We start from the raw sequence: 42,914 nt of genomic DNA on the forward strand, positions 1-42,914 counted from the left end.
GACCAGCTCCGACGACCCGAGCGCTCCCAGCAGAGCACGCCGATCAAAGGGGTCCCTTTTGGATGCCGATAGGGGGTCCCAGTCGAACGCCGATTGACACGCATCCGGGCGGGTAGGGCGCGCGGCCGGCTCGGGCCTGGCGACGTTCCGGCGATTTGGTCGGGTCGGGGCGGGCACTCCGGGCAAGTGTCGCCGGGCGGGTGTCGCCGATCGCATCCAGCACCTCCGCGATCGCGACCGCGGCGGCTTGCGGGGAGCAACCAGGCCGCGTGCCTTCGCAGGCGCTCTGAAGAGCGCGATCGCGGACGTGCGGGTCGATGTCCTGCATCCAGCCGTGCTCCTCGCACTCGCGGGTGGCGCCCGCTTCTTGCAGCACGGAGATCGCCCAGCCGCCCCCGTGTTCGGATAGTTGGTCGCCCTTCCTTCGTCATTAGCATCGAGATCGCTCCTGTCGGGACAATCCTGTTCCGACGGACTGTGGAAGCAGCTACGCAGGCAGCGCTGGGTCTTCCTTCTCGCCGGTGACGACCTTCAGAGTGCCGTCCGGCAAGGGCCGCTGCAGCGCCTTCCTCATCCCAAGGACCGCGCATCCAGACGCTACTCTCTTCCGTCGTCAGGATCTCCTCGCCACCTCCGCCGGTGGACTCGCCCACCCAGGTCGTGCGCTCCGCCGACGGGCCGGCCAGAAGGATGACGACACGATCCTCGATGATGGCGCGCGTCGGCAAGCCGTCCCTTCGATGTTGATCAAGCCGCGGTTGGGCGGCCCGCTCCGGGCGCCGATCATGTCATGGACGACGGTCCCGCGTGGAATCGTACGCCGAAGGCCGCGACGGCGTCGTCGCCTTCGTGAACGCAGGCCCCATTTGAGGCGGCGGGCAATGCACTCCGCTGTGTTCGCGTCTTGCTATTGGTCAATACCGACTTTGCTTTCTTGGGACGTCGACCGAGTTTCTTGATGATCTCGCGGAGGTCGTTCGCGTACTCTTCTATGACCTTTAGGGCCGCATCGATGGGCTCGCGGACCTCGACCCCCAACGCAGGAACGGTCAAGTTTGCCGAAACCCGACGCGGAAGGTCAACCAAGTCACCGAATCCCGCCTTGGCAAGGCTCTAGGCAGGATGTGCGTCGCGAGCTCAGCCCGGTTTTCCGATGCGCGATGACGTTTGTGACAGGCTCAGAAGTCCACTGACCGTACTGGCAAGGTGGAGCTCATCGGCAAGCCAGAGGATGCGCAGCTCAAGGCCGCGCTCGCCTACCTGGATCGGAAGCCCGGGACGGAAGCTAGATCGCTTTGATCTGCCGCGGGTGGGAAGCGGCACAGGACGGGCTACTGAGCCGAACGGTGGGGGGTAAGATGAGCATCCGAACCACCAAATGTCCGCGATGGCAGATTTGCCGAAGATCGGCATCACGTCCGGTTTAGCGAACCGATTCCGTCGCGCCGTTCGGACCTATCGAGGCTCCATTGGGACACCAGATAGCTGTGCCACAGCAGGACGCGGTTCAGAGCCAGTCGCCTTCAGCGGGTTCCTTCCTGTCGAGTATGTCTTCTGGATTTCCTGGCCTGCCTCCTCGATTGAGCGGGGCGAAATACGGCCAGGACTTGATTTAACCTGAGCCGGCGAGGCGTGCCAATCCGAATAGGCTCGATCCACTCTAATGTAGCCCCATGTATCCCTAGCGCCTATCTGCTCCGGGTATGAGATAAAAGTCGGGCTACATTTCGTTGCTAAACGATTGTAAACGCTGGTGCCGGCTGAGGGGATTGAACCCCCGACCTTCGGTTTACAAAACCGCTGCTCTACCGCTGAGCTAAGCCGGCATTTGGCTTTATTTTCAGGACGTTGCCGTCGATGCCTTGCGAACATCCAGCGAACGTTGGCCCTATTTTGGCCCTTTCGAAGATAGCGCCCGAGTGAGCTGACCGATTGTGTCGGCCGCCGCTTCATCGCCCTTCTGAGTCCTTTTAGCGTAGACCTTCAGCAAAACGCTAGGGTCATGGCCCAGTCTTTTCGCGACGACGTGCACCGGTGTTCCCTGGTCGAGCAACCACGTTCCATGCGAGACGCGTAGATCGTGCAGGCGGATTGAGAAGCCAAGGATTTTCTCTGCGCGGTTCACAAACTGCTTCGTGACGCTGTCAGGATGCCGCGGCGCGTGCATATCGCCGTCGGGAGCAGGGTAGATCAGCCAGTCGGTGGGAATACGGATCAGGCTGAGGTCGACATTTTCCCCGTCGGGCACGCCGGCGGCGACCTGAAGAGCAACCTTGCGCATCTCGAGCAGGTGCTCGACGAGCCCATCGTCGAGCTTGATCGTTCGTTTGCCACGCTCGCTCTTCGGCGGCTTGAACTGCAGCCCATGCGCCTTGGTGTATTCTAGGGCGCGCTCGATGCGGAGTGTCTTTGCGTCAGGATCAAAGTCGGACCAACGAAGCGCCAGTGCTTCGCCACGTCGCACACCCGTGAAGGACATGACGAAGACGAGATCGAACAGCGTCGAACCTCGAAAGCCCTCGACTAAGGTAACGATCTTGTCCTGCTCGAGCGCCTGTCCGATATCAGAATCGGCCGCTACCGGCTTCTTGATTGCCGCTGCCGGATTGATCTGGACAAGCTTAAGGTCCACCGCCGCCTGAAGACAGGCCTTCAAAACGGTTGCAACGTGATGCCGAGTGCGCGGTGCGAGATCCGGCATCCCGGTAGCGTAGAATTTCTTGATTTCGATCGCCTCGATCTGCTGGATAGGGCGATCACCCAAAATCGGGAAGACATGCTTTTTCAGGAGATCTTCGTAACGAGCAACCGTCTTATGCTGGCGCTCGGCGGCCTTCAGCGCGATCCAATCGGCCACCCATTCCCGCAGCGTGGTTTTGGCAGGCGCCACATGTGTGCGCTTCTTGACTGTTTCGAGAATGCTGCGAAGGCGGTCAACAGCCTGCGTTTTCGTACCCCTGAACGTGACCGCCTGGCGCTTGCGCTCCGCGTCATAGTAGCGAAGGCGCCACGAGTTTTCGCCGCGCTTCTGTATGCTGCCGTTGCCGTACGATCGCTTGCTCATTTTTTGCCACCCTCTTTGTCGATGTCCTTCCGGGCCTTGTTCATCATTCGCGTGAGTTTGCGCTGGGACGTTTCAACATCTTTGAGGGCAGCGGCGTGAGCCTCTTGCATTGCGGCGTGCTGGTCCGCCCTTTGTTTCTTTTTCTGCTTGAATGCTGTAACAGCCGCCATCCCCAACGTGCGGGGGTCGAATAGATCGTCAGCCGCGGCTGAGGGATGGTGATCGGCCGGACGCGTCGCCTCGAGCCACTCGTTAATCGCGACCCTCAAGGCATCGTGGACGTGGCGATCATCTTTCCATGCGCCACGTTCTTTGGGTTTCCACCAACAGAGGTCGAGCAACTGCTCGACGATCTCGGAAATATCCCTTGCGAGCGCAGTGATGCCGGGATCGCGATTGCTGCCGTCCTCGCGAAACGAACGATCGAGGCGAACACGGATTTCTTCCGCCGCTGAACGACCTGACTCGTGGGCCGCAGCGTCGATCGTGCCTCGCAAGGCATCATCGAGCGAAATCTTGAATTGCTTTTGCTTCATGTTAGGCCCTGTTGCGTAGTCCCTTAAAATCAGTAATACTGCCTTCTAAGGGCTACAAGCGTAACCCTACGACTTGGGTGCCTTTATGTCAACAGGGCGATACAGGACATGATCAAACAGAATGAAACGACGCTATTGACCTCCGCTTCCAGGCAACCCCGGCCACCGGGACGCGCGGCTCGGAAGATCCGGAGCCCCATCTTTGACCCCAAGTGGGACGGCCGATCGACATTTTCTGTGGAAGAAGCGGGGTGCGAGATCCTTGGTCTCTCCAAGGTCAGCGCCTACGCCGCAGCCAACCGCGGCGACATCCCGACAGTTCGTATTGGCCGGCGTTTGCTTGTTCCGCGTCTTGCGCTGGAGAAACTGCTCGGCGAGTAGCCCTCGTGCAGCCGGCGCTGTCTCTTTCGGAACTAACCAATTTGGTTGACGGCAGGATTGGCCGTCACGACGTCGCATGTCCGTTGTGTAGTCCTCTCTGTCGCGCTCCCGTCAACCGACGGCGCCGCGTTCTGCGCGTCTGGTTTTTGGAGCCTGAGTTCGCGACATTCAGATGCGCGCGTTGCGAGGCGGGCGGATATTCCGTCGGTCGAAACAGCGAGCGCGCCGATCCGGAAATCCTGGAGAAGGCTAGGGCTAAGTCGCGCGAGCTCCAACTTGAAGAGGCGATCAAGAGCCGGCGCAAGGCGCAATGGCTGTGGTCCCAGCGCGAACCAATCATAGGATCAATTGCAGAGACCTACCTACGACGGTGCCGCGGCTACCAGGGCGATCTTCACGCCACCCTCGGCTTCCTGCCGTCTCGGGGAGATCACCCACCGGCAATGATTGCTGCATTTGGGGCGGCCGTCGAAACGTTGCCCGGTGAACTTGCGATCTACGATCTCGCAATCCGCGGCGTCCACGTGACCAAGCTAAAAGCTGACGGAACGGGCAAGGCCGGCACTGAGGCTGACAAGCTCACGATCGGGGTCGGCAACACGCTGCCGATATGGCTTGCGCCCGTGAACGACGGCGGCGGCCTTGCGATCTGCGAGGGCATCGAGGACGCGCTCAGCGTGCATGCAGCAACAGGCTTGGGTGCGTGGGCTGCTGGCACCGCAGGACGACTGCCAGCGATGGCCGAACATGTCCCCGCCTATGTCGAGGCGGTGACCATCTTTGTAGATGCCGATCCCGTCGGGGAGAAAAACAGTATCGAGCTGGCCGCCCGGCTCGAGGCGAAGGGCTTTGAAGCAAGGCTCGTCCGACCGGGAGCACACGGATGAAGTCGGACGCCAATTCCATCCATCTAAACGGCGGCGCAGCTGCCCTACGTGCCGTGGCCGACGGGGGCGTGCGGCCAAAACGTCAGCAATCCGCAGCCAAACCGGGGATCACATTCACCAGATTCCGCGAGATCATTCTCTCGACAGCTCAACGCTACCTGGTGAAAGGCCTCATTCCAAACATGGGGCTTGTAGTAGTTTGGGGTCCGCCGAAATGCGGCAAAAGCTTCTGGGTGTTCGATCTCGTCTGCCACATCGCCGCCGACTGGGAATACCGCGGCAGGCGAGTGAAGCAGCGCGACGTTGTCTACTTCGCCTTTGAAGGGCAGGAGGGTTTTGGCGCCCGTGTGGAGGCCTTCCGGAAACAGCATGATGTGGATGACATCCCGTTCTATTTGTCCGGCAATCGCGTGGTGCTACCCCAGGACGGAGCAGCCGTGCTCAAGGCGATCGAGGATGAATTTCCCGAGGTGCACCCAGGCGTGGTGGTGCTCGACACGCTGAACCGGTCCATCGCCGGCAGCGAGAATACTCCGGAGGATATGACGGCCTACATCCGGACCGCCGACATGATCCGCGATCGCTTCCAGTGCGTCGTGATCGTGATCCATCACTGCGGGGTCGACGGTGACCGCCCTCGCGGCCACACCTCCCTTACCGGTGCAGCAGACGCCCAGATCTCGGTCAAACGGGACGCCGCAAAAAACATAGTTGCCAAGGTCGAGTTCATGAAGGACGGACCGGAAGGTGACGAGATCATCAGCTCACTGGAAGCGGTGACCGTGGGCCGGGACGATACCGGCGACGACATCACGTCGTGTGTCGTGGTCACAGCCGACAGCACCGCGCCGGCGAGCAAGGGCGCCGTCTATGGCCAGGCAGGCATCGCTTTGCGTCTCCTGCAAGACGCTCTCGCGAGCGGCGGCGAGATCTCCAGCCATCCCGCCATTCCCACGGGAGTCCGGACAATTCGGGAAGAAGCGTGGCGTGCCGACTGCTACGCCAGAATGTTCTCTCAGGACGCTAGCCAGACATCCAAACAGAAGGCCTTTGTCCGGGCTGCCAAGACGCTCCACGAAAGACAACTCATTGGAAAACATGGGGATCACGTGTGGTTGGTCTAAGCCCGGACAAGCCCGGACATTGCCCGGACATGATGACATTGTCCGGCGACATCCAACCCGGACAGACACGGACATATCCCTATAGGGATGTCCGTTTGTCCGGTGTCCGGTCCGGATGTGTACGGAGAGGGGGGATTGAGCTCGTTCATCCCTCTGCAAACTTCAGTTCTCAAAATCGCGATAATTCACCATTGCCTATCGCGCCCGACCTCGACGCCTTGAGCAGCGTCATTCGGACTGAAGCCAGCCAGGTGATTGGGCCAAGGTCTGGGCCAGCGCCTGGTCGACGTGCCAGCCATGCGAGTCTTATCAATGGCTTGCCGAGCATTGCGAGGAGCAGGTCAACGGATAGCCTAACCGCTGCCATGCCTCGACAGGTCAAATACCCATGGTTTCCCTCGATGAAATCTAGGATCGAGGGGGGTGGGGCAGGGAAAGTCCCCGCGTGCAATAATTTACGTGCTGGTTCTTTTTCGCGGCCTTGGGCCACCACACTCCGTGTCACATCGTGTCATCGCGAGTGATGTATGGCTGAGCCGATCCACACCGTGGCCGGCCTCGTTCATCTGTTCGTCGAGCGCGCTCGATCTCTAGGTCTGAGCCATCGAGAGGTCGATGAGCGCGCACATCTGGGGGAGGGCTACTTTTCCAAATTGGCTTGCGGAGATCGCCGACCGACGGCGGTGACGATCGAGAAACTTTGCGGAGCGCTTCAACTCGCTTTCCTGCCGTGTGAGGCCGTTGCCGCCCAAATGGGCGTTTGTGAAAACGACAAACACGACGATCATCCGTCAAACGAAAGGATGACGCGATGAGCGACGTGCACTCAATTCCGGTCCGTGTGCCTGAGGATCTTCGCCGCAAGCTGGAAGCAGAAGCGAAGGCGACCGACCGTTCGTTGTCGAGCCTGGTGCGAGTGATGTTGCAGGAAAGCTTCGCCAAGCGCGCCGGTGAACAGCGGAGCGCTGCGTGAGCATTCCCCCGAAAATTCCACCCCGTGCGCCGGCCATTCTCGCGCAAATCAAGCAAATCGAGGCGACGCTCTCAGGGCTTGAGGCGAAAACGCCAGGATTGGCGCTCGCGCTCGCCGAAAGGCAGCCAGGCGCCGCGAAGGTGTATGCCGAGCATGAAGCGGCTCTTGCGGCCGCGAAATCTGACCTCGTGGTGAAGTCGGCCGCGGCCAAGCAGGCGAGCGAGCTCGACCAAAAGGTGGCGAGGGAGCGGGTCGAGATGCTGCGAAACGCGGATCCTGATGACCTGATGATAGGGCTCAGTGCCCTCGACTGCTGCGATGGATGCAGCGAGACCGAATGCATGATCGCGCCCGGCGTTGGCCGCTGTGCGCACCCGCGCAAAGGGGGGCTGCCGCTCGCCTACCATAACGATCGGGTGCTCCACCAGCTTCAAGGCATCGCGCGAGAAGAAATCGCAGCGCTCGAGCGTGGCGACTACGATGATGACGACGCCGACGAGCAAGGAGAAGCGGCATGAGCCAATGGGGCGAAGGTTCACTTACTTTGGGTGACATGATCGTCGCCAACGCGACGCCGGCACCTCCAGCTGCTCCTGCGCCGCCGCCGGCTCCGGTCATCCCGGAAACTGAGGCAGCCGCTCTGGCGCGGAAAGCCCAACTGACGGCTGATCCCAAGTGGCGCGATGAATACCTCTCTGGCAGCCCGCGGCACGCGAAGGAGCTGAGCGATCTAGAGGCGGTCATCCAGAAGGGCAATGCAGACCCGCAGACGGAAATGGCCATTGCCGGCGAGCTCTTCGACGGCATTCAGCCCAGCGGCCATCTCGCTGCAGTTGGTGCCGCCGAGATGCTTCGGGAGGCCGGTGTCCGGGACACCGCGGTGATCCGACAGGTTCTCACTGGCGAAGCTGTCAGTGCTGAGGAACATGCTGCCGCGACTGAAACGAAGGCCAGACTTATGGCAAATCACGATTTCGCAAAACGCTATGTTAGCGGAGATGGTGAGGCTCGGCGTGAGATGACGTTATTGAACGTCATACTTTCGAGCCCGATCAAAGGTGCCGCGGCATGAACGGAGTATTTGCTAGCTTGTCTTCGGCTGGACGATCACTGGGTGGTCTCACCGGGGATTTTGGCGGCGGCGTGCTTCAACAGCAGGCTTCTGAGCAGACAGAAGAAACTCGCCGCAAGCGACAACGGGAGGCCCAGGCGGCAAACTATTCGCCGGCTGGTGTCGCGCTGAGTGGAATGGGAATTCTCGGGTGACACAGTCGACCAGCGACATTCAGATCGGCCCAGCGTTCTCCGCACTTACGGAGAAGCAGCGTCGGTTTGTGCTTGCGCTGTTCGATGCGCCGAGGTCGCACGGAAGCCTGACATTCGCGGCGAAGGCTGCCGGTTATCAGGCGAGCTCTCAAGCCAGCCTACACTCGATTGCCCATCAGCTTGGATCCGATCCGAAGGTCGAAGCCGCGGTCGCCGAGATCTCCCGTCAATACCTGGTTACGCTGGGGCCCCGCGCCGTCCGCGCTATGCGCAAGGTACTCGATAACGACAAGCACAAGGACTTTGGCCGCGTCCTTGGCCTCATCATGGACCGCGTTTCACCAGTTCAATCGACTGCGCTTGTGAAAGTGGAAGGCGAGGTGACGGTCTCGTCAGCCGATACCGCCCGCGTCATGGAGCGGATCGAGGAACTGTCGACAAGGTTTATGGTCGCGCTGCCGTCGCCGAAGGTCATCGAGCATGAGGCGGCTGAGTGATGTCGTACGGTCATCGCTACACGCTGGTTATGGCGAGCCTCACGAAGCGCTGCTTACAGGGGAAGTTGCCGGCTGAGATGCGGCTCGAATTCCTGCAGCATCTGGAGAAGATGACCGACACATGGCTGACCCCTGAGGTAATCGCCATCGTGGAGCCAATGGAGGCCAAGGGGATCGAACTGTCCGAAGAGGCGCGGAAGCTTGGTTGGAAGGGCGACCGAACGCACTCGACGTCTTTGCACAGAAATTCGATGTGTTCGCTGCGCTCAATCCCAGTTTGCAGCGGGCGTATGACGCTGCGTTCGCAAAGTATGAGAGACCGTTCTAACGGATAGGAGAGGCAATTGGCCGACCATTTCATCGCTTTGAACCGCGGCGTGACGGGCTTCAAGCAGAACGACTTCATCACCGGCACGGCATCGAGCGCGGGCGCCGGCATCGAGCTTCGCATCCTCGACGGCGCGGGCTGGACGAAAAAGGACGCGCTGAACGCGCTCAATGCCTTTCGTCTCTTCATCGAGACCGCACCGTGGGTCGCGACCGCCGGGGTCGACGTGAAGCTTTAGAGCTCCAAGGGGTCCGGATGCCCTTTCATCCGCGGCGGCCGGGACGCGGGGAGATCCCCGGCCAACAATTCGCAAGGCGTCAATGAGCGAGCAAGAAAGCGCAATTATCGGACTGAAGCGCGAGATCAAGACGGTGCGCGCAACGGCCCGGCGTCTGAGAGATCAGAACGAGCGCTGGCGCAAGGTGTGCGCCACGCTCCGCAGCCTTGCTGGTCTTGATGACGGGCAGTTTCAAAATCTGCTCAAGGCCGAGTCACTTCCCGTCGAGTAGGTAGCGCGCACCGGAAGCCGCGTTTCGGATTGAGCTGTCTCCGTAAACAGCTCCGACTTGGACAGGTCGCTAACGACCTTCGGCGCTCGAACGGATCGAGCCACGCCTCAAGGTTGGTCCGATGTTCTCTCGCCAGGTCCGCAGTCTCGCGCTCGCCGTTGCTTTCATCGCAAGTCTTTCCTCCGCCTCTGCCCAGACCTATCCGACTGTGCCAAACAACAGCGTGATCGGCCGCATCGGGGTCGGCACCGGCACCGGACCGGCGCAAGCCATCCCGTTCACCTCGCTGCCGTGGACGATCAACTCGACGCCTATCAACGGCGGCGCGAACGGGCAGATCCTCTACGACAACAACGGAAAGGTGGGTGAATATTCGGCATCAGCCGCGCGGACCTATCTCGGTCTGGCTGGCGTCTATTCCGTCGCATGCTCTTCAAACCAATGGATCTCGGCGATCGTAGCCGGGGTGCCTGGCTGCACGCAGCCGTCGTTCTCGAGCCTCACCGGCAACATCTCTGTCTCGCAGATGGGCAGCGGCACAGGCGCAACCGCGAATACAGTTTTCAGCGGTGGCGCAGTATGGGCAGAGCCGCAAGAATTTCGCTTCACGCCAATCAACGCTTCGCCGTCTGTACAATCTATTAAAACGCAGCTCCGAAAAATCCCGGTCTCTTGCGAGGATTACTCGGGCGGGTGCACCACCACCAACATCACCCAAGCAATCAATGATGCGATTTTCAGCGGGAGATGCTTTCAATTCAACGGCACATACACGACCACTAGCACGATCACCATCGACGGCACTGGTCTCGGTGGGGCTAGCAACCTCTGCATCGTCGGACGTGGTGGTTTGGTAGGGCCGTCTTCTGGAACGTTTAACGCGGTCCTGGAACTCAAAAATTTGACGGGCACTACAGTAGACGGCAACGTCACCATTAGCTGTAACAGCAATGCATACATTGGTGCCGGTCTTAAGATATGGTCTTCTGGTGTAGGATTGTCTGCACAATTTCAGAACATCGGGTTTTCACAATTTGCTAACTGTCGTAGGGCAATCCAGATCGGCGACCCAACGCAGTCGACGTTACCCATTTCCGAGATCAATATCTCGAAAGGGTTCTTCTACAATGTCGCTCAAGGCATCAGGGTATATTCCTCCAACGCGGTGGTGAACGCTTCGAATTTCACCAACATCGTTGATCCTCATTCGTCAGGCAACTGGGCGCTTACGGGCACCGGCACCTGCACGACCAACACCATCACGATCTCCAGCCCCGGCGCAAACAGCTACTTTGATCAGTACGACGCTATCTCGGGCACCGGTATCGTCGCCGGTACTTATATCACCGGCCAAACTTCAGGCGCGCTTGGTGGTGCGGGGGTTTATAGCCTATCGACTTCGGGCAACACTTGCTCTGCGGCGGCCATTACAGGTGAGAAGCGTGGGATCAACATCTGGACCTCGGGCGGCACGGTCTCGGTTAGCGGCGGCGAGGTACTCAACACTGTTGTCAATAACGGCTACCTTTGCCTTATCGATATCATGGCTTCACCGAACACCTACGGCAATTGTGGGTTCACCGGAAGTGTTCTTGAGGCTGGCGGCTCATACGCTGCATCCTTCAATCCGACAGCTATTGGCTCTCCAAACGGCGGTGGCCTGTCCTTCACCGGCAACCGCGGTTTCGTCGGCGGCCTGACCACTACCGATCTTATCACCACCGACGCCACCTTCGCCGGTAATATCACCATCTCGGCCAATCGCTTCTTCGGTACCTCATCCCGGACCGGCCGCAACATTGTGGCCAATAACTCGAGCACTAAAGTTTATTTTGATCTTGGCTCGTTCGGCGACAATATGTTGCAAGGCTACGCTGGCGTGTCAGGCGGGACACAGATTTTTGCCACCCCGACGAATTCGACCCTAATGAACTCGCTTGGGACCGACGTCGCTCTGAACAATACGGGGTCATACTTTGTCGGTCCTTCCGTAGCGCAGGGGACCGCAGGAACTTGGTTCGCGAGCGGCACCGTCACGCTTGTGGCTGGATCGGCAGATCAGTTCAATTGCCGTCTGACAGATGGGATCACTGTACTGGCGAGTGCAAATGCAGCGACGGCGGCGGCATCCCCGGCAAGAACGACCATCTCCCTGTCTGCCGTGGCAGTCTCTCCGGCCGGCAATTTGAGAATCGACTGCCAGGATCTGAGCACCACGACGGGAGCCATAAAGTTCAACGCATCAGGTCAGTCCAAAGACAGCACGATAACGGCTGTTAGGCTTCAATAGGGCGGGCAACTTCTGGCGCATCGTGGCGAACAACTGAGGGGGCTGCAGCACCTGCAGTTCCGTGGGTAATCGACTCGGTCCGCCGAGTCGGATAGGAGGGCTGCCTTATCGCAAAAACATCGGTTAGGAATCGATGGCACCCCAGCTATTTAAGTTTCTCAAGTCCGCGCATCTGGACAATATACTTATCCACGGCACGATCAGAATTTCGACTCTATCCTATTTCCGCGCTTGGGAGGGCGGACGCTGGATAGGAGATCCCAACGAGGCAACCACTACTGTAGCGGCCAGCGGCGCGGTGGTTGCGAGCAAACCGGGTGAGACGGTGTCAGACCCTTGGACACCCCCGGGTTTTGGACAGATAGTCAAGGCAAGCGATGGCGGAAAAGTCATTTTTAGTGGAGGAGCGCGAATCAAATTTCGGGGCGCCGACCGCTTCATCTTTTGTGTGTCTCAAGGCGAACGCGATCAGCTGGTTCAAGCTATGTGCAGAGATGCCGAAGAACCATACGATGCGGCTGTCCGCATTCTCCTCCCGCTAGAACTGCTAGCGCATCGGATTTTTTACCGAAGCACCATTGTCGAGTTTGGCGGCGAACCTACGAGATGGTTTTTTGCGTCGGTCAGTTCAGGGTCTGTCGCCTACGATGCCGATGAGCATCATCACTCCGCGGGTTTAGCACCTGCTCCGTCGGCCTTCCGGAAGGATCGGCATTTTGCTGCTCAATCGGAAGCAAGGATCGTTCTGACACCGCACAGGGACCTTGGGCGAGAATGGCTCACCGTGAAGCTGCCTCACCCGGAAAAGCTCTTCGTGGAAGAGTTTAGGATAATACCGTAGGTCCGATCGCCGCGCCGCACCGACGAAATGATTATCCTAGGAGGCCAAGCGTTCCGAAGGTGACTCTGCTTGCTCGAACAGTGACGTGGAGGATCGCGAGAAGATCGTACCTATCGACAGCTGGACGCAGCAGTCTGTCGGTCTCGACGCTTAACTTGATCACAAGCCCGTCATCCTGGAGAAGACAGTATACGGGGCGGCATGGTCCGGGTGTAGTGGAAAAGAAGTCCGCTTGCGCGGGAGGCGGAACGGACAGTGCGTCGAGAAACGTCTTCACGCGATTGTCTATGTCTCCTCCATCACCGATGAGCTGTCCAGGCGCTTGTTGCCGCAAGAATGTGACGTCCAATTCGCATTGCAAGTCGTTGCGCTTTGATATGAGGGGAGCAAATATTGAGGTGCCACGCTGTTCCAAGATCGCGTAGTCACCGGGCTGCGAGCCGGGGTGCCGAAGCCAGTCCTTCTTTTCACGAGCAAGAGGCTCGAAAGTCCAGAGCGCTTCCAGTTGTGGCGCGAGCTTCAGCCGGATGTCATGTATCTCCCGAAGAGTTGCGCGTGGGCGCGGCGGAATTGCGCCTTCGAAAATGAGCCGGAATTTCATAGGTGGCCTTGATGGCGTTGTAGAGCTCTACTGACTTCTTGGCTGAGGGAGAATCGAAGAACTGGCCATCTCGCAATAAGGTCATCCGCGGACCACGAGCGCGATGGACCTTGCCTAGTACGCCGACCAATTGTTGCCGTCCCAAACGAAACTCACCGAGGCGAAAGAACTTTCGATGCGCCAATCTGGAGATCCATCGATCGAACCGCCTTCGGCTTTGATTATGACCGCCCGCTTGTCGGAGTCCCCCTTCTTGTCCTTGATGGAAACAGTTTTTCCCTTGAGAAAACCGGACGGGAGCAAAATGACCGGCGAGACCTCCTCGCTGAGGTTGACTTGGACGAGATCATCCGTCGGCCCAATTCGGTAGGGATTGTCTCTGGTGACCTCCGCAATTCTGACCTGATACGTGCCCTTGCTTTCCTGCGCCAGCTTAAGGCGTTCTTCGAGAGTAGAGATTCGTCCGGTGAAATAGAAATACGCAGCGCCGTATCCGAAAGCCGTTGCGACTGCGGCGACCAAGATCGTCCACTTAACGTGAGCCCGCGAAGTGGGAAATCCATCAATGATGCGGTCTAGCTGATCAGTTGTACCCATAGAATCAAATTCAACCGGAGCGCGCGAGCAAACGCAATGCCCTCGCACACAGATTTTTGGTCTCACGGCCATTGCGCCGCCCCGACTCAGGCGCGCCCTTCCACAGCGCAATAGTGCGTTTTGTGGAGGCGATCATGGCAGGCGTCCAGTTATCTCGCTCCGATCTTCACCGCGCCGCTGAATTGAAGTGGCGCAATATGCCGCCGGGGATGCCCGCCGACTTGGCCGCTGAAATCATGACGAGGCTGAAGGCTGGTAGCACCGTCCGAAAGCTCACGTCGGGAATGAAGGACTTTGGCCCGGCGATCGTGAGCTACGCGCGGTTCAAAAAACATTGCGAGCTTCACCCTGAATGGGGTGCAGAGGCGTGGCGCATTTCGAAGACGAACGCGAGCCTCGGCAAGGGAGCACACAACAGGATCAAGACGCATTGCAAATTCGGTCACCCCTTTGCCCTCTATCAGCGCCTGAACTTCGACAAGGGTAGCGTTATTCGGAAGTGCAACAAGTGTCATTCCCTCCGGTACAAGGAAGGTGGTTTGGTTAAGCCAGAGGTGCTTGTGAAGGTGAAGGCTGAAATCGAGCGAGGAGCGACGATCAGTTCTTTGACAGCAGCCGGCCGGCCAACACGGCTGCTTGCGCACCACGCTCTTAAACGCGCCCGACGCGAAGATCCTGCGTTCGATCGCTTTGTTTACGAAAGGACAAAGGACAATGCCAAACGCGGGCAATTGCTGCGGTGGCAGCGCGTCAGAAACTCGGTCGTGCGCGAGGAGCAGAACGACTACTACAAAATCCGCGCGATGCTGCCGGCGAGTCTCTCGGAAAGAGACGACATTGTGAGCATGATTTTCGAGGATCTGCTGGCCGGTGCCCTAAAGCGCGAGGACGTTAAGAACCGCATTCGCGTTTACATTTCTGCCCACAACCAGGCCTTCGCGACCAAGTACCGCAAGTTCGGTGATAGTCCGCTGCTCTCCCTTGACGAGGCATTGTTCGACGACGGCTCGGGGACGAGAGGCGACACTGTCAGCCGTGGGCTCTGGGACTGAGAGTTGCGCCAGCCCTGGGAAAATTCCCAGGGTACCGGCGCGCCGAAGCGCCCCGAAAGGGGATAGACAAAATTCACCAAATCATGGTGGACTGTCCGATGGGTGTCGAAACCCGGACCGAAGATATCGCCGTCGAAATTCCCTGGCAGGAATTGCCCTGACGCCTGGCAGCGTTGGGCGGCGGCTGAATGAGCCTTGCGGCTCAACGGACGCGCTTGGCGGCGCGGCTCCGAACCCGATCTCTTTGCCTCAGAGCGGCGCTCTTGGCAAGGGCCGGGGGCGGACTGCTCTGTCCAAGGCGCAAGCCTAAAAGCGTCCGACCAGTCTCTTCGGCTGGTTTCGACCCCCCGGCTGCCATGGCTGTCCCATGGCGTAGGCTGTCGAAAGCCTTCTCCGAAGAGCACCATCATGTCCAACGTCATCGACCTGTCCACGCTGCGAGCAGCACGCGCTCTGCCGCTCGAAAACGTTCGCCCTGTCGAGTTCACCGTCACGAAGCGCCAGCGCGGCTGGCGGGGGCGCAATCCGCTCAGGCGCCCCTGCAACAGGATTTCAAACGCCGTCACCGTGGCGGGCAAAATTCGGCGAGGCGAGGCGCTCCGGGTCGATCGCTACCTCGACGAGCGCGCCATCCTTTGGGAAGGCGTGGAGGCCGCTCGGCTCCTCCTGGCGGAGTTGTTCGAGCTCGCCGTGAAGCATGGTGCGGGGGCGGACCAATGAGCAACCTCAGCCAATTCCCGCAAGCTGGCCAACGCGCTCTTTGGGACAAGCACCAAGCAGAGTCATTCCGCGCGATGGAGGGACCTCTGCTCGATTGTGTCCGAATGGCGGGCATTTCCGCGCGGCTCATGTCGGATGTTGCTGACGACACCTTCGACGAGCAATTGGCTTTCGCCGTCTATCACACAAGAGAGATGCTCGAGGCGCTGCTCTCCACCTACCTTGCCGGCTACAAGGAGGGGCGCATCACATGAAACGCCGGCGCCGAACCGAAGCGTGACCGGCAGCGGCTTAGGATGCATCGCCGACGGTGAGGCGGTAGTGACGAGGCCCGCCGGTTCACGCTGGCGGGCCTGTTCTTTGTTGCCAGAACGTTCCGACAGAGGCCGAGGCGCCGGCCTGTTTCCGGCCTCAGCGGCCTAATTTGATTTTGGGGGTGGCCCAATTTGGCGCTTTCCTATAGCCAGGACCGGATTGTAGGCGTACAGGTATTGCATCACCGCGCGATCCCTTAATGGCAGCTATCGGTGGCCGAGAGACATCACAGCGCTCCCGCCTTGGTTCGGAGCGAGAGCTATGTCCCTCCAGTCGGCGCGAAACCTGCCTTCTCCCACAGACAGTCAGATCAAGTGTGACCGCTGTGCAGTCAACCCCCCACTGCTGCAAAAACTCCTGAATCCCCGAACTGGCGGCACCGTGCGCATCTATAGATGCCAGTGTGGCCAGCAGATGTGGCGCGAGACCCATGAGTAAGGCTTCCTCAGTTGGCGGCTCCTAGGCACGCCGGAGAGAATCTGCAAGGGAACGACTCTCCAGCTGAGAGAATTGAATTTTCGGTCTGTGGCGCGATCCTCCAAGTGTCGCGACATCCACCCGGGACGGCCCATCGTCTGACGCGCGTTTGGCGGTGGGTCGGTTCTCGCGGCTCGTTGGCGCTCTCCTCCAGCACGGGAACTCGCGGCAATCGGTCGGATTGGTGCTGTGCTCCGGTTCAAAGCCCCTTGGTGCCGGAGCGTCCAACGGCCCCAGCCGCCGCCTTTAGCTGGAGCCGTTTTTTTGGCCGGCTATCGCGCGTTTCGATAGCCCATGATTGCAAGCCCATGATTGCAAGCTGCGGGTTGCCGCGATCGAAGTCAGGCCGGACGTCGGCGCCGCGGCTGGCGCAACCTGCGCAGACGAAGCGCGGCTCGAGATCAGATAGCCGCACCTCATCGGCCCAGCGATCGGCATCCAGGGCAACGTGACGGCCGCAATGGCAGTAGACCAGGACGCCGCGCACGCCCATGCCACGCATCTGGCCGAAGGTGATCTTGAGCGGTCGACCGTCGGCGTGAGTAGGCGTGTGGCGGCGGGCATGGCGGGGCATCCCACCATCCAAGCGCGGCGCCGGCGAGAGTCAAATGATCAATCCCTTGGGCCTCGGTGCGCGCGCGAGCTACTGCGCGTCGTGGGTGTGTAAAGCAGGCCAACGGCGCCCGGTCATTCGTCCGCTTGCGGCGGGAGCGGATACTTTCTGGCCAGATGGCCAAGCGGCTCACCCGCCTCGACGTCGGTGAGCTCGCGCAAGCCGAGGATCTGTGCTCCAGATCGGCTGCGGTAAACGTCAACTTGATCTCGCCAAATCTGAGGCGTCGGACCGCGGGGGCCGCGAAGCCATACAAACCAGGCCCTACTCAACCTTTCACTCCTGCCAGCGGATCCTAGTGGGGCGCCACGAGCGCAGCCACGCTGAATGCGACCACGCAGGCGGCCGCTAATGACCAGAGTGCTATTGCAATCTCTTTTGGCATGGAGACTAAAACAGGAAGGCCGGGTTCCGGGTTCCTCCGGCTTGATCTCCACGGGTCCGACGTCAATGGTCCTTCTTGGTGAAAACCACGACGTCCCCATCGCGCCGCGGTGCGCAACCGTAGTCTGCGGCGAAGCGTCCAAGCTCCTCAAGGCCCGCCGTATCGAATTCGCTTAGCGCAGTCTCATCTCCCTCGTCGAGGCCGGAGAACAGCCATTGGGCTTCCTTGAACGTGATAGAGCCCGCTTGCCCAGGGGACAGCCCTTCAAGCGCCTCTGCGAGCTCGTCCTCTGTCCCGGCCTTCAATTCAGCCACGTCCGTCATCGATCGTCCTTTCGATTTATTGCCCGCCTCATTTAGTCTCCGGCTCCGTCTCCGCCAACATAAGTTCCTAGAAATTTCGGCGGCGACTTTGGAGGGCCGTCTGGCTGCCGGAGCCTGATCCGGCATGGGGCCGGATCAGCACGACATCGACAGCGCGCGCGCATGGAGCGCATCAGCCGGGATTTGGCGGCGGAGAGTCCGCTGCTGCTCGCGCGCGCGGGTCTGCTCGAGATGGCAGCGAACTATCGCGCTGAGGCGGAGAGTCTTGGCCCCAATGTTGGCCACAAACTTCCCGATACGCGATGTTATGAGACGTACAGCGATCGCGCTCGCAGGCTGAAATTTCCAACGAAAACAGAGAGAGCAGTACGGCCCGTCACGCGCCTCTGCGCATTACAAAACCGCTGCTCTACCGCTGAGCTAAGCCGGCGACACTTGGGGAAGGGGCCGGCAGATGCCGGGAGCCGTCCACCCGTGCGCGCCGCAATATCAGACTTGGCCGGAAAGAGCCAGAACCGCGATCGTCGTCGCGACACATGAATCAGGCGGCCCAGCGGGCCGCCTGTTGTGCCGTTCGATATGAGTCCCGTTTATTGGCACATGTGCCGGCGGCCATCTTCGCCCTTGAACAAGGTGCCGGGCGTGCAGACGAAGCCGTTACGCTGGGCATAGGTGCGGGTGTCCCAGCGGCGATTGTCCCACGAATTGTCGTAGGCGTAGGAATTGTCCCAGGCGCGGAACGGAGCGGTTGCGATCGCCCCCGCGGTACCGATCGCGGCACCGGCTACGCCCGCGGCGACATCGGTCGGCCAAAAGCCGGTGCGGCTCCTGTTCCAGTCGTTATTCCAGTCGCCGCTGTTGGTCTGCCGATAGGACATGCGACGATGGCGATAGCCCCGATCGGTGTACGGGTTTCCCGGTCCGAGGTTCTGGCAGTTGGCATTGGGGAACTGGGCCGAGCAGCGGGCAGGATTATTGATCACCGCCTGTGCCATCGCGGAGCCCGCGAGAGTGGTGGTTGCGATCGCGACGGCGCCGAGGACTTTGACATTCATGATTGTTGGCTCCCGTTGTGATTGAACGGGGGCTAAATATCGAGCACGCCGGACGTTCCGGTGAAACCAGTCGATTCTCGTGGCTGGACGGTCAAACAGATGTGAGCATTCGGCGTGGTTCCTGTCGGTGAGCTCAGCGCCGTTAACGCTTCACTAGTCCGCTTTGCAGCATTTGAGCAGCGCGCAATCCTTGCACATTAGGCTTACCGGAAATTGGTGAGCGGGCCTTAACCCTCTCGGCGTTGCGATCGGATAGGTTGTCGCCGGATAAATGGGGTCCTCTCATGCGCGCTGTGGCGCTCGCCGCTTTTCTGATCGGACTGCCCGCGACGGCGCTTGCCGGCGGCGGCTTCGATATTGTCGTTCCCGGCCGTCCGGGCGTGCCGATCATCATCAACAACATCGACGCATCCTATAGCGTTGTCGAGGGCGTCTGGGGCCTCGGCAAGAACCAGCAGGTGCAGCCGACGATCTATGGCGGGCGTTATATCGCCGAGCGGCAGCCCGACGACGTTGGCCATTATTATCCGACGTTGGGCCTGCGGCCCGGCTACGGCCGGCTCGAGGTCGAGCCGCCCGCGAACCGCAGATTGCCGAAACCGGCCGAGAGCTACCACCAGAGCTGGGGCGCGCAATCGGCGCCGCTGCCGCCGCAGATGGACGTGCCCATCGATCCCCCGCCGGTGATCCTCGCGCCGGAGATCAATGTGAATCCGCAGCATCGTCGGCCGCGGCCGCATGCCGAGGGGGCCGGCAAGCCGCCCGGTTAAGAAACGTCAAAATCCAACAAACGAAGATTAACAGGAGAGAGTAATGCGTCAGATAATTTCGGGACTGGTCGCCGCGGCTGCCGCGATGTTCGTGGGGGCCGCGCCGGCCGCGGCGTGCGGCTTCAATCCGTGCCAGCCGGTCGCGCCGGTCTATTCCGGCTGCAACACCGGTTGCGGCGGTTATGGATACGGTTATGGCGCCTATGAGCGCCTCGTCGAGCCGACCACGCAATATTACTACGTCAACCAGGGGCCGACCTACACCGGCCCGGGCGCGTTCGCGCCGTATCCGACCTACCGTGAAGACGCGGTCGTTGCCCCCGCCAATTATGGCTACGGCTATGGCTATCGCGCCGCCGCGGTCGCAGCTCCGGACGCCTATCCCTATCGTCGTCCGTACTATCGGCCGTATCGCTACGGCTACGGCCCGCGCCACGGCTATCTGCCGCGCGTGCACTACGGCTACGGTCCGCGCTATGGCTACGCCCGTCGCTTGCCCGCGCCGTACTATTACGGCGGCCACCGCGTGCTGCGCCGTTACTACTGATCTCTGACTAGCTGCCAACGAGACGCCCGTTCGCGTGATGCGGACGGGCGTTTTGCTTTTTGTGGCGTGAACTTGTTCTGTGTTGGCTTGCCAAGCCGAAGCTTGCGTTCGCCTCAGTCCGTCTTCGCCCTACGGGCTTCGCCGGACACCACGCTTCACCCTTCGGGATCACGTGGCTGCGCCATGCGTAGCCTGAAGGGTGAAGCGTGGTGGGGGAGGCAGGACTCGAACCTGCGAAGCCATGAGGCGGCTGATTTACAGTCAGCTCCCTTTGCCACTCGGGACACTCCCCCGCTCGACGGCAGCACAATCGGGCCGGACCTTGCCGGCGGACCGAAGACGGCCATGGAACGTGAAGGCCGCGACAACCCGGATCGGGGCGCGACCGGGCGCGTTTATGAGCGATGCAGTGGGGCAAAGTCAACCGAGGCGAACAGCTAAAACCGCGCCCAAAGGCAGCCAAATTGCCATATTCCCGCGCCCGTGACACAAGCGAGCCCATGAAGGATCGAAAATTTGGCCCCAAGGGGGCTCGCGGCGGGGCTAAGCCCTTCAACAGGCCCGGGAAGTCCGCCGGCCGGCCAGCTTGGCGCGACCGCGATTCGCACTCCGACGGGCCCGTTATCCTGTATGGCTGGCACACCGTCACGATGGCGCTTGCCAACCCTCGGCGGCGAATCCGCAAGCTGACGCTGACCGAGAACGCCGCAAGGCGGCTTGCCGACGAAAACATCGCGACCCCCGTCGCGCCGGAGATCGTGCGGCCCCAGGAGATCGACCGTCTGCTGTCGCCCGACGCCGTGCATCAGGGTCTGCTCGCGGAAGCCGATCCTCTGCCTTCGCCCGACATCGAGACACTGAAGCAGGAAGGCATGGTGCTGGTGCTCGACCAGATCACCGATCCACACAATGTCGGCGCGATCTTGCGCTCCGCCGCGGCCTTTGCGGTGAAGGCGATCGTCACCACCGCGCGTCACAGTCCGGAAGCAACCGGCGTGCTCGCGAAGGCAGCCTCCGGTGCGCTCGAGCTCGTGCCGCTCATCACCGTGCAAAACCTCGCTCGCGCGCTCACCGCGCTGAACGAGCGCGGCTTTCAGACCGTCGGGCTCGACAGCGAAGGCACTGAGGATCTCGGCGACGTCGCACTGCGTGAGCCGCTGGCGCTGGTGCTCGGCGCCGAAGGCAAGGGCCTCAGGCAGTTGACCCGCGAGACCTGCAGCGTCGTGGCGCGGCTCGACATGCCCGGCGAGATCAAGAGTCTCAACGTCTCGAACGCCGCCGTGCTCTCGCTCTATGTCGGCGCAAGCAGGCTCGGGCTGATGAAGCAGGGCGCGACGTCCTAGACCGAAGGCAGACTTTACCCGATCAACTCCCGCACCATCGGCACCACCTTGCGCCCATAAAGCTCGATGCTGCGCATCAGCTTCTCGTGCGCCAATGGACCTGCCGAATATTTCAACTGGAAGCGCGAGATGCCGAGCGCCTTTGCCGTCTTGGCGATCTTGCGTGCGACCGTTTCCGGCGCGCCGACATAGAGCGAGCCGTGCTCGGCCTCGTTCACGAACTCGTCGCGACCCATCGGCGGCCAGCCGCGTTCCTTGCCGATGCGGTCACGCATTGCCTTGTAGTCTGGCCATAGCTCCTCGCGCGCCTGTGCGTCAGTCTCGGCGACATAGCCGGGCGAATGCACGCCGATCGGCTGCGCCGGGCGACCGAACTCCTTGAACGCGCGATGATAGAGATCGACGTAAGGTGCAAAGCGCGCGGGATCGCCGCCGATGATCGCGAGCATCAAGGGCAGGCCGTAATGCGCGGCACGCACCACCGATTGCGGACTGCCGGCGACGCCGATCCAGGTTTTCAGCGTGCCGTTCTCGATTGGCGGATAGACCAATTGATCGCGCAGTGGCGGACGCAGCTTGCCTTCCCATGTCACCGGCGTTTGCGACAGCAGTGCCGTGAACAGGTCGAGCTTTTCTTCGAACAGCTCTTCGTATTTGCGCAGGTCGAAGCCGAACAGTGGAAAGGATTCGGTGAACGAGCCGCGGCCGAGGATGACCTCGGCGCGCCCGTTCGAGAGGGCATCCAACGTGGCAAAGCGCTGGAACACGCGGATCGGATCGTCCGAGCTCAGCACTGTCACGGCCGAACCGAGATGGATGCGCCTGGTGCGCGCCGCGATGGCTCCGAGCACGGTCTCGGGCGAGGAGATCGCGAAGTCGGCGCGGTGATGTTCGCCGAGACCGATGAAGTCGAGAGCGAGCTCATCGGCCAGCACGGCTTCGTCGACGACGTTGCGGATCACCTGCGCATGCGAAAGCATCGCGCCGGAGGCGTCCTTGGTGACGTCGCCAAAGGTATCCAGTCCGAATTCGAGCGGTGCGGTCATCGAATGAAGTCTCTGCGGGAAGATGGACGACACTTAATGAACAGCCGCACCGCCACAAGGCGGCTTTCGGAAATGCTCAGTTTCCGTTTGTTCAATCGGGCCCGAACCTACCGCCACATCCCGCGCATCTTCGCCCCGATGTCGATCTTCGGCCCCTGCGCCGCGGTGCGCGCCGCACCCGCTGCGGCCTTCGGCCAGCCGGTGCGCTCGAACAGATAGACCAGCTGCTCCGGGATGAAGCGGGTGCGCGAGGCGTAGACGTGGCGGTCGCCCTTGGCGGCCTGGCCGTGGACGAAGAAGCGCTGTGGCACGACGAGGTGGAGATCGTCCTTGGCGCGCGTCATTGCGACATAGAGCAGGCGGCGCTCCTCTTCGAGCTCGGCGGTGGTGCCGGCGCCGAGATCGGAGGGCATGCAGCCGTCGACGACGTTGAGCACGAACACCGACTTCCACTCCTGGCCCTTGGCGGAATGGATGGTGGAGAGGATCAGGTAGTCCTCGTCGCGCAACGGCGGACCGGATTTGTCGCTGGTTGCATTGGGCGGATCGAGCGTGAGCTCGGTCAAAAATTTCTCGCGCGAGCCGTAGCCGCTCGCGATCTGCTCGAGCTGCATCAAATCGGCGCGCCGCGTCTCGGCATCCTCGTGGATGCGGTCGAGATGCGGCTCGTACCAGAGTCGCACGCGTTCGAGATCGGTCGGCCATTCCGAATAGCGCAAATTCTGGGTCGTACGGACGAAGTCGGTCCAATCTGCACCGGCACGAGCAGGCGCCGGGAGCTGGCCGAGCGCGGTGAGCGGATCGGTGCTCTCGGCCATCTGGTCCAGCACGCGCTGCGCGGTGGCGGGTCCGATGCCCGGCAACAGATGCAGGATGCGGAAACCCGCGACCCGGTCGCGCGGATTCTCGGCGAAACGCAGCAGCGCCAGCACGTCCTTGACGTGGGCTGCATCGAGGAATTTCAGTCCGCCGAACTTGACGAAGGGGATGTTGCGGCGGGTCAGCTCGATCTCAAGCGGGCCCGAATGCGAGGAGGTCCGGAACAGCACCGCCTGGTGCTTGAGCAGCGCGCCTTGCTCGCGATTGGCCAGCACTTGTTCGACGATGTAACGGGCCTGATCGGCCTCGTCATGCACGGTGACGAGCTGCGGCTTGTGCGACGAGGCGCGGTCGGTCCACAGATTCTTGGTGAAGCGCTCGCGCGCGAGGCCGATGACGCCGTTGGCCGCCGCCAGCACTGCTTGCGTCGAGCGGTAGTTGCGGTCGAGCGTGATCATTTCCGCACGCGGCGAAAAGCTCTGCGGAAAATCCAGGATGTTGCGCACTGTGGCGGCGCGGAACGAATAGATCGACTGGGCATCGTCGCCGACCACGGTGAGCCCGTGTCCGTCGGGCTTCAGCGCCAGCAGGATGGAAGATTGCAGGCGGTTGGTGTCCTGGTATTCGTCGACCAGCACGTGATCGAAGCGGCCGCCGATTTCTTCCGCGATCAGCGCATCGCTCATGATCTGCGACCAGTAGAGCAGGAGATCGTCGTAATCGAGCACATGCTGGGCTTGCTTGGCCTCGACATAGGCCGCGAACAGGCCTTTCAGCTCGGCCGACCAGCCCGTGCACCAGGGATAGTGCGCCCCCAAAACCTTCTCGATCTCCATCTCGGCGTTGATGCAGCGCGAGTAGATCGAAAGGCACGTGCCCTTGGCCGGAAAACGGCTCTCCGTTTTCGAGAGGCCGCGCTCGTGCCGGACCAGGTTCATCAGGTCCGCGGAGTCCTCGCGATCGTGGATGGTGAAGGCGGGGTCGAGGCCGATGCGCTCGGCATATTCGCGCAGGAGGCGCGCGCCGATGCCGTGGAAGGTGCCGGCCCAGGTGAGCGCATCGCGCATGATCGCGGCGTTGTTCTCGCCCAGCACTTTTCGGGCGATGCGTTCGACGCGGCCGGCCATCTCGGCCGCGGCGCGGCGGGAGAATGTCATCAACAGGATGCGGCGCGGATCGGCGCCGGCGACGATCAGATGCGCGACACGGTGGGCGAGCGTGTTGGTCTTGCCGGAGCCGGCGCCGGCAATGACGAGCAGGGGGGCGCCCACGGTCGCGCCTTCCGCCACGCCATGCTCGACGGCGCGGCGCTGCTCCGCATTGAGCGTGTCCAGATATGTCGCCACGAATCGCCCCGGTGAAAGGCTGAGAGTCGGCGATCCCGGCGCGAATCGCAATCCAGCTGGACGAAACCGGGTTTAGGATTTAGGGGGAAAGACGGCCCCAAGTTCCAGCCTGAGAAACCCTCCGGTATGACCGAGCTCAAGCCCGACCAGTTCGAGATGCGGCGGCTGGAATCGCTCAGCAACACCATTTTCGGCGTCGCCATGACGCTGCTCGCCTATGACTTGCCCAAGGCCGCGGTGTTCACCAGCGCCCCCGGAGGGAGCGATCTCGCCCATGTTTATTCCGGCAAGCTCGCCGGCTTTGCGCTCAGCTTCATCATCGCTGGCGTGTTCTGGATCAGCCATCACCGCCGCCTTGCGCGCCAGCCGGTCGGCAGCCGCGGCGCGGTGATCCTCAATCTGTTCTTCCTGCTCTCGATCGTGCTGCTGCCGGTGACCAATGGCCTCTACACCAATTACAGCATGAGCAACGCGGTGGCGGTGCTCTATGGCCTGCATCTGACCGCGATCGCCGGCCTTAATGCCTGGCTGTGGTGGACCATCCTGGGCGGGTGGCGCCACGAGATCATGGGATCGGTGTTTCCGCTGCTCGTATTCATCCCGGGCACGATCGTCGCGGCGTTCGCGCCCCACGTCGCGCCCTTCGTCTGGTTCATCGCCTTCGGCGGCGTCGCGATCCAGCGCTTCACCAGCGCGCGAACGGAGCCGGACGCGTAAGGCGGCGGCTTATCCGGATGTCGCGCCGAACCCGTCGGCCGGCACGTAAAGCTTGACCGGGCGGATTTCGTAGACTGCCGTCGGATTGACCGCACGCAGCTTCCGCGCCGCCGCGATCGCCTCATCGTCGCTGGCGCATTCCATGAGGTGGAAGCCCAGCAGCTGCTCCTTGGTCTCGGCAAACGGACCGTCCAGCACCATGCCCGCGCCGGGGCCCCGCAAGGTGCGGGCCTTTCGGGTCTCATCCAGACGGGCGGCCGGCCCAAACTGTCCGCTGGCCCGCAGCGGCGCCTGAACCTCGATGACTTTGGCGACGACGGCGGCGTCCTGCTCCGGCGTCCAGGACAAGACCTCGTCTTCCACGTGATAGGCCAGGATGGCGTACAGCATCGTCACCTCTCTTCTGCGCAACTTTTTTACGAAAGTCCCAAGGACGTAGCACCGCAGTCCGTGCCGACAATCCCGAAGCAGAATATTGCGTGGCCGGCAAGCGACGAAACTGTCCTGAAACCCGATTGCGGCCGTGCCGCGTGAACGCCGCCGAAAGCGATCGCGACTGATGACCAAAAACAACAAGGTTTTTGCTGGAGGCGGCAATGGCGGGTTGCACCATCAAGATCATCTGCGACGCGCGTCGGGCGGGACAATCCGAACCGGCCGATCTGCACGACCAGGCCTGCCATCACCGCTATTACGGCAGCTCGGCCGAGAATGGCGGCGAGCGGATCGTGGAGAGCCGGCGCGGCAAACGCCCGCGTGCGCCCAACATCTGCGATTTTTGAAGCCGTTGCCCAAGGCGGTGGTCGACCATGGACGTCCTGCAGATATCAATTGCGGCGATGCCGTTCCTGCTCTCGCTGGCAAGCAGGACCGGCAAGGCGATTGCCCCATGCTTGCTCACGAGCATCTGCACGGTGCTCCTCGGTGCGGAACCTCACCGCGCGGTCATGGCCTGGTGCGTCGGCATGCTGATCGCCGCCGTCGGCTGCGCGAACGGCTTCGCACGAGCTGAGCTGGCGAGCGGCCGATCCTCCCGATCAGGGCAAATCTGAAAAGGAAAAGGCGCGGCGGGGAGTGCCCCGTCGCGCCCGATTTCTTGCTCGCTGGTCCAGGGCTGAGAGCGCCCCGATGCCAAGCCTTATTCAAAGCCTAGTGGGCGATCCCAGCGAGGTGACAGCGCTTGAGATAAGACACTGGATCACCTCCTTTCGTTGGTTTCGGGAGATTTCAATATAGGTTGTAAGGCCGCCGCTGTTAAGGGCAGGCGGGTCGGTCGGAACCGAAGCTGGTTCGTAAGGGCCCAGCAAGCTGTGCGAAAAGTCGCCGTCGCGGCAGTTGAGACCTCCGTCCGACCGTGTTAGGGAGCCCCTGACGCGGGTGTAGCTCAATGGTAGAGCAGCAGCCTTCCAAGCTGAATACGAGGGTTCGATTCCCTTCACCCGCTCCAATGTTCTCAACAGCTTGGACGTTTCATTCCGACACGTCGCGCTTCATCGACGACGATCGGCGCTTGTCCCGTGCTTTCGGCAAGACGGCCACACGTGGTCCGTGAAAACGATCGCAATGGTCTGAGCAGTGGCGCGCCCCTGCTGGCATGGTCGATGACCTGAGCCTGGCTCAGGCTCTTCGCTGGTTGAGATACCGAAGCGCGAGCCTGATGAAATTGTGCACCACCATTGACGTCTCGTCCGCCCTGAACACCAGAAACACGTCGGCTGTGGGCGGCGAGGGCCTGATCGGGCGGAATACGATGTCCGTGGTTGTGAACCGCTCAATCGACTGCGGCACGAGTGCCACACCAAAACCTGCGGCAATCAGACTTGGGATCGACTGGGCATCGACGACTTGCTGGGAAACCTTTGGGAGAAAGCCGGCGTCGACACAGCACTTCTGCACGTAGCGGGCGAAATCGGAGCTGTCCGGATCTAGGACGACGTGATCCTCGGAGGCGAGATCGCCGAGGGCGATGCGTCTGCGTTGCGCCAGCCGATGGCTGCGGGGCAGGGCCAGAACGACCTCTTCGCGCCACGCCAGCTTGCTGGTCAGGTCGCGCTCGGCGGGAACACCGCGAATGAGACAGATGTTGGTGGCACGGCTGAGGAGCGCGGCGATTTGCAGCGACGGCGCCTGCTCATGCACCGTCATCTTGACCAATGGCGCAACCTTCCGATAGGCCGCGAGCAGCTCGGCGAGACGACCGCGCAGGATGGAGCCGGTCGCCCCGACATCCAGCGTTCCGACCAAGCCGGCGCCGATCGACCGAACCTCGTCTTCCGTGGCTTTGACCTGCTGCAGGATCGCGCGCCCACGCACCAGCATGGCTTCGCCGGCCTGCGTCAACTCGACCCTGCGGCTGGTCCTGTAGAGGAGCTGGGTGCCGAGTTCGGCCTCGAGCGCCTGGATATGTTGGCTGAGCGGCGGCTGCGAGAGGTTCAGCCGTCGGGCGGCAAGGGTGAAGCTGCGCTCTTCGGCCACCGCGATGAAGTACCGGAGCTGGCGCAGATCCATAGTGAAACCCTATCAATCGTGTCGTTCTATATATTGGACTCGGCAGCGAGACTGGTCAACGAATGACCGATGGAGACCTCGCGCGTGCTGCCGCGACCGAACGGCTCCATCCGCGGCGACTTCACGTCGCCGCCAACGCTAAGAGTGGCGAAGGCTAAAGGCCGACCAAGCCAGACAGATGGAAGCCCAGAGAGCGAGGAAAGCCATGCCCAAGATTTTCAAGTCACTCTTCTTCCAAGTGGTCGTTGCACTCGCGGCCGGCATCGCTCTCGGCATGGCCTATCCGGACACTGCATTGCAGATGAAGCCGCTGGGCGACGGCTTTATCAAACTCATCAAGATGCTGGTGCCCGTCATCGTGTTTTGCGTGGTGGTGCAGGGAATATCGGCGGCCGGCGACCTTTCAAAGGTTGGAAGGGTGGGCATCCGCTCGCTTCTCTATTTCGAGATCGTCACCACCATCGCCTTGGTGTTCGGCATCGCGCTTGCTTACTATTTCCAGCCCGGCGCCGGAATGAACATCGATCCAAGGACGCTGGACGCCAAGGCGCTTAGCGGGTTCAGCCAGACCGCCGCTCAGGTCGCCGGCGGGGGGTCTCCGAATTCCTGATGAAGCTCATCCCGTCGACCATCGTCGGAGCCTTCAGCTCCGGGGATGTTCTGCAGGTCCTGATCGTCTCGATCATGTTTGGTTGTGCCATGTCGTTGTGCGGCGAGCGCGCGAGGCCAGTCGTCGATTTCGTCGAGCGGGTGAACGAGATCATCTTCAAGATGATGAACTTCGTCGTCCGGCTCGCCCCGCTCGGCGTCTTCGGTGCGATCGCCTTCACTGTCGGCAAGTATGGCATCGGTTCACTGAAGCAGCTCGGGGGGCTTGTTGCCCTGTTCTATCTGGCGGTGTTCTTCTTCGTGGTCGTCGTGCTCGGAGCGATCATGCGGCTCTCGGGCTTCAGCCTGTTCAAGTTGCTCGTCTATCTGCGTGAAGAGCTGATGATCGTTCTCGGCACGGCCGCAGGCGACAGCGTGCTTCCGCAGACCATGCGCAAGCTCGAACAGCTCGGGATCAAGCGGTCGACGGTCGGTTTGGTCATCCCGACAGGGTACTCATTCAATCTGGATGCCTTCTCGATCTACTTGACCCTGGCGGCGGTCTTCATTGCACAGGCGACGAACACACCACTCGCCACGGGCGATCTCCTGGCGATCCTGGGCGTCGCGTTGCTCACGTCCAAGGGAGCTCATGGCGTCCCGGGCTCGGCCATTGTCGTCCTCGCGGCGACGCTGGCAGCCATTCCAGCCATCCCGGCGATCGGACTGGTGCTGATCTTGTCGGTGGACTGGTTCATCGGAATCGCCCGCGCGCTCGGCAATTATGTCGGAAACTGCGTTGCCACGGTGGTCGTCGCCTCGTGGGAGGGGGACCTCGATCGCGCGAAGGCGCATCGCATTCTCGATGGTGAGATCGTTCCTTCAAGCGAGAACGTGCAAATCGATCCGGCCGGCCCGAACGCTCCCGTCGCGGGCCTGCAGACGCTTTGAACGCAGAGGCATGTGGTTGATATGGCAAAACTCTCGGTTGAGCCCTTGACGAGGCAAGCCTTCGCTCCGTTCGGAGAGGTCGTCGAAACGGAAGGGTTAACGCCCCTGTCGATCAACCAGGGATATGCCGTGCGCTACAACGACCTCGCCAATATCGATGTCGGTGCGGACGGCGGACAAATCAACTTCAGCTGGTTTGTCGCCTCTGCGCGGCCCGCGCCGATCGTAATTCGCTTGATGGAGCGCCATCCACTTGGAAGCCAGCTATTCATGCCCCTGAACGGAGGAAACTGGCTGGTCGTCGTTTGCACCGACCCACACACAGCCTCGAGTTATCGGGCGTTCGCTGCCAATGGCAACCAAGGCGTGAACTATGCCCGAAACTGCTGGCACCACCCGCTTCTGGTGGTCAAGGACGCAAGCTCGTTCCTTGTCGTCGATCGAAAGGGGGGTGGTAACAATCTCGAAGAATATTGGCTGGACGAGACGATGCAACTCGATCCCAAGACGGCCGCAAGCTGACCCCCCGTAACGTCCACGAGGCTCGATGATGTCATCGCAAACCTATCACATCCCGCAAGGGGGCCTTCCGCCCCAGACGGATCTTCTAAGTGGCCGGGCGGTCTTTACCAACGCCTACGCGGTCATCCCCAACGGCGTGCAGCGCGACATCGTCGTCAGCCACCTGCCGCACTGGGAGGACACGCGCGTCTGGGTGCTGGCGCGACCGCTCTCCGGATTCGCGGAGACGTTCTCCCATTATCTTATGGAGATCGCGCGGGATGGAGGAAGCGAAGTTCCCGAACCCGACAAAGACGCCGAGGGCGCGTTGTTCGTCGTGGGCGGCAGGTTGCTCCTCAAATTGGCGGACGAGGAGCATGAGCTCAGGCCCGGCGGCTTCGCCTATCTGCCACCCGGCTGCGCCTGGAGCATTCGCAACCGGGGCCAGAGCCCGGCGCAGCTTCACTGGATCCGCAAGCTGTATCAGCGCGTGCCCGGATTGGCCGAGCCCGAGGCGATTGTGACCCATGCAGACTCGGTTGAACCGGTACCGATGCCGGGCACTGAGGGAAGGTGGGCGACCACGCGCTTCATCGATCCGGCCGACATGCGGCATGACATGCACATCAATATCGTCACGTTCGAGCCGGGTGCGACGATCCCCTTTGCAGAGACGCACGTCATGGAGCACGGATTGTATGTCCTCGAGGGCAAGGCCGTGTACCGCCTTAATCGGGACTGGGTCGAAGTCGAGGCCGGAGACTATATGTGGCTGCGCGCCTTCTGCCCGCAGGCGTGCTACGCAGGAGGCCCCGGTCGGTTTCGCTATCTGCTTTACAAGGATGTCAACCGGCACATGAATCTGCGGCAGGGAGCTCCGCTGATTTAACCTTGAGTAACGTCGGTTTTGGGCAAGCCGGCTTTGGCTAGAACCGACGATCCGGGCCGGGCCGCAGACTTCCCACTCGGCGCGACGCCGAATATGTGGGCGCGCCCGGGCGATCAATCCGCTCAGGAACCATCGCCGCAAGCACGAGTTTCCCGGTCGGGCGGGGCGAAGGTCACACGAGGCCGACCGTGCAAGACGACATGCGTGTGCGCTCCACGGCGCAGATCGCGGGCCATCCCATTCATCCGATGCTGGTGCCGATCCCGATCGCGTGCTTCATCGGGGCGCTGCTGACCGACATCGCCTATGTCGCGAGCGCCGAGGTCATGTGGGCGAATTTTTCCGCCTGGCTTCTGCTCTTCGGCGTCATCTTCGGCGTGCTCGCGGCCATTGCAGGCCTCACTGATTTCCTCGGCAACCGACTGGTGCGGGCGCAGCCGCCGGCGTGGCCGCATCTGATCGGCAACGCTGTGGCGCTGATCCTTGCGATCTTCAATACGATGGTTCACATGCGCGATGCCTGGACCTCGGTGTGGCCCACCGGGCTCGCTCTTTCGGTGATTACCGTGCTGATCCTGCCCGTCACCGGCTGGCTCGGCTGGGCCATGGTGTATCGCCACGGCGTCGGAGTTGCACGATGATGGCAAAGCTCACCCGCGCGCTGCTGTGCTCTTCGTTGCTGTGTCTGGCCGGCTGCAATGACGGCAATGGCGATCCCAAGGCGCAAATCGGCCCCAATCCGACGCTGCCGGATATCCAGCAATATCTGCTGCCGCCGGTCCACATCGCCCGCATCGTCGGCTGGAAGAAGGACGAGACACCGACCGTTGCGCAGGGCTTGCAGGCCAAGGCGTTCGCAACCGGGTTGCAGCATCCGCGATCCCTCTATGTGCTGCCCAATGGCGACGTGCTGGTGGTGGAGTCCAAGGCGCCGAAGGGCGCCTCGATCAAGCGCCCCAAGGAAATCGTGATGGGATATGTCGAGTCCTGGGCGACCTCGGGCGGCGGCGACAGCGGGCCGGGTAACCGCATCACGCTCCTGCGCGACAGCAATGGCGACGGCGTGCCTGACACGCAAAGCGTCTTCCTCGACCATCTCAACTCGCCGTTCGGCGTCGCGCTGGTTGGCAACGATCTCTATGTCGCCAACACCGAGGCGATCGTGAAATATCCCTACACCGAGGGCGACACGAAGATCACCTCACCCGGCACGGTGCTGACGCCGCTGCCAGGCGGGCCGATCAATCATCATTGGACCAAGAGCTTGGTCGCTAGCCCCAACGGCTCAAAGCTCTATGTCGGCGTCGGCTCCAACAGCAACATCACCGAGAACCGCATGGAGGCCGAGCACAATCGCGCCGCCATCCTCGAGGTCGATCGCGCCAGTGGCCGCTGGCGCCTCTTCGCAAGCGGCCTGCGCAATCCGGACGGCCTCAGCTTCGAGCCACAGACCGGCGCATTGTGGACAGTGGTGAACGAGCGCGACGAGATCGGTCCCGATCTCGTGCCCGACTACATGACGTCCGTCAGGGACGGCGGCTTCTACGGCTGGCCTTACAGCTATTGGGGCCAGCACGTCGATCCCCGCGTCAAGCCGGAGCGGCCGGACCTCGTGGCTAAGGCGATCGTGCCGGACTATGCCCTGAGCTCGCATGTCGCCCCGCTGGGGATGGCTTTCTCCGCCGGCACCAGCCTCCTGCCGGCCGCCTATCGCAACGGCGCCTTCGTCGGGGAGCACGGCAGTTGGAACCGGCAGGTGCTGAACGGCTACAAGGTCGTGTTCGTGCCTTTTGCGGACGGCAAGCCGAGCGGACCGGCGCAGGACGTCGTCACCGGCTTCCTCAACAGCGACAATCACGCGCGTGGACGCCCCGTTGGCGTTGCCATCGACAAGACCGGCGCGCTGCTGGTGGCCGACGACAGCGGCAACACCGTGTGGAGGGTGACGGCGGCGCATCCGCAGCTGACGCAACGTTAGGCGCGCCCGCGCGTTATCGGGCAGACGATCTCTGAACGCAAAGCCGGGAGTTTGGACAATGGGTCTTGCTCAATACGCCGTCGTGCCGGTGCAGGACGAATGGGGCGTGCTGCACGACGGGGACGTCAAGAGCCGATACGCTACCAAGGAAGCTGCATTCGAGTCGGCGGTTGCCGCGGCATCCTTGGCCCTTCGTGAGGGACATGAAGTCCATGTCAGCGTGCCCGGCCGTGAGGCAGGCGAGACCGCGCTCGGTGTCTAGGGGCCGCGGAATAGCATCTAGAGGAGGCCACGATGACCAAGCCTCGTGAGCAGAATGGCGTCGAGCCGCCGCTGTCCGAAGACGACATCCAGCGCGATCAGCTCGGCCCGCGCGGCGTCCCGGATGCGCCAGATCCCGCCAAAATGACCCCGCAGCGCGAAAAGAAGACGCCGAAGCATATCGAGCCGGGCCACACGTCCTGACACGGGCGTGCTCTGCGGCTGGCGCCGCGGTGCCATTCGGAACCGATATTCCCGCAAGCTGAGTCTACCGGTAAAACGGGCTTGCTGGCGCGATCCGCGCCCGGCGGGCAGGCGATATCGGGAATGCGGTTCTTGAAGTCTGACAGCAGGCTAATCGGCGTCCTGCTGGTGCTCGCGATCACGCAGCTGGTCGGGTGGGGCACGATCGGGCTTCCCGCCATTGTCGGGCGCGATCTTGCAGCCGATCTGGGCATGAGCCTGCCGGCGGTATTCGCGGGGACATCCGTTCTTTACGTCGCGATGGGACTGTGCGCCCCCTGGCTCGCCAAGTCCTTTGCGCGGCATGGCGCGCGGCCGATCATGATGATCGGCACGGTCGTGACCGCGCCGGGTTTCGTGCTGCTGTCGCTCGCGCGCGAGCCGATGCTCTATTTCACCGCCTGGATCGTGCTCGGCATCGCCGGCAGCGCGACCTTGTCGACCGGCGCCTATATCATGCTGAACGAGGTCGCCGGGCGGCAGGCCAAGAGCGCGATCGGCGCGCTCATGCTGGTGACGGGACTGTCCAACAGCATCTTCTGGCCGGCCACCTCGTTCCTGAGCGGTCACCTCGGCTGGCGTGGAACATGCCTCCTCTATGCAGCCATGACGATCCTCGTTTCGCTTCCGCTCTATGCGTTCGCGGCTCCGCGTCGGAGAGGCGCGGAGGGCGATGGCGGTGCGCCGGCCGAGACTGCAGAGGCACCTGCAATTGCGCGGAGCACGTTCCGTCTCGTCGTTACCGCGATCACCCTCAATGCCTTCGTCAATTTCGGCGTTTCCGCCATTCTCATCGAGCTGCTCCGCGTGGAGGGGCTGGCGCCAGCACAGGCCATTGCCTTCGGCTCGATGCTCGGTGTGATCCAGGTCAGCGCGCGCGGACTGGACTTCCTTGGAGGCGGGCGATGGGACGGCATCACGACCGGCCTCGTCGCAGGCACGGCATTGCCCGTGGCGATGCTGCTCCTGATGATGAGCGAGGGTACGACCTGGGCGGTCGCGGTCTTCATCCTGCTCTATGGCGCCGGCAGCGGCGCGATGGCGGTGGCGCGCGCGACCATCCCGCTGGTGTTCTACGACCAGGCCGAGTTCGCCAAGGCGATGTCGATGATCGCGCTGCCGCTCAATCTCGCCTCCGCAATCTCGCCGCCGCTCCTCGTCGGATTGCTCACGGAGTTCGGCAGCCGCGCTGCGCTCGGTCTCACCTTCGTCTGCTCCTGCGCGACCGTGCTGATCCTCGTTCTGCTCGGGCGGCGGCGGCCGCGAACCGCTGCTGCAGCTCTGACCTAAGACAATCTTCGCGGCGCGGAATTCGAAATCCGGCCGATCCGGCTGCCGGGCGGGGATGGCCGTATGCCGCCAGTGCAGTGCTCGACGCGCGAAAATGGTGTATCCGCGGAGTGCGCGGCCAGAGCTCTCGAGCCGCCGCGCCAAGATCCCAGTTCCCCGGAGGAAATCGACATGTCGGCTTTGCCGCTTTCAGGCATCAAGATCCTTGACCTCACCCGCGTGCTCGCCGGGCCCTTGTCGGCGCAGATGCTGGGAGACCTGGGTGCGGAGGTCATCAAGATCGAGCGGCCGGGTACCGGCGACGACGCGCGCGCCTTTGGCCCGCCTTACCTGACCGATCCCGAGGGCAAGGCGAACAACAACAACTCGTTTTACCTCTGCGCCAACCGCAACAAGAAATCGGTCACCGTCAACATCGCCAAGCCCGAGGGGCAGGCGATCATCCGCGAGCTCGCCAAGGACGTCGACGTCTTCATGGAGAATTACAAGGTCGGCGATCTCAAGCGCTACGGCCTCGACTATGAATCGATCAAGGCGATCAATCCCGGCATCATCTATTGCTCGGTGACCGGCTTCGGCCAGACCGGCCCATACGCGCCGCGCGCCGGCTATGACGCGATTCTGCAGGCGATGGGCGGGTTGATGAGTGTCACCGGCCATATCGATGGCGAGCCGGGCGAGGGCCCGATGAAGGTCGGTCCTTCCATCGTCGACTACATGACCGGCATGAATTCATCGATCGGGATTCTCTCGGCGCTCTACCACCGTGACGCCAATGGCGGGGCGGGACAGCACATCGACGTCTGCCTGTTCGATACCGTCATCGCATCCCTGTCGCACTGGCTCCAGATCTATCTCGTCAACGGCAAGACCCCGCCGCGCCGCGGCACCTGGGGCAATGGCGGCATGCCGGCCGGCGTGTTCCGCTGCACCGATGGCGAGCTGATGCTGGTGGTCGGCAATGACGGCCAGTTCCAGCGCACCTGCGCCGTGCTCGGCGCGCCCGAGCTCGCCAGCGATCCGCGCTTCATCAAGAACAACGACCGCGTCGTGCACGGCAAGGAGATCATGGCGATCTTCGCCGGCCTGTTCCTGAAGAAGCCGGTGGCCTATTGGCTGGCAAAGCTGGAGGAGGCCGGCGTGCCCTCAGGGCCGATCAACAATTTCGAGCAGGTGTTTTCCGATCCGCACGTCCAGTCGCGCGGCATGCGGGTGAAGGTCAATCATCCCTTCGAGCCCGATCTGTCGCTGGTTCGCAACGCGCTCACTTTGTCGGAGACGCCGATTAAGGACTACCGCGCGCCGCCGCTCTTGGGCGAGCATACCGAGGAGGTGCTCGCCGGCAAGCTCGGCTATGATGCAGGCAAGATCGAGGAGCTGAAGCAGCACGGGATCATTTAGCGGTCGCTTCGCCCTGTCCGCGAGCCCAACTCGCATCGAGCAAGCCGGCGCGACCCGCCTTGCGTGAAGCTTGTGCGCAATCCCCCAGATAATCCCGATCCGTAGTCGCACAGGCTTTCGCTTCCCGCCCGATTCTGATCCGATCTTCCCACTTAAGTTCGGGAGGAAAGCGAATGTCCTACACGATCGGGTTCCAGGCCAAGAACCAGAAGGGTATTCTGGCGACCGAGGCGGCCACCGCCAATCAGGCCGTCGCCATCATTGCCGCGCTGCGGCAAAGTTCCGATGAGATCAAGTTCATCCGTTCGCCGCAGGAAGGCGAGATGGGCATCGAGATGCTGCTGCTGCTCGCCAAAGAAGAGGCCGAGGAGATGCCGCAGCGGGCGTGACCCCTGCACGCGAAATTCCGACGTCTCCCGCAAGCGGGAAGTGAGGCCGTATCGGCCCTGAGCGAGCCTGTTTGATCAACGCGCGTCGCGTGCCAGCGCCCGCGCCGGCGCCTTCGTCTCGCTCCGGCCCGCCGTCAGCGCCATCGTCGCGACGCGGACGACGCGCGCGACCACGTCCTCGACGTCATCGAGGTCGCATTTGCCCTCCGACAGCTTCGTCAGCCGCTCGCTCTCACGGATGGTGTGGTGCGCCATGGCGAGCGCGAAGTTCAAGCCCCAATAGATATCGACCTCGCTGCGGTCGGGCAGGGACCTGCGCATGGCGCCGGCGAACTTGCGCAAATGGTCGATCTCGCGGTTCTTGATGCGGCGGATCGGCGGCACGGACTCGATCGAGGCGCGGATCATGAAGCGCGCCGCGGTCGAGCGCTGGTTCTCGGGGCCGAGGCAGCCGCGCAGCGTCGGTCCGACCAGCGCCCGCAAGATGACCTCAATCGGTGCGCAGCCGCCGCCCTGTTCTTCCGCCGCCTTCAATTCGCGCAGGCGCTCGCGATTGGTCGCGATCGAGCGCGTGACGAACAATTCCGCGATCAATTCATCCTTCGAGCCGAAATGATAGTTCACCGCGGCCAGATTGACATTGGCCGCCGCGACGATGTCGCGCAGCGTCACGTCGCCGAAGCCGCGATCGGCATAGAGCCGTTCGGCGGCGGCGAGAATGGCAGACCTCGTATGATCGCTGGCCATGGGTGCCCTGGATGAGGGGAGTTGCAATTCAAACAGTTGTATGAAACTATCGTTTGAAGGCCGGAATTGTCAATCCGCAATCGGGACTCGTTCGCAACTCGCGATTCCGTTCCGAACGGCCGCAACGCGCGCGCATTCGCGCTTGCGGGCCGCGCGCGGCGGCAGGACAGTTCGGCGCCAGAGAAATTGTTCAAAGAGCAAAACGAGGAGCGTCCCATGGATTTCGATCTGTCGCCCAAGCAGAAGGAATGGCTCGACCGCGTGCGGTCTTTCATGACCAAGCACGTGCGCCCGGCGGTGCCGGTCTACGACCAGCAGGACAAGAGCGGCGACCGCTGGAAGGTGATTCCGATCCTGGAAGACCTCAAGAAGAAGGCCAGGGCGGAAGGCCTGTGGAACATGTTCATGCCGCCGTCCGAGCACGAGGACGACGAATTCCGCGGCGCGGGACTGACCAATCTCGAATACGCGCTGCTGTCGGAAGAGATGGGCCGCATCACCTGGGCTTCGGAAGTATTCAACTGCTCGGCGCCCGATACCGGCAACATGGAAGTGTTCATCCGCTACGGCACCAAGGAGCAGAAGCGCAAATGGCTGCGCCCGCTGATGGACGGCGAGATCCGCTCCGCCTTCCTGATGACGGAACCGGCGGTGGCCTCGTCGGACGCCACCAACATTGAGACCCGCATCGAGAAGGACGGTGATTACTATGTCATCAACGGCCGCAAATGGTGGTCGTCCGGCGTCGGCGATCCCCGCTGCAAGATCGCGATCCTGATGGGCAAGACCGATTTCAAGGCGGCCAAGCACCAGCAGCAGTCGCAGATCCTGGTTCCGCTCGACACGCCCGGCATCAAGGTCGAGAAGATGCTGCCCGTGTTCGGCTTCGACGATGCGCCGCACGGCCATGCTCAGGTGCTGCTCGAGAACGTGCGGGTGCCAAAGGAGAATATCCTGTTAGGGGAAGGCCGCGGTTTCGAGATCGCGCAGGGCCGGCTCGGGCCTGGCCGCATCCATCACTGCATGCGCACCATCGGCAAGGCCGAGGAGGCGCTGGAGAAGATGGTGAAGCGGCTCGCCTCGCGCACCGCCTTCGGCAAGAAGATCGTCGAGCACTCGGTGTGGGAGCAGCGCATTGGCGAGGCCCGCACCAATATCGAGATGACGCGTCTTCTGTGCCTCAAGGCGGCCGACATGATGGACAAGGTCGGCAACAAGACTGCGCAGGCCGAGATCGCCATGATCAAGGTCGCAGCTCCCAATATGGCGCTGAAGATCATCGACGAGGCGATCCAAGCCTTTGGCGGCGCGGGCGTGTCGGACGAGGCCGGCCTTGCCAAGGACTACGCCCACATTCGCACGCTGAGGCTCGCCGACGGTCCGGACGAGGTGCACAATCGCGCCATTGCCAGACTTGAACTTCGGAAGTATGCAAACTCTCCAAGTCGCTAAAATGAAGCGGGAGAGCCGGACGGCGCTCCCGACTTGAAGAAACGACAGGGCATGATCCGCGTCGGATGACCGCTTGACGCAAGTGCGTCAGTGGTTACCGATTAGGATCATGCTCGACCTGAAATGGTCGGGACTGAAGAGGGAGCGTCACCGTGGCTGACGGCGTCAGGAAAGACGAGGAGTTCTCGGGCACCAAGCCGGTCGAGGAGCGGCATCGTTTCGACGAGCTGCGGCTCGAGGCCTGGATGCGCGACAACGTCGAAGGCTATGAGGGCCCGCTGGTCGTGCTCCAGTTCAAGGGCGGCCAGTCCAACCCGACCTACCGGCTCGACACGCCGAACCGTTCCTATGTGATGCGCCGAAAGCCATTCGGCAAATTGCTGCCTTCGGCGCACGCCGTCGATCGCGAATACCGCGTGATTGCAGCGCTTGGAAAGCAAGGCTTTCCGGTCGCACGCGCCTATGCGCTGTGCCAGGACGATAGCGTCATTGGCGCTGCCTTCTACATCATGTCGATGGAAGAGGGCCGCGTGTTCTGGGATCCAACGCTGCCGAGCCAGAATGCCGATGTGCGCCGAAAGATCTTCACCAGCAAGATCGAGACGCTGGCGAAGCTCCACATGTTCGATCCGGTTGCGATCGGCCTCGGCGACTTCGGTAAGCCCGGCAATTATTTCGCGCGCCAGATCGACCGCTGGACCAAGCAATACCGCGCCTCCGAAACCCAGCACATTCCAGAGTTCGAGAAGGTCGCCGAATGGCTGCCCAAGACCGTGCCGGAGCAGGCGCGCGTCTCCATCGTCCACGGCGACTATCGCCTTGACAACATGATTTTCCACGCGACGGAACCGCGGGTGCAGGCGGTGCTGGACTGGGAGCTGTCGACGCTCGGCGATCCCATGGCCGACTTCACCTATCTGTTGATGCAGTGGATCATGCCGGGCCTCGAGGGCGTCGACCTCAAGGCGCTCAACATCCCAAGCCTGGAAGAGGCCGCGCAAATCTACTGCAACGTCACCAAGATGAGCGTGCCGGACCTCAACTGGTACTTCTCCTACAATCTGTTCCGCCTCGCTGGTATCACGCAGGGTATCGCCGGCCGTATCCGCGACGGCACCGCCGCCAACCCCAAGGCGCTGGAGTCGGCCAAGCGCACCGTTCCGCTGTCAAAGGCCTCATGGGAATACGCGCAGAAGGCGGGCGCGGTATAGGAAGGGCGAAGGCGCGGCCGCTGGCCGCGCTTTTTTGTTTGCGTCGCCGTCTCCAAACACGCGATGTCAGTGCCCGCGAAGGTGGGCAATCCAGTATTCCAGAGGCAGCATCGCCTGGACCGAGATGTCGCGGCGTACTGGATGCCGAGCACGGCTTGATGGTTGGCCAGATCGAGGACCGGTTGCTTGTGCCGGCGGACTATTCGCCGTCGCAAAGCCTGCTAGGTTAACCTGCCCCGTGGAGCCCGTGCATGATCGATCTGACTACCCTGATCACCTACATCATCATCGTGCTCGGCTTTGTGTTCATCCCTGGACCAGCCACGCTCCTCACCATGGCGCGCGCGGCCAGTTCCGGAACGAAGGTTGGCATCGCGACAGGGGCGGGGATCGCTGCGGGAGACATCGTCCACACAACGATGGCGATCGTCGGCCTCTCGGCGATCATCGCTACGTCGGCACTCTTGTTCAGCATCGTCAAATATGCGGGGGCAGCCTTCCTCATTTACCTCGGCATTCGCGCGATGCTGGAAAAGGCTCCACTGGGAATCAGCGCCCGGACCTCGACGATCACTGCGGGTCAAGCGTTCCGACAGGCGATCGTGGCGGAGGTTCTGAATCCGAAGACCGCGCTGTTCTTTCTCGCCTTCCTGCCGCAGTTCGTCCGGTCGGACAACGGGCCGGTCGTGCTTCAGCTTGCAATTCTGGGAGCCATATTCGTGTTGCTCGGCCTCGTCAGCACCGTCGTATTCGCCGTCGGTGCGGGACGTCTTGGCAACCTCGTTCGCCGCCATCCGGCCATTGTCAGGTGGCAAGGCAAGTTGGTCGGCGCAGTTTACTGCGCCGTCGGTGTGCGGCTGGCCTTGCAGGAGCGCTGATGTTGTAGGGCCCGGTGAGCGAAGCAATAGCCGGGACGGCGGTCTCGCATCTCGCTTCGCTCATGCCGGCGGTTCCGTATGCTAGCGCTCTACTCCCTCACACAATGCGCAATCAGCCTCTCCACGAACGCCGCGCACTTCTCCAGCTCCGCCATCTCGACGAACTCGTCCGGCGTATGCGCCTGCGCGATCGATCCCGGGCCGATCACCACCGAGGGAATATCGGCCATGCTGGCGAACAGGCTCGCCTCGGTGCCGAACGCGACCTTGGCGTGGTCGTTGCGCCCTGCAAGGCTCTTGGCCAGCGTGACGATGGCCGCGTCGGCGGCCGTGTCGAGCGCGGGATAGTCGAGGATTTCCTCGAAATCGATGCCGCACTCCGGATGCTGTTTGTTCATCAGGGGCTCGAGCTCGGCCTTGGCCCAGGCGACGATCGCATCGGTCACCTCTTTGGACTCGGTGATGCCGATGCCGCGGCATTCGAAATCCACCGTGCAAGTATCCGGCACGATGTTCAGCGCGGCGCCGCCATGCACGATGCTGGTGAGCAGCGTCGAGTGCGGAACGTCGTAAAGGCTGTCCGTTGATCGCGCGGCCGCGAGTTTTACCGCGCGACGACGGATTTCGGTGATCAGTTCTGCGGCATATTCGATCGCGTTGACGCCGTCGGGCGCGATCGAGGAATGGCGGGCGAGGCCGCGAAACGTGGCGCGGACACCGTGCTTGCCTTTGTGGCCGATGATGACCTTCATCTCGGTCGGCTCGCCGACAAAGCAGCCGAGCGGTTTTACGCGTTTCTTCGCCACCTCGCGCAGCATCGGCCGCACGCCGACGCAGCCGATCTCCTCGTCATAGGAGATCGCCAGATGAATCGGCGTCTTGAGCTTCGCCTCCACCATCTCCGGCACCATCGCGAGGCACACCGCAACAAAGCCCTTCATGTCGGTGGTGCCGCGGCCGTAGAGCCTGCCGTCACGCTCGACGAGCTTGAACGGATCGTGGCTCCAGTCCTGGCCGACCACGGGCACGACATCGGTGTGGCCCGACAGCACCAGGCCGGGACGGTCCTCCGGTCCAATGGTGACCCACAGCGAGGCTTTCTCGCCGCTCTCATCGACGATGCGCTCGCACTTGATGCCGAACGTGGCGAGATAGCTTTCGATATGGGTGATCAGAGGCAGGTTGGTGCGGTCGCTGACGGTGTCGAAAGCAACGAGGTCGGCGAGCAGCTTGCGGATGCGGTCGGGTCTTGAGCTTGGCATTTTCAGGATCTTGTCAGGAGATTGCGGAAGCCGAGGCAGCTTGCAGGAACCATACCAGCGCGGCGGCGGGATGGGCAAATGCAGCCACAGCTGTCATTCAGGGCTCGCGACTTCGTCGCCCCGGAATGACGAGGGGAAGGCTACAAGGTCTTGTGTTGCCTGACGGGCAAAACACGCCAGCCGTGGGTCAACGCGCGCCATCCAAAACATTCCACTTTACCGAAATTCGGAAATCGCGTATGTGTCGCGGCAACCCGGCGCCAGGAAGAGCGGCGTATCGCGATCGTCACGACACGCGGGCCGGGGGGCGGTGGACGCTAGGTCACATCGGCGCGAAGAGCTTCGCAGGGTGGATAGCCGTGAGCGAAGAGCCTCGCGCACTCGACCGGTGTGATCGGCGTACGGCGAAATCGTGTGGTCCTGGCGCCCGGGGTCTGTGCGCCAAGTCTTGCGGTGATGTGAGCGGCCCAACCGGACCGCCGCATCAGTCATCAGCAAGGCGACGGGGGCAATAGTGCATCGCTCCCCGGGGAGCGCGACATAAGCCGTTCCAACCATCCGCGCAGGGAAGGCCGGGATGTCTCCGGTTGCCCTGTTGTCCGCTATGCATGAAGCACACGCAACCTGCTCTTGGCATGGCGGTCCATGGGAGCCAACCGGCTCCCGGTCTTCCCTGCGCCCTCTTTCAATTATGAGGGCAAGGCATCGAAGCAGAGCTCGGGCGAACAAGCCGCGAGGATGCGAAGGTGTGCCTGCGATTGAAATGCGAATTGAAAGCGCGATGCCCCACACTCCGTCATTGCGAGCGCAGCGAAGCAAATCCAGAGTCTTTCCACGTATACATTTCTGGATTGCTCACATGGGGGTTTGGTGTGTCAAGATTTATGATCAGCTCTTTGTTCGATTGCAGGCCAGCTCTTCGTCCCGACCGTGGGATCTTTCG

The 42,914-nt window shown here is 62.0% G+C and carries 44 protein-coding genes, 3 tRNA genes and 2 pseudogenes; 35 read left to right on the top strand and 14 right to left on the bottom strand.

The window, feature by feature from the left end:
• Positions 1 to 1,751 precede the first annotated feature (1,751 nt).
• The 3 genes from IVB12_RS09655 to IVB12_RS09665 form a co-directional block, all read right to left on the bottom strand.
• A tRNA-Thr gene (locus IVB12_RS09655) sits at positions 1,752 to 1,826 on the bottom strand.
• 62 nt (positions 1,827 to 1,888) lie between these two features.
• Positions 1,889 to 3,064 carry a site-specific integrase gene (locus IVB12_RS09660; protein ID WP_247298137.1) on the bottom strand — a complete coding sequence of 392 codons (1,176 nt, stop codon included), beginning with the start codon at positions 3,062 to 3,064 and terminating at the stop codon, positions 1,889 to 1,891.
• Complete coding sequence (locus IVB12_RS09665) at positions 3,061 to 3,600, bottom strand: hypothetical protein (RefSeq protein WP_247298139.1); 540 nt, start codon at positions 3,598 to 3,600, stop codon at positions 3,061 to 3,063. Before IVB12_RS09665 ends, IVB12_RS09660 begins: the two co-directional genes overlap by 4 nt.
• Before the next feature lie 108 nt (positions 3,601 to 3,708).
• Between IVB12_RS09665 and IVB12_RS09670 the strand changes: the two genes are divergently transcribed.
• The 12 genes from IVB12_RS09670 to IVB12_RS09725 all read left to right on the top strand — a co-directional run bounded on the left by IVB12_RS09670 (position 3,709) and on the right by IVB12_RS09725 (position 12,696).
• Positions 3,709 to 3,981, top strand: coding sequence for a helix-turn-helix domain-containing protein (locus tag IVB12_RS09670; RefSeq protein ID WP_247298141.1), 273 nt, complete (start codon positions 3,709 to 3,711; stop codon positions 3,979 to 3,981).
• Between the two features lie 146 nt (positions 3,982 to 4,127).
• Complete coding sequence (locus IVB12_RS09675; RefSeq protein WP_247298143.1) at positions 4,128 to 4,868, top strand: toprim domain-containing protein; 741 nt, start codon at positions 4,128 to 4,130, stop codon at positions 4,866 to 4,868.
• On the top strand, positions 4,865 to 5,992 hold the full coding sequence (locus tag IVB12_RS09680) for an AAA family ATPase (protein WP_247298144.1): 1,128 nt from the start codon (positions 4,865 to 4,867) through the stop codon (positions 5,990 to 5,992). Before IVB12_RS09675 ends, IVB12_RS09680 begins: the two co-directional genes overlap by 4 nt.
• 527 nt (positions 5,993 to 6,519) lie before the next feature.
• The gene (locus IVB12_RS09685) at positions 6,520 to 6,807 is read left to right on the top strand and encodes a helix-turn-helix transcriptional regulator (RefSeq protein WP_247298146.1); all 288 of its coding nucleotides are present in this window, start codon (positions 6,520 to 6,522) and stop codon (positions 6,805 to 6,807) included.
• Positions 6,804 to 6,965 (top strand): Arc family DNA-binding protein, encoded by a 162-nt coding sequence (locus IVB12_RS09690; RefSeq protein WP_247298148.1) that lies wholly within the window; start codon positions 6,804 to 6,806, stop codon positions 6,963 to 6,965. The genes IVB12_RS09685 and IVB12_RS09690 overlap by 4 nt, the downstream gene beginning before the upstream one ends.
• 98 nt (positions 6,966 to 7,063) lie before the next feature.
• Positions 7,064 to 7,483 carry a hypothetical protein gene (locus tag IVB12_RS09695; RefSeq protein WP_247298150.1) on the top strand — a complete coding sequence of 140 codons (420 nt, stop codon included), beginning with the start codon at positions 7,064 to 7,066 and terminating at the stop codon, positions 7,481 to 7,483.
• On the top strand, positions 7,480 to 8,037 hold the full coding sequence (locus tag IVB12_RS09700) for a hypothetical protein (RefSeq protein WP_247298152.1): 558 nt from the start codon (positions 7,480 to 7,482) through the stop codon (positions 8,035 to 8,037). The genes IVB12_RS09695 and IVB12_RS09700 overlap by 4 nt, the downstream gene beginning before the upstream one ends.
• Positions 8,038 to 8,227: 190 nt before the next feature.
• Positions 8,228 to 8,728, top strand: coding sequence for a hypothetical protein (locus tag IVB12_RS09705; protein ID WP_247298154.1), 501 nt, complete (start codon positions 8,228 to 8,230; stop codon positions 8,726 to 8,728).
• Positions 8,729 to 9,072: 344 nt separating this feature from the next.
• On the top strand, positions 9,073 to 9,294 hold the full coding sequence (locus IVB12_RS09710; protein WP_247298156.1) for a hypothetical protein: 222 nt from the start codon (positions 9,073 to 9,075) through the stop codon (positions 9,292 to 9,294).
• Between the two features lie 82 nt (positions 9,295 to 9,376).
• On the top strand, positions 9,377 to 9,565 hold the full coding sequence (locus IVB12_RS09715; protein ID WP_247298159.1) for a hypothetical protein: 189 nt from the start codon (positions 9,377 to 9,379) through the stop codon (positions 9,563 to 9,565).
• Between the two features lie 121 nt (positions 9,566 to 9,686).
• The gene (locus IVB12_RS09720) at positions 9,687 to 11,855 is read left to right on the top strand and encodes a hypothetical protein (protein ID WP_247298162.1); all 2,169 of its coding nucleotides are present in this window, start codon (positions 9,687 to 9,689) and stop codon (positions 11,853 to 11,855) included.
• Between the two features lie 133 nt (positions 11,856 to 11,988).
• Positions 11,989 to 12,696, top strand: a complete 708-nt coding sequence (locus tag IVB12_RS09725; protein WP_247298165.1) for a hypothetical protein — start codon at positions 11,989 to 11,991, stop codon at positions 12,694 to 12,696.
• A 715-nt stretch (positions 12,697 to 13,411) separates the two neighbouring features.
• On the opposite strand, the gene IVB12_RS09730 is transcribed toward IVB12_RS09725, so the two are convergent.
• The gene (locus IVB12_RS09730; protein WP_247298167.1) at positions 13,412 to 13,819 is read right to left on the bottom strand and encodes a hypothetical protein; all 408 of its coding nucleotides are present in this window, start codon (positions 13,817 to 13,819) and stop codon (positions 13,412 to 13,414) included.
• Positions 13,820 to 14,028: 209 nt separating this feature from the next.
• Here IVB12_RS09730 and IVB12_RS09735 point away from each other — a divergent pair, with 209 nt between their 5' ends.
• The 3 genes from IVB12_RS09735 to IVB12_RS09745 all read left to right on the top strand — a co-directional run bounded on the left by IVB12_RS09735 (position 14,029) and on the right by IVB12_RS09745 (position 15,920).
• Positions 14,029 to 14,946 (top strand): hypothetical protein, encoded by a 918-nt coding sequence (locus IVB12_RS09735; protein WP_247298171.1) that lies wholly within the window; start codon positions 14,029 to 14,031, stop codon positions 14,944 to 14,946.
• 408 nt (positions 14,947 to 15,354) lie between these two features.
• Entirely contained in the window at positions 15,355 to 15,666 is a 312-nt protein-coding gene (locus IVB12_RS09740) for a hypothetical protein (protein WP_247298173.1), read from the top strand.
• Positions 15,663 to 15,920, top strand: a complete 258-nt coding sequence (locus IVB12_RS09745) for a hypothetical protein (protein ID WP_247298175.1) — start codon at positions 15,663 to 15,665, stop codon at positions 15,918 to 15,920. The genes IVB12_RS09740 and IVB12_RS09745 overlap by 4 nt, the downstream gene beginning before the upstream one ends.
• Positions 15,921 to 16,657: 737 nt before the next feature.
• On the opposite strand, the gene IVB12_RS38365 is transcribed toward IVB12_RS09745, so the two are convergent.
• The 3 genes from IVB12_RS38365 to IVB12_RS09760 form a co-directional block, all read right to left on the bottom strand.
• A complete protein-coding gene (locus tag IVB12_RS38365) occupies positions 16,658 to 17,032 on the bottom strand; it encodes a hypothetical protein (RefSeq protein WP_346657753.1) in 375 nt (124 codons plus the stop codon).
• A 486-nt stretch (positions 17,033 to 17,518) separates the two neighbouring features.
• Positions 17,519 to 17,779: a hypothetical protein gene (locus IVB12_RS09755; RefSeq protein ID WP_247298178.1), complete on the bottom strand. Its 261-nt coding sequence runs from the start codon at positions 17,777 to 17,779 to the stop codon at positions 17,519 to 17,521.
• A gap of 590 nt (positions 17,780 to 18,369) precedes the next feature.
• On the bottom strand, positions 18,370 to 18,834 hold the full coding sequence (locus IVB12_RS09760; RefSeq protein WP_247298182.1) for a hypothetical protein: 465 nt from the start codon (positions 18,832 to 18,834) through the stop codon (positions 18,370 to 18,372).
• A 284-nt stretch (positions 18,835 to 19,118) separates the two neighbouring features.
• On the opposite strand from IVB12_RS09760, the gene IVB12_RS09765 reads away from it, so the two are divergent.
• A complete protein-coding gene (locus IVB12_RS09765; protein WP_247280933.1) occupies positions 19,119 to 19,604 on the top strand; it encodes a hypothetical protein in 486 nt (161 codons plus the stop codon).
• Positions 19,605 to 19,647: 43 nt separating this feature from the next.
• On the top strand, positions 19,648 to 20,151 hold the full coding sequence (locus IVB12_RS09770) for a hypothetical protein (RefSeq protein WP_247298185.1): 504 nt from the start codon (positions 19,648 to 19,650) through the stop codon (positions 20,149 to 20,151).
• Between the two features lie 207 nt (positions 20,152 to 20,358).
• On the opposite strand, the gene IVB12_RS09775 is transcribed toward IVB12_RS09770, so the two are convergent.
• A tRNA-Tyr gene (locus tag IVB12_RS09775) sits at positions 20,359 to 20,444 on the bottom strand.
• 207 nt (positions 20,445 to 20,651) lie between these two features.
• Between IVB12_RS09775 and rlmB the strand changes: the two genes are divergently transcribed.
• Positions 20,652 to 21,494, top strand: a complete 843-nt coding sequence (gene rlmB, locus IVB12_RS09780; RefSeq protein WP_247298188.1) for a 23S rRNA (guanosine(2251)-2'-O)-methyltransferase RlmB — start codon at positions 20,652 to 20,654, stop codon at positions 21,492 to 21,494.
• Between the two features lie 14 nt (positions 21,495 to 21,508).
• On the opposite strand, the gene IVB12_RS09785 is transcribed toward rlmB, so the two are convergent.
• Together IVB12_RS09785 and IVB12_RS09790 are read right to left on the bottom strand one after the other, a co-directional pair.
• Positions 21,509 to 22,540, bottom strand: coding sequence for an LLM class flavin-dependent oxidoreductase (locus IVB12_RS09785; RefSeq protein ID WP_247298191.1), 1,032 nt, complete (start codon positions 22,538 to 22,540; stop codon positions 21,509 to 21,511).
• Positions 22,541 to 22,647: 107 nt separating this feature from the next.
• Positions 22,648 to 24,705: an ATP-dependent helicase gene (locus IVB12_RS09790; protein ID WP_247298193.1), complete on the bottom strand. Its 2,058-nt coding sequence runs from the start codon at positions 24,703 to 24,705 to the stop codon at positions 22,648 to 22,650.
• A 126-nt stretch (positions 24,706 to 24,831) separates the two neighbouring features.
• On the opposite strand from IVB12_RS09790, the gene IVB12_RS09795 reads away from it, so the two are divergent.
• Entirely contained in the window at positions 24,832 to 25,422 is a 591-nt protein-coding gene (locus IVB12_RS09795; protein WP_247298196.1) for a TMEM175 family protein, read from the top strand.
• Between the two features lie 9 nt (positions 25,423 to 25,431).
• Here IVB12_RS09795 and IVB12_RS09800 read toward each other — a convergent pair whose 3' ends face one another.
• Positions 25,432 to 25,812, bottom strand: a complete 381-nt coding sequence (locus IVB12_RS09800; RefSeq protein WP_247298199.1) for a YciI family protein — start codon at positions 25,810 to 25,812, stop codon at positions 25,432 to 25,434.
• A gap of 206 nt (positions 25,813 to 26,018) precedes the next feature.
• Between IVB12_RS09800 and IVB12_RS09805 the strand changes: the two genes are divergently transcribed.
• The 3 genes and pseudogenes from IVB12_RS09805 (at position 26,019) to IVB12_RS09815 (ending at position 26,869) form a co-directional block, all read left to right on the top strand.
• On the top strand, positions 26,019 to 26,204 hold the full coding sequence (locus IVB12_RS09805; protein WP_247298202.1) for a hypothetical protein: 186 nt from the start codon (positions 26,019 to 26,021) through the stop codon (positions 26,202 to 26,204).
• Positions 26,205 to 26,231: 27 nt separating this feature from the next.
• Positions 26,232 to 26,434: pseudogene (locus IVB12_RS09810) on the top strand (hypothetical protein).
• Positions 26,435 to 26,795: 361 nt separating this feature from the next.
• Positions 26,796 to 26,869: transfer RNA gene (locus IVB12_RS09815), tRNA-Gly, on the top strand.
• Positions 26,870 to 27,039: 170 nt separating this feature from the next.
• Here IVB12_RS09815 and IVB12_RS09820 read toward each other — a convergent pair.
• A complete protein-coding gene (locus IVB12_RS09820) occupies positions 27,040 to 27,930 on the bottom strand; it encodes a LysR substrate-binding domain-containing protein (RefSeq protein WP_247298215.1) in 891 nt (296 codons plus the stop codon).
• Positions 27,931 to 28,135: 205 nt separating this feature from the next.
• Here IVB12_RS09820 and IVB12_RS09825 point away from each other — a divergent pair.
• The 10 genes and pseudogenes from IVB12_RS09825 to IVB12_RS09870 all read left to right on the top strand — a co-directional run bounded on the left by IVB12_RS09825 (position 28,136) and on the right by IVB12_RS09870 (position 36,421).
• Positions 28,136 to 29,469 (top strand): annotated as a pseudogene (locus IVB12_RS09825) (C4-dicarboxylate transporter DctA).
• A 21-nt stretch (positions 29,470 to 29,490) separates the two neighbouring features.
• Positions 29,491 to 29,991 carry an ureidoglycolate lyase gene (locus tag IVB12_RS09830; protein WP_247298217.1) on the top strand — a complete coding sequence of 167 codons (501 nt, stop codon included), beginning with the start codon at positions 29,491 to 29,493 and terminating at the stop codon, positions 29,989 to 29,991.
• A 28-nt stretch (positions 29,992 to 30,019) separates the two neighbouring features.
• Positions 30,020 to 30,859 (top strand): bifunctional allantoicase/(S)-ureidoglycine aminohydrolase, encoded by an 840-nt coding sequence (locus tag IVB12_RS09835; RefSeq protein ID WP_247298270.1) that lies wholly within the window; start codon positions 30,020 to 30,022, stop codon positions 30,857 to 30,859.
• Between the two features lie 188 nt (positions 30,860 to 31,047).
• Positions 31,048 to 31,500, top strand: a complete 453-nt coding sequence (locus IVB12_RS09840; protein WP_247298219.1) for a DUF2231 domain-containing protein — start codon at positions 31,048 to 31,050, stop codon at positions 31,498 to 31,500.
• Positions 31,497 to 32,837 (top strand): sorbosone dehydrogenase family protein, encoded by a 1,341-nt coding sequence (locus tag IVB12_RS09845; RefSeq protein ID WP_247298232.1) that lies wholly within the window; start codon positions 31,497 to 31,499, stop codon positions 32,835 to 32,837. The genes IVB12_RS09840 and IVB12_RS09845 overlap by 4 nt, the downstream gene beginning before the upstream one ends.
• A gap of 58 nt (positions 32,838 to 32,895) precedes the next feature.
• Complete coding sequence (locus tag IVB12_RS09850; protein WP_247280947.1) at positions 32,896 to 33,099, top strand: hypothetical protein; 204 nt, start codon at positions 32,896 to 32,898, stop codon at positions 33,097 to 33,099.
• 32 nt (positions 33,100 to 33,131) lie between these two features.
• Positions 33,132 to 33,302, top strand: coding sequence for a hypothetical protein (locus IVB12_RS09855; RefSeq protein ID WP_247280948.1), 171 nt, complete (start codon positions 33,132 to 33,134; stop codon positions 33,300 to 33,302).
• A 123-nt stretch (positions 33,303 to 33,425) separates the two neighbouring features.
• Positions 33,426 to 34,631, top strand: a complete 1,206-nt coding sequence (locus IVB12_RS09860; protein WP_247298236.1) for an MFS transporter — start codon at positions 33,426 to 33,428, stop codon at positions 34,629 to 34,631.
• Between the two features lie 171 nt (positions 34,632 to 34,802).
• Positions 34,803 to 36,032 (top strand): CaiB/BaiF CoA-transferase family protein, encoded by a 1,230-nt coding sequence (locus IVB12_RS09865; RefSeq protein ID WP_247298254.1) that lies wholly within the window; start codon positions 34,803 to 34,805, stop codon positions 36,030 to 36,032.
• Positions 36,033 to 36,205: 173 nt separating this feature from the next.
• Positions 36,206 to 36,421: a hypothetical protein gene (locus IVB12_RS09870; protein WP_247298256.1), complete on the top strand. Its 216-nt coding sequence runs from the start codon at positions 36,206 to 36,208 to the stop codon at positions 36,419 to 36,421.
• A 75-nt stretch (positions 36,422 to 36,496) separates the two neighbouring features.
• Here IVB12_RS09870 and IVB12_RS09875 read toward each other — a convergent pair whose 3' ends face one another.
• Positions 36,497 to 37,168 carry a TetR/AcrR family transcriptional regulator gene (locus tag IVB12_RS09875; RefSeq protein WP_247280952.1) on the bottom strand — a complete coding sequence of 224 codons (672 nt, stop codon included), beginning with the start codon at positions 37,166 to 37,168 and terminating at the stop codon, positions 36,497 to 36,499.
• Between the two features lie 216 nt (positions 37,169 to 37,384).
• On the opposite strand from IVB12_RS09875, the gene IVB12_RS09880 reads away from it, so the two are divergent.
• From IVB12_RS09880 to IVB12_RS09890, 3 genes are all read left to right on the top strand, one after another.
• Positions 37,385 to 38,620 (top strand): acyl-CoA dehydrogenase family protein, encoded by a 1,236-nt coding sequence (locus IVB12_RS09880; protein ID WP_247298259.1) that lies wholly within the window; start codon positions 37,385 to 37,387, stop codon positions 38,618 to 38,620.
• 152 nt (positions 38,621 to 38,772) lie between these two features.
• Positions 38,773 to 39,831: a phosphotransferase family protein gene (locus tag IVB12_RS09885; protein WP_247298262.1), complete on the top strand. Its 1,059-nt coding sequence runs from the start codon at positions 38,773 to 38,775 to the stop codon at positions 39,829 to 39,831.
• 251 nt (positions 39,832 to 40,082) lie between these two features.
• Complete coding sequence (locus tag IVB12_RS09890) at positions 40,083 to 40,709, top strand: LysE family translocator (protein ID WP_247298264.1); 627 nt, start codon at positions 40,083 to 40,085, stop codon at positions 40,707 to 40,709.
• 89 nt (positions 40,710 to 40,798) lie between these two features.
• Here the strand turns inward: IVB12_RS09890 and argE are convergent, their stop codons facing one another.
• Entirely contained in the window at positions 40,799 to 41,971 is a 1,173-nt protein-coding gene (argE, locus tag IVB12_RS09895) for an acetylornithine deacetylase (RefSeq protein WP_247298267.1), read from the bottom strand.
• Positions 41,972 to 42,914 lie beyond the last annotated feature (943 nt).

The organism is Bradyrhizobium sp. 179, assembly GCF_023073535.1.
GTDB lineage: Bacteria > Pseudomonadota > Alphaproteobacteria > Rhizobiales > Xanthobacteraceae > Bradyrhizobium.

Excerpts from the sequence above, each read along its gene's own strand:
- IVB12_RS09660 (WP_247298137.1), bottom strand. The coding sequence starts at position 3,064 with ATGAGCAAGCGATCGTACGGCAACGGCAGCATACAGAAGCGCGGCGAA.
- IVB12_RS09665 (WP_247298139.1), bottom strand. The coding sequence starts at position 3,600 with ATGAAGCAAAAGCAATTCAAGATTTCGCTCGATGATGCCTTGCGAGGC.
- IVB12_RS09670 (WP_247298141.1), top strand. The coding sequence starts at position 3,709 with ATGATCAAACAGAATGAAACGACGCTATTGACCTCCGCTTCCAGGCAA.
- IVB12_RS09680 (WP_247298144.1), top strand. The coding sequence starts at position 4,865 with ATGAAGTCGGACGCCAATTCCATCCATCTAAACGGCGGCGCAGCTGCC.
- IVB12_RS09685 (WP_247298146.1), top strand. The coding sequence starts at position 6,520 with ATGGCTGAGCCGATCCACACCGTGGCCGGCCTCGTTCATCTGTTCGTC.
- IVB12_RS09690 (WP_247298148.1), top strand. The coding sequence starts at position 6,804 with ATGAGCGACGTGCACTCAATTCCGGTCCGTGTGCCTGAGGATCTTCGC.
- IVB12_RS09700 (WP_247298152.1), top strand. The coding sequence starts at position 7,480 with ATGAGCCAATGGGGCGAAGGTTCACTTACTTTGGGTGACATGATCGTC.
- IVB12_RS09715 (WP_247298159.1), top strand. The coding sequence starts at position 9,377 with ATGAGCGAGCAAGAAAGCGCAATTATCGGACTGAAGCGCGAGATCAAG.
- IVB12_RS09720 (WP_247298162.1), top strand. The coding sequence starts at position 9,687 with ATGTTCTCTCGCCAGGTCCGCAGTCTCGCGCTCGCCGTTGCTTTCATC.
- IVB12_RS09725 (WP_247298165.1), top strand. The coding sequence starts at position 11,989 with ATGGCACCCCAGCTATTTAAGTTTCTCAAGTCCGCGCATCTGGACAAT.
- IVB12_RS09735 (WP_247298171.1), top strand. The coding sequence starts at position 14,029 with ATGGCAGGCGTCCAGTTATCTCGCTCCGATCTTCACCGCGCCGCTGAA.
- IVB12_RS09740 (WP_247298173.1), top strand. The coding sequence starts at position 15,355 with ATGTCCAACGTCATCGACCTGTCCACGCTGCGAGCAGCACGCGCTCTG.
- IVB12_RS09745 (WP_247298175.1), top strand. The coding sequence starts at position 15,663 with ATGAGCAACCTCAGCCAATTCCCGCAAGCTGGCCAACGCGCTCTTTGG.
- IVB12_RS38365 (WP_346657753.1), bottom strand. The coding sequence starts at position 17,032 with ATGCCCCGCCATGCCCGCCGCCACACGCCTACTCACGCCGACGGTCGA.
- IVB12_RS09755 (WP_247298178.1), bottom strand. The coding sequence starts at position 17,779 with ATGACGGACGTGGCTGAATTGAAGGCCGGGACAGAGGACGAGCTCGCA.
- IVB12_RS09760 (WP_247298182.1), bottom strand. The coding sequence starts at position 18,834 with ATGAATGTCAAAGTCCTCGGCGCCGTCGCGATCGCAACCACCACTCTC.
- IVB12_RS09765 (WP_247280933.1), top strand. The coding sequence starts at position 19,119 with ATGCGCGCTGTGGCGCTCGCCGCTTTTCTGATCGGACTGCCCGCGACG.
- IVB12_RS09770 (WP_247298185.1), top strand. The coding sequence starts at position 19,648 with ATGCGTCAGATAATTTCGGGACTGGTCGCCGCGGCTGCCGCGATGTTC.
- rlmB (WP_247298188.1), top strand. The coding sequence starts at position 20,652 with ATGAAGGATCGAAAATTTGGCCCCAAGGGGGCTCGCGGCGGGGCTAAG.
- IVB12_RS09785 (WP_247298191.1), bottom strand. The coding sequence starts at position 22,540 with ATGACCGCACCGCTCGAATTCGGACTGGATACCTTTGGCGACGTCACC.
- IVB12_RS09795 (WP_247298196.1), top strand. The coding sequence starts at position 24,832 with ATGACCGAGCTCAAGCCCGACCAGTTCGAGATGCGGCGGCTGGAATCG.
- IVB12_RS09800 (WP_247298199.1), bottom strand. The coding sequence starts at position 25,812 with ATGCTGTACGCCATCCTGGCCTATCACGTGGAAGACGAGGTCTTGTCC.
- IVB12_RS09805 (WP_247298202.1), top strand. The coding sequence starts at position 26,019 with ATGGCGGGTTGCACCATCAAGATCATCTGCGACGCGCGTCGGGCGGGA.
- IVB12_RS09820 (WP_247298215.1), bottom strand. The coding sequence starts at position 27,930 with ATGGATCTGCGCCAGCTCCGGTACTTCATCGCGGTGGCCGAAGAGCGC.
- IVB12_RS09830 (WP_247298217.1), top strand. The coding sequence starts at position 29,491 with ATGGCAAAACTCTCGGTTGAGCCCTTGACGAGGCAAGCCTTCGCTCCG.
- IVB12_RS09835 (WP_247298270.1), top strand. The coding sequence starts at position 30,020 with ATGTCATCGCAAACCTATCACATCCCGCAAGGGGGCCTTCCGCCCCAG.
- IVB12_RS09845 (WP_247298232.1), top strand. The coding sequence starts at position 31,497 with ATGATGGCAAAGCTCACCCGCGCGCTGCTGTGCTCTTCGTTGCTGTGT.
- IVB12_RS09850 (WP_247280947.1), top strand. The coding sequence starts at position 32,896 with ATGGGTCTTGCTCAATACGCCGTCGTGCCGGTGCAGGACGAATGGGGC.
- IVB12_RS09855 (WP_247280948.1), top strand. The coding sequence starts at position 33,132 with ATGACCAAGCCTCGTGAGCAGAATGGCGTCGAGCCGCCGCTGTCCGAA.
- IVB12_RS09860 (WP_247298236.1), top strand. The coding sequence starts at position 33,426 with ATGCGGTTCTTGAAGTCTGACAGCAGGCTAATCGGCGTCCTGCTGGTG.
- IVB12_RS09865 (WP_247298254.1), top strand. The coding sequence starts at position 34,803 with ATGTCGGCTTTGCCGCTTTCAGGCATCAAGATCCTTGACCTCACCCGC.
- IVB12_RS09870 (WP_247298256.1), top strand. The coding sequence starts at position 36,206 with ATGTCCTACACGATCGGGTTCCAGGCCAAGAACCAGAAGGGTATTCTG.
- IVB12_RS09875 (WP_247280952.1), bottom strand. The coding sequence starts at position 37,168 with ATGGCCAGCGATCATACGAGGTCTGCCATTCTCGCCGCCGCCGAACGG.
- IVB12_RS09880 (WP_247298259.1), top strand. The coding sequence starts at position 37,385 with ATGGATTTCGATCTGTCGCCCAAGCAGAAGGAATGGCTCGACCGCGTG.
- IVB12_RS09890 (WP_247298264.1), top strand. The coding sequence starts at position 40,083 with ATGATCGATCTGACTACCCTGATCACCTACATCATCATCGTGCTCGGC.
- argE (WP_247298267.1), bottom strand. The coding sequence starts at position 41,971 with ATGCCAAGCTCAAGACCCGACCGCATCCGCAAGCTGCTCGCCGACCTC.